Origin of the sequence: Paenibacillus sp. FSL L8-0641 (genome assembly GCF_038006265.1) — a bacterium.
Lineage (GTDB): Bacteria > Bacillota > Bacilli > Paenibacillales > Paenibacillaceae > Paenibacillus > Paenibacillus polymyxa_D.
Genome location: NZ_JBBOUW010000001.1, coordinates 3,780,899 through 3,838,569, shown reverse-complemented (window position 1 = coordinate 3,838,569; position 57,671 = coordinate 3,780,899). Strand labels below are relative to the sequence as shown.

The 57,671-nt window shown below is 44.1% G+C and carries 59 protein-coding genes and 2 pseudogenes (1 of these 61 cut by a window edge); 50 read left to right on the top strand and 11 right to left on the bottom strand.

Going from position 1 to position 57,671, the window contains the following annotated elements; genetic code table 11:
* Positions 1-436, bottom strand: the beginning of a protein-coding gene (locus MKY16_RS17390) for an AraC family transcriptional regulator (RefSeq protein ID WP_340956366.1). The gene continues 494 nt to the left of window position 1, outside the view; 436 of the gene's 930 nt are visible here — the first part of the coding sequence; it begins with the start codon at positions 434-436; its stop codon lies beyond the left edge, outside the window.
* 198 nt (positions 437-634) lie between these two features.
* Between MKY16_RS17390 and MKY16_RS17385 the strand changes: the two genes are divergently transcribed.
* The 4 genes from MKY16_RS17385 (at position 635) to MKY16_RS17370 (ending at position 3,454) form a co-directional block, all read left to right on the top strand.
* Positions 635-916: an Atu4866 domain-containing protein gene (locus MKY16_RS17385; RefSeq protein ID WP_340932842.1), complete on the top strand. Its 282-nt coding sequence runs from the start codon at positions 635-637 to the stop codon at positions 914-916.
* Positions 917-965: 49 nt separating this feature from the next.
* Positions 966-1,703 carry an SDR family oxidoreductase gene (locus MKY16_RS17380; protein WP_340956364.1) on the top strand — a complete coding sequence of 246 codons (738 nt, stop codon included), beginning with the start codon at positions 966-968 and terminating at the stop codon, positions 1,701-1,703.
* A gap of 223 nt (positions 1,704-1,926) precedes the next feature.
* The gene (locus MKY16_RS17375) at positions 1,927-2,205 is read left to right on the top strand and encodes an ArsR/SmtB family transcription factor (RefSeq protein ID WP_029515545.1); all 279 of its coding nucleotides are present in this window, start codon (positions 1,927-1,929) and stop codon (positions 2,203-2,205) included.
* Between the two features lie 76 nt (positions 2,206-2,281).
* Complete coding sequence (locus MKY16_RS17370) at positions 2,282-3,454, top strand: MFS transporter (RefSeq protein ID WP_340956362.1); 1,173 nt, start codon at positions 2,282-2,284, stop codon at positions 3,452-3,454.
* Between the two features lie 101 nt (positions 3,455-3,555).
* On the opposite strand, the gene MKY16_RS17365 is transcribed toward MKY16_RS17370, so the two are convergent.
* Positions 3,556-4,368 carry a GNAT family N-acetyltransferase gene (locus tag MKY16_RS17365; protein WP_029515543.1) on the bottom strand — a complete coding sequence of 271 codons (813 nt, stop codon included), beginning with the start codon at positions 4,366-4,368 and terminating at the stop codon, positions 3,556-3,558.
* 439 nt (positions 4,369-4,807) lie between these two features.
* Here MKY16_RS17365 and MKY16_RS17360 point away from each other — a divergent pair, with 439 nt between their 5' ends.
* Positions 4,808-5,179, top strand: coding sequence for a hypothetical protein (locus tag MKY16_RS17360; protein ID WP_029515541.1), 372 nt, complete (start codon positions 4,808-4,810; stop codon positions 5,177-5,179).
* 227 nt (positions 5,180-5,406) lie between these two features.
* Here MKY16_RS17360 and MKY16_RS17355 read toward each other — a convergent pair whose 3' ends face one another.
* Positions 5,407-6,411, bottom strand: coding sequence for a chitosanase (locus MKY16_RS17355; protein WP_029515540.1), 1,005 nt, complete (start codon positions 6,409-6,411; stop codon positions 5,407-5,409).
* Between the two features lie 265 nt (positions 6,412-6,676).
* Between MKY16_RS17355 and MKY16_RS17350 the strand changes: the two genes are divergently transcribed.
* The 5 genes from MKY16_RS17350 to MKY16_RS17330 all read left to right on the top strand — a co-directional run bounded on the left by MKY16_RS17350 (position 6,677) and on the right by MKY16_RS17330 (position 10,918).
* Positions 6,677-7,465, top strand: a complete 789-nt coding sequence (locus tag MKY16_RS17350; protein ID WP_340956357.1) for an isocitrate lyase/PEP mutase family protein — start codon at positions 6,677-6,679, stop codon at positions 7,463-7,465.
* Between the two features lie 37 nt (positions 7,466-7,502).
* Positions 7,503-8,063 carry a bifunctional transcriptional activator/DNA repair enzyme AdaA gene (locus MKY16_RS17345; protein WP_039274368.1) on the top strand — a complete coding sequence of 187 codons (561 nt, stop codon included), beginning with the start codon at positions 7,503-7,505 and terminating at the stop codon, positions 8,061-8,063.
* 25 nt (positions 8,064-8,088) lie between these two features.
* Positions 8,089-8,574: a methylated-DNA--[protein]-cysteine S-methyltransferase gene (locus tag MKY16_RS17340; RefSeq protein ID WP_049816894.1), complete on the top strand. Its 486-nt coding sequence runs from the start codon at positions 8,089-8,091 to the stop codon at positions 8,572-8,574.
* A 13-nt stretch (positions 8,575-8,587) separates the two neighbouring features.
* The gene (locus tag MKY16_RS17335) at positions 8,588-8,875 is read left to right on the top strand and encodes an antitoxin Xre/MbcA/ParS toxin-binding domain-containing protein (protein ID WP_039274373.1); all 288 of its coding nucleotides are present in this window, start codon (positions 8,588-8,590) and stop codon (positions 8,873-8,875) included.
* Positions 8,876-9,034: 159 nt separating this feature from the next.
* Positions 9,035-10,918 (top strand): stalk domain-containing protein, encoded by a 1,884-nt coding sequence (locus tag MKY16_RS17330; protein WP_340956355.1) that lies wholly within the window; start codon positions 9,035-9,037, stop codon positions 10,916-10,918.
* Between the two features lie 86 nt (positions 10,919-11,004).
* Here the strand turns inward: MKY16_RS17330 and MKY16_RS17325 are convergent, their stop codons facing one another.
* On the bottom strand, positions 11,005-11,562 hold the full coding sequence (locus MKY16_RS17325; protein WP_318627446.1) for a YdhK family protein: 558 nt from the start codon (positions 11,560-11,562) through the stop codon (positions 11,005-11,007).
* 290 nt (positions 11,563-11,852) lie between these two features.
* Here MKY16_RS17325 and MKY16_RS17320 point away from each other — a divergent pair, with 290 nt between their 5' ends.
* The 3 genes from MKY16_RS17320 (at position 11,853) to MKY16_RS17310 (ending at position 14,262) form a co-directional block, all read left to right on the top strand.
* Positions 11,853-12,692, top strand: a complete 840-nt coding sequence (locus tag MKY16_RS17320) for a MetQ/NlpA family ABC transporter substrate-binding protein (RefSeq protein ID WP_318627445.1) — start codon at positions 11,853-11,855, stop codon at positions 12,690-12,692.
* A 69-nt stretch (positions 12,693-12,761) separates the two neighbouring features.
* On the top strand, positions 12,762-13,937 hold the full coding sequence (locus MKY16_RS17315; RefSeq protein WP_340956352.1) for an aminotransferase class I/II-fold pyridoxal phosphate-dependent enzyme: 1,176 nt from the start codon (positions 12,762-12,764) through the stop codon (positions 13,935-13,937).
* Positions 13,938-13,959: 22 nt separating this feature from the next.
* Entirely contained in the window at positions 13,960-14,262 is a 303-nt protein-coding gene (locus MKY16_RS17310) for a phosphorylase family protein (RefSeq protein ID WP_340956349.1), read from the top strand.
* Positions 14,263-14,280: 18 nt separating this feature from the next.
* Here MKY16_RS17310 and MKY16_RS17305 read toward each other — a convergent pair whose 3' ends face one another.
* From MKY16_RS17305 to MKY16_RS17290, 4 genes are all read right to left on the bottom strand, one after another.
* Positions 14,281-14,766, bottom strand: a complete 486-nt coding sequence (locus tag MKY16_RS17305) for a DUF5381 family protein (protein WP_029515531.1) — start codon at positions 14,764-14,766, stop codon at positions 14,281-14,283.
* The gene (locus MKY16_RS17300) at positions 14,759-15,595 is read right to left on the bottom strand and encodes a hypothetical protein (protein WP_340956348.1); all 837 of its coding nucleotides are present in this window, start codon (positions 15,593-15,595) and stop codon (positions 14,759-14,761) included. Before MKY16_RS17300 ends, MKY16_RS17305 begins: the two co-directional genes overlap by 8 nt.
* A gap of 33 nt (positions 15,596-15,628) precedes the next feature.
* Complete coding sequence (locus tag MKY16_RS17295; protein WP_340956346.1) at positions 15,629-16,714, bottom strand: WXG100 family type VII secretion target; 1,086 nt, start codon at positions 16,712-16,714, stop codon at positions 15,629-15,631.
* 269 nt (positions 16,715-16,983) lie between these two features.
* Positions 16,984-17,730, bottom strand: a complete 747-nt coding sequence (locus MKY16_RS17290) for a hypothetical protein (protein ID WP_340957587.1) — start codon at positions 17,728-17,730, stop codon at positions 16,984-16,986.
* Positions 17,731-17,889: 159 nt separating this feature from the next.
* Here MKY16_RS17290 and MKY16_RS17285 point away from each other — a divergent pair, with 159 nt between their 5' ends.
* From MKY16_RS17285 to MKY16_RS17265, 5 genes are all read left to right on the top strand, one after another.
* Complete coding sequence (locus tag MKY16_RS17285; protein ID WP_318627442.1) at positions 17,890-18,816, top strand: cell division protein ZipA C-terminal FtsZ-binding domain-containing protein; 927 nt, start codon at positions 17,890-17,892, stop codon at positions 18,814-18,816.
* 20 nt (positions 18,817-18,836) lie between these two features.
* On the top strand, positions 18,837-19,538 hold the full coding sequence (locus tag MKY16_RS17280; protein WP_029515526.1) for a DUF1963 domain-containing protein: 702 nt from the start codon (positions 18,837-18,839) through the stop codon (positions 19,536-19,538).
* Positions 19,539-19,637: 99 nt separating this feature from the next.
* A complete protein-coding gene (locus MKY16_RS17275; RefSeq protein WP_029515525.1) occupies positions 19,638-20,108 on the top strand; it encodes a DUF6097 family protein in 471 nt (156 codons plus the stop codon).
* A gap of 52 nt (positions 20,109-20,160) precedes the next feature.
* Positions 20,161-20,628: a hypothetical protein gene (locus tag MKY16_RS17270; RefSeq protein WP_340956345.1), complete on the top strand. Its 468-nt coding sequence runs from the start codon at positions 20,161-20,163 to the stop codon at positions 20,626-20,628.
* 78 nt (positions 20,629-20,706) lie between these two features.
* Positions 20,707-21,504, top strand: coding sequence for a hypothetical protein (locus tag MKY16_RS17265; protein ID WP_340956344.1), 798 nt, complete (start codon positions 20,707-20,709; stop codon positions 21,502-21,504).
* 28 nt (positions 21,505-21,532) lie between these two features.
* Here MKY16_RS17265 and MKY16_RS17260 read toward each other — a convergent pair whose 3' ends face one another.
* A complete protein-coding gene (locus MKY16_RS17260) occupies positions 21,533-21,955 on the bottom strand; it encodes a hemerythrin domain-containing protein (RefSeq protein ID WP_029515522.1) in 423 nt (140 codons plus the stop codon).
* Between the two features lie 169 nt (positions 21,956-22,124).
* Here MKY16_RS17260 and MKY16_RS17255 point away from each other — a divergent pair, with 169 nt between their 5' ends.
* The 28 genes and pseudogenes from MKY16_RS17255 to MKY16_RS17120 all read left to right on the top strand — a co-directional run bounded on the left by MKY16_RS17255 (position 22,125) and on the right by MKY16_RS17120 (position 50,464).
* The gene (locus MKY16_RS17255) at positions 22,125-22,913 is read left to right on the top strand and encodes a YwiC-like family protein (protein WP_049816889.1); all 789 of its coding nucleotides are present in this window, start codon (positions 22,125-22,127) and stop codon (positions 22,911-22,913) included.
* Between the two features lie 14 nt (positions 22,914-22,927).
* A complete protein-coding gene (locus MKY16_RS17250; protein WP_069010498.1) occupies positions 22,928-24,043 on the top strand; it encodes a TIGR04053 family radical SAM/SPASM domain-containing protein in 1,116 nt (371 codons plus the stop codon).
* Positions 24,027-25,448, top strand: a complete 1,422-nt coding sequence (hemG, locus tag MKY16_RS17245; RefSeq protein ID WP_208332668.1) for a protoporphyrinogen oxidase — start codon at positions 24,027-24,029, stop codon at positions 25,446-25,448. The genes MKY16_RS17250 and hemG overlap by 17 nt, the downstream gene beginning before the upstream one ends.
* A 109-nt stretch (positions 25,449-25,557) precedes the next feature.
* Complete coding sequence (gene ric / locus MKY16_RS17240) at positions 25,558-26,277, top strand: iron-sulfur cluster repair di-iron protein (RefSeq protein WP_029515518.1); 720 nt, start codon at positions 25,558-25,560, stop codon at positions 26,275-26,277.
* 29 nt (positions 26,278-26,306) lie between these two features.
* Positions 26,307-27,161: a molybdate ABC transporter substrate-binding protein gene (gene modA, locus MKY16_RS17235; RefSeq protein WP_340956340.1), complete on the top strand. Its 855-nt coding sequence runs from the start codon at positions 26,307-26,309 to the stop codon at positions 27,159-27,161.
* Positions 27,158-27,835: a molybdate ABC transporter permease subunit gene (gene modB, locus MKY16_RS17230; RefSeq protein WP_069010500.1), complete on the top strand. Its 678-nt coding sequence runs from the start codon at positions 27,158-27,160 to the stop codon at positions 27,833-27,835. Before modA ends, modB begins: the two co-directional genes overlap by 4 nt.
* A gap of 198 nt (positions 27,836-28,033) precedes the next feature.
* Positions 28,034-31,708: a nitrate reductase subunit alpha gene (locus MKY16_RS17225; RefSeq protein ID WP_069010501.1), complete on the top strand. Its 3,675-nt coding sequence runs from the start codon at positions 28,034-28,036 to the stop codon at positions 31,706-31,708.
* Entirely contained in the window at positions 31,698-33,275 is a 1,578-nt protein-coding gene (narH, locus tag MKY16_RS17220) for a nitrate reductase subunit beta (RefSeq protein ID WP_028542275.1), read from the top strand. The genes MKY16_RS17225 and narH overlap by 11 nt, the downstream gene beginning before the upstream one ends.
* Positions 33,268-33,834 (top strand): nitrate reductase molybdenum cofactor assembly chaperone, encoded by a 567-nt coding sequence (gene narJ, locus MKY16_RS17215; protein WP_340957585.1) that lies wholly within the window; start codon positions 33,268-33,270, stop codon positions 33,832-33,834. Before narH ends, narJ begins: the two co-directional genes overlap by 8 nt.
* Positions 33,834-34,517, top strand: coding sequence for a respiratory nitrate reductase subunit gamma (gene narI, locus MKY16_RS17210; protein ID WP_340957583.1), 684 nt, complete (start codon positions 33,834-33,836; stop codon positions 34,515-34,517). The genes narJ and narI overlap by 1 nt, the downstream gene beginning before the upstream one ends.
* A gap of 45 nt (positions 34,518-34,562) precedes the next feature.
* Positions 34,563-35,015: a GAF domain-containing protein gene (locus tag MKY16_RS17205; protein ID WP_029515512.1), complete on the top strand. Its 453-nt coding sequence runs from the start codon at positions 34,563-34,565 to the stop codon at positions 35,013-35,015.
* A complete protein-coding gene (locus MKY16_RS17200; RefSeq protein ID WP_029515511.1) occupies positions 35,016-36,080 on the top strand; it encodes a PAS domain-containing sensor histidine kinase in 1,065 nt (354 codons plus the stop codon).
* Positions 36,081-36,087: 7 nt separating this feature from the next.
* The gene (locus MKY16_RS17195) at positions 36,088-36,735 is read left to right on the top strand and encodes a response regulator transcription factor (protein ID WP_023989699.1); all 648 of its coding nucleotides are present in this window, start codon (positions 36,088-36,090) and stop codon (positions 36,733-36,735) included.
* 22 nt (positions 36,736-36,757) lie between these two features.
* Complete coding sequence (locus MKY16_RS17190) at positions 36,758-37,288, top strand: hemerythrin domain-containing protein (protein WP_029515510.1); 531 nt, start codon at positions 36,758-36,760, stop codon at positions 37,286-37,288.
* 166 nt (positions 37,289-37,454) lie between these two features.
* Entirely contained in the window at positions 37,455-38,609 is a 1,155-nt protein-coding gene (locus tag MKY16_RS17185; RefSeq protein ID WP_340956336.1) for a nitrate/nitrite transporter, read from the top strand.
* A complete protein-coding gene (locus tag MKY16_RS17180; RefSeq protein ID WP_340956333.1) occupies positions 38,602-39,621 on the top strand; it encodes a ThiF family adenylyltransferase in 1,020 nt (339 codons plus the stop codon). The genes MKY16_RS17185 and MKY16_RS17180 overlap by 8 nt, the downstream gene beginning before the upstream one ends.
* Positions 39,622-39,706: 85 nt before the next feature.
* Positions 39,707-40,150 (top strand): molybdenum cofactor biosynthesis protein MoaE, encoded by a 444-nt coding sequence (locus tag MKY16_RS17175; RefSeq protein ID WP_340956332.1) that lies wholly within the window; start codon positions 39,707-39,709, stop codon positions 40,148-40,150.
* The gene (locus MKY16_RS17170; protein ID WP_029515506.1) at positions 40,143-40,376 is read left to right on the top strand and encodes a MoaD/ThiS family protein; all 234 of its coding nucleotides are present in this window, start codon (positions 40,143-40,145) and stop codon (positions 40,374-40,376) included. The genes MKY16_RS17175 and MKY16_RS17170 overlap by 8 nt, the downstream gene beginning before the upstream one ends.
* Before the next feature lie 37 nt (positions 40,377-40,413).
* Positions 40,414-41,430, top strand: a complete 1,017-nt coding sequence (moaA, locus tag MKY16_RS17165) for a GTP 3',8-cyclase MoaA (protein WP_340956330.1) — start codon at positions 40,414-40,416, stop codon at positions 41,428-41,430.
* Positions 41,431-42,015: 585 nt separating this feature from the next.
* Positions 42,016-42,849 (top strand): BglG family transcription antiterminator LicT, encoded by an 834-nt coding sequence (gene licT / locus MKY16_RS17160; RefSeq protein WP_340956327.1) that lies wholly within the window; start codon positions 42,016-42,018, stop codon positions 42,847-42,849.
* Between the two features lie 107 nt (positions 42,850-42,956).
* Positions 42,957-44,870, top strand: coding sequence for a beta-glucoside-specific PTS transporter subunit IIABC (locus MKY16_RS17155; RefSeq protein WP_340956325.1), 1,914 nt, complete (start codon positions 42,957-42,959; stop codon positions 44,868-44,870).
* Positions 44,871-44,900: 30 nt separating this feature from the next.
* On the top strand, positions 44,901-46,358 hold the full coding sequence (locus MKY16_RS17150) for a glycoside hydrolase family 1 protein (protein WP_340956324.1): 1,458 nt from the start codon (positions 44,901-44,903) through the stop codon (positions 46,356-46,358).
* A 146-nt stretch (positions 46,359-46,504) separates the two neighbouring features.
* A pseudogene (locus MKY16_RS17145) lies at positions 46,505-46,668 on the top strand (methyl-accepting chemotaxis protein); the annotation flags it as partial.
* A gap of 13 nt (positions 46,669-46,681) precedes the next feature.
* Positions 46,682-47,032 carry a hypothetical protein gene (locus tag MKY16_RS17140; protein WP_029515501.1) on the top strand — a complete coding sequence of 117 codons (351 nt, stop codon included), beginning with the start codon at positions 46,682-46,684 and terminating at the stop codon, positions 47,030-47,032.
* Positions 47,033-47,118: 86 nt separating this feature from the next.
* A complete protein-coding gene (locus tag MKY16_RS17135; protein ID WP_069010507.1) occupies positions 47,119-47,925 on the top strand; it encodes an alpha/beta fold hydrolase in 807 nt (268 codons plus the stop codon).
* A 24-nt stretch (positions 47,926-47,949) separates the two neighbouring features.
* Positions 47,950-48,933: a sensor domain-containing diguanylate cyclase gene (locus MKY16_RS17130; RefSeq protein ID WP_340886109.1), complete on the top strand. Its 984-nt coding sequence runs from the start codon at positions 47,950-47,952 to the stop codon at positions 48,931-48,933.
* 43 nt (positions 48,934-48,976) lie between these two features.
* A complete protein-coding gene (locus MKY16_RS17125) occupies positions 48,977-49,372 on the top strand; it encodes a hypothetical protein (protein ID WP_340886107.1) in 396 nt (131 codons plus the stop codon).
* Positions 49,373-49,501: 129 nt separating this feature from the next.
* Positions 49,502-50,464 (top strand): helix-turn-helix domain-containing protein, encoded by a 963-nt coding sequence (locus tag MKY16_RS17120; RefSeq protein ID WP_340956322.1) that lies wholly within the window; start codon positions 49,502-49,504, stop codon positions 50,462-50,464.
* A 90-nt stretch (positions 50,465-50,554) separates the two neighbouring features.
* Here MKY16_RS17120 and MKY16_RS17115 read toward each other — a convergent pair whose 3' ends face one another.
* Together MKY16_RS17115 and MKY16_RS17110 are read right to left on the bottom strand one after the other, a co-directional pair.
* Positions 50,555-52,117 (bottom strand): S-layer homology domain-containing protein, encoded by a 1,563-nt coding sequence (locus MKY16_RS17115; RefSeq protein ID WP_340956319.1) that lies wholly within the window; start codon positions 52,115-52,117, stop codon positions 50,555-50,557.
* A gap of 301 nt (positions 52,118-52,418) precedes the next feature.
* Positions 52,419-54,179, bottom strand: a complete 1,761-nt coding sequence (locus MKY16_RS17110) for a methyl-accepting chemotaxis protein (protein ID WP_029515495.1) — start codon at positions 54,177-54,179, stop codon at positions 52,419-52,421.
* Positions 54,180-54,539: 360 nt separating this feature from the next.
* Between MKY16_RS17110 and MKY16_RS17105 the strand changes: the two genes are divergently transcribed.
* The 4 genes and pseudogenes from MKY16_RS17105 to MKY16_RS17090 all read left to right on the top strand — a co-directional run bounded on the left by MKY16_RS17105 (position 54,540) and on the right by MKY16_RS17090 (position 57,557).
* Positions 54,540-55,742 (top strand): MFS transporter, encoded by a 1,203-nt coding sequence (locus MKY16_RS17105; protein WP_029515494.1) that lies wholly within the window; start codon positions 54,540-54,542, stop codon positions 55,740-55,742.
* 115 nt (positions 55,743-55,857) lie between these two features.
* Positions 55,858-56,712, top strand: a pseudogene (locus tag MKY16_RS17100) (CbrC family protein).
* A 94-nt stretch (positions 56,713-56,806) separates the two neighbouring features.
* A complete protein-coding gene (locus MKY16_RS17095) occupies positions 56,807-57,133 on the top strand; it encodes a hypothetical protein (RefSeq protein ID WP_165149765.1) in 327 nt (108 codons plus the stop codon).
* 22 nt (positions 57,134-57,155) lie between these two features.
* Positions 57,156-57,557, top strand: a complete 402-nt coding sequence (locus MKY16_RS17090) for a hypothetical protein (RefSeq protein WP_029515491.1) — start codon at positions 57,156-57,158, stop codon at positions 57,555-57,557.
* Positions 57,558-57,671 lie beyond the last annotated feature (114 nt).

Here is a 57,671-nt window from a genome sequence, read left to right as displayed (position 1 = left end):
GTAGTGAGTTGGTTTGACTTACATACAAGCCTCGTCTGGAATCAGGCATGGGGCTTGTGGGAAAAGCAGATTCCTTGATCAGGTCCAAAACCTGATGCGGATCAAAATTGAGCCGGAGGCACAAATAAGGAGCTTCTGATGACGCTTGGATGACCTGCCCCGAGATCGGCAAATCCACCGACACAACAAGGTAGTCGGATGTGCCGTAATGGTAGCTTTCCTCTGCGAGCATCACGACTTTTCTGCCTTGTGCCACAATACATAAGGCAGGTTCATGGACTTGATGTACCGGAACGGTTGTATTTGAACTTCGGACGAAGTGAAGCGAAGGTATGGCTGTAGTGAGAACTCCGTCCTGATTTGAAAATCGTTCTATAAGCCTTGCCAATTCGGCTTGTTTTTCCATGGTAGAACCCTCTATTTTGGTTGCCCCCATCTTGACACATCCCTTCTTTCAACGTAGCCCGTTTTCATTTTCAGTAGTTTATTACATATTAAGGGTCTTTGGAGGATTAGGCAATAATTTGCTCTGATTCTTCTACCAGCCCGATGGACATTCCTCTCATAATAAGATGCAGATACAACACCTAATGAGCAATTGAGAAAAAAATAGAAGTGCAAAGGAGTGGGAGTCATGGAGAGTAACAAAGCGGAAAAAAGTGTACACGCTTCGCAGCATCCCTGTATAGGGATGTGGGTAACTGAAGACGGAAATATCCGTCACGAACTCTTGCCTAATGGCCGTTATGATGAAGCACGTGGTCAGAGGAAAAGTGCCTACACAGGCAGCTATATCATCGTAGAAGATGACTATATCGAGTATGTGGACGACACCGGATTTACGGCAGATGGCGAATTTAAAGATGATGTCTTGTATCATGCAGGGATGGTTTTTTACAGGGAAGAGAAAAAGTAATCTATTTTATCTTTTTTCAGTGACATTTTAAACTAGAGGAGGAATAAGCATGTTGGATATTAAAGGGAAAGTCGTAGCTATTACGGGGGCAAGCAGTGGGATCGGTGAAGCTACTGCCCGTTTACTTGCTCGCCATGGGGCTCATGTGATATTAGGGGCCAGACGCACAGAGCGACTGGAGGCTCTGACATCCGAGATTCGTTCTAAAGGTGGATCAGCTGATTATCAGCAACTGGATGTGACGAAGAGGGACCAGATGGAAGCGTTCATTAACTACGCGGAAGAAACATTTGGGCGTGTGGATGTCATTTTGAACAATGCGGGAGTGATGCCTCTTTCAAAATTAGAGGCCCTGAAGGTAGAGGAATGGGATCGCATGATTGATGTAAATATACGAGGCGTTCTGCATGGGATTGCGGCAGGGCTTCCGATTATGAAAAAGCAAGGATTTGGTCAGTTTATCAATATCGCCTCTATTGGCGCGTATAGTGTAACCCCGACTGCAGCGGTGTATTGCGCTACGAAGTATGCGGTTCGGGCGATCTCTGAAGGATTGCGCTTGGAGGTGGGGGGAGATATTCGTGTGACGTTGGTATCGCCGGGAGTAACCGAATCTGAGCTTGCTGACAGTATTTCAGACGAAGAGGCTCGGCAAGGAATGAAAGAGTACCGTCGTATTTCGATTTCGCCTGATGCCATAGCCCGTTCCATTCTGTATGCCATGGAGCAGCCAGCGGATGTAGATGTTAATGAAATTATTGTCAGACCCACGGCAAGCCCGAATTAACGCCATGGCATCCACGACGTTTCTCCCTCTATACTCAGATTTTTTTCCTCCATCCTTTATGGATGGGGGTTTATTTATCGGATGAGAAAGACCATCATTCACACCTCAGAGTGTAAAAAAGCTGTATCTTTATAATAAACGGGTTTACTTTTACAAATGTTTGTGATAACTTTATTTCGACAAACATCGAAATTAAGACTGGAACAGAAGGGAGCCGAACAGGGTGAAAGATACAACGGAAATGCAACAAGCTGTAAAAATATATAAAGCACTTGGAGAACCAACTCGTCTCAAGATAGCACTTCTACTAAAAGAGGAAAGTGGCCAATGCTGCTCTGTGCTGGGCGAGAAGCTGAACAGTGTAGCTATTTCAACGCTATCGCATCATCTGAAGCAAATGGCAGAGTCGGGGCTGCTCACATACCGTAAAGAGGGGACGTTTATCTATTACAGCTTGGATGTGGAAGCAGCGCAGAAATATGCCCCGTTCCTGATGACATAATTTTTTTTAGTCTTAATTTCGATATTTGTAAAAATATAAAAACAATATAAGATAAGAAAAGAGGCGTTATTTAAAAATGCAGAGCACGTGGAAAGTGTATATTTTGGCCATTGTTAGTTTTTTGGTAGGCACATCCCAATACATTATCTCAGGCATTTTGGATCAGATTGCGACAACCATGGGGATTACGGTGTCCGCAGCGGGCCAGCTGATTACAGTCTTTTCTCTTGCTTACGCAATTGGCACGCCGATTCTGATGGCAGTAACCGCTAAATGGGACAGACGCAAGCTGCTCCTGAGTTCGCTCGGATTATTTGCAGTAGCTAATGCCCTCTCCTTTATTCTGCCGGGTTTTGGATTGTTTATCGCCGCACGTATTCTTATGGCCCTCGGGGCGGGGATGGTTGTGGTTACAGCACTGAGCATTGCTGCGAAAATTGCCCCAGCCGGCAAGCAGGCCAGTTCTATTGCTACGGTCACTATGGGTTTTACAGCCTCGCTGATTATCGGGGTGCCGCTTGGAAGAATGATATCTTCTGCATATGGCTGGAAAACCGTATTTCTCGGCATCGCTTTGACAGGGATTATTGCTTTGATCGTTATCGCTATGACAATCCCTCGCTTAAAAGGAGATCAACCGATTCCCTTACTACAGCAGTTTGCTCTTCTGAAGAAGCCTGAAGTTGCTTTGGGATTAGGCATTACCTTCTTTTGGGGAGGGGGATATTCCCTCGCGTATACTTACATTTCACCGTACTTGCTGAATGTATCAGGTGTAGGGGATAATATGCTAAGCTCAGTATTACTTGCCTTCGGGATTGCCAGCCTGATCGGGTCGAAAATCGGTGGATACAGCGCAGATAAAAAGGGTATTTCCTTTACATTATTCGGGGGCATGGTGTTGCATGTCTTTTCCTTGCTTTTACTTCCTGTCGCCGCTCATTCCCTGATCGCAGTATTTGCTTTATTGATCCTTTGGTCGTTCGCTGCCTGGACAACTGGACCTACTCAACAATATAACTTGGTCACTCTTGTGCCTGAATCTTCCGGTGTGATGCTGAGTCTCAATCAGTCTACGATGCAGCTTGCCATGGCGGCCGGAGCTGGGATCGGTGGTGTAGTTGTTGGTCAGGTTTCGCTGGCTTCCATCACCTGGTTTGGAGCAGCAGGGGTCGTTATAGCTATTGTGGCTGTATATTTACTTTCACGAAGATCCTCAGTCCACACGGAATTGGGTGTTACGGAGTAAAGCTTATAGATAAGTGAAAAGGAGGCCCAGTGATGAAGGTGACATTGTGGTCTTCTTTGATTTTGAATGAACAATAATATGCTCTCTTGCAGTAGGAGGGCTTATTCAAACGTAATATCAGTGATTTTGCCGGCTTCCTTAAAGCCGATATTTTTATAAACTTGATTGGAAACCGAATTTTTTAAATCTGCATATAGCATGGGTACTAAATGCTCATTTTCCAAAATCGAACATAGCTCGGATACCATTCCGCTGGCAAAACCTTTCTTTCGTAAATTAGGCGGGGTATACACAGCATTAATGCGAGCATGTCTCGGCGAGCGGTGAGCAATATTAGCCATGGACACAGGCATGTTATTTACAATCCAAAGATACAAATTTCCTGTCCCGATGGTCTTCTCCGCAACCGATATTTGACTAACCGGATCAATAAAACTACCTAAAGCTTCTTCTGAAAAACCAGCTAGAAACTGGGCAACTAATTGTACATCCTCTGGGATGGATTGTCGGATCATTCCCTCAACGCCCGAGGGCTTTTTATATTTAGGACAGAAATAAGATTCCATGACCATATGGGTATGTACCTGAGCAGCATGACGACGTTGTGCGTAAGCATTTGCGAACTTCTCGACTGTTTCGGCATCACCACATACACCTGATAGGGTGGTTCCTTTTAAATAACGTAAGAGTTCTCCTATATAGGTCAATTTATGATTATCTGTGATTTGTTGTGAGATCCATAACCAGGCCTTATGTCCGGGTGATTGAGCAAAGACCATATTTTTATCGGACGTTTTGAGGCATGTTGATCCTTCTGACTCACAAATTCGATGGATCAAATGGTATCGAACTTCATCAGCCAAAAATAGATTTTGATTTAATATATCGTCGTTTGGGACTAGTTGCTCAATCATGACTCTGCCTCCTAATGAGCTGTGACCTAAGCACTTGTAAAGTGCTATGAAGCTATGAAGATTCGGTTGTTATATCTACTAGGATTTAAACTTCCGCGCTATACGCTTCTTATTTTTTTGTCGCCAAATCCATCTTTCGATAAAGTTTTTTTCTTTTCTTTCCTGAAGTGTTTCCTTCATACCCTTAATAAGAAATTCGGATCTTCGCTTGTCGTTTCTGCTAATTTCACGTAGTTCCTCAATAAATTTATCGTCCATGTCCGCATCTCCGTTAGTTCAGGATTTTCCAAATTGCTAAGCTAGATTATACAGAACATATGTTCCTTTTTCAAGTCTGCATCGCTCTATTCAATCACATAACCATTTTTAGATGGATGCTGCGAGGCCCGCGCCAATCGGATGGTGAGGCATAAGATAAGTTGAAAGGAGGAATTACAACATGGACAACAAAGCATATGTATCTCAAACGTATCCACGTCTTACAGTTTACAACGAAGAAAATTTTCGGGGTTCCAGGAGAGTATTCAGAGGAAACCTAGGCATTCGTAATACCGATAACATTCTCGACGGCATCGAAAGTCTGCGTTTCTTTTCTACCAGCAGCAATGCTACACTGGTACTCTTTACAGGCACGCGGTTTAGAGGTAACTTCCGTGTGTTTAGAGGCAATCGCAGCATCGCCGACCTGGATGATCTGATTCGTGGGAATGATGTGGAATCTATTATCTCTACCAATCAACGTTTGACGTTGCAACAAATCCGTAATATCCGCAGTAGCGGTAGACTTCCATCTGGCTACCGAATCATCTAACGGCCTTATTTCGACTTCATAACCATTTTACAAGACTGTTTCAGGAGCTTGCAACTTTCGGGCTTTTGGGACAGTCTCTCTATTTGCACACGCGACCCACATATTTGAATGATGAGAGGAACTGTTTGGGAAAATGGGACCTTGTTAGTAGTCAACACCAACTCAATATTTATGAAAATAAATAAAGGAGGACATACGATATGCCCTCCTAATGACGTATATTGTATTTACTTCAGTTCCCAATTCGTTGCTTTGATCACGGCTGCATCTGCGTTCTTAAGATCTGTTTCGCCAGAAGCTAAGAGAGAACTCCATTGTTTCACACGATTCTTACCATTGGGAGGTTGGTTATAATCGTTGGTATCGACAACCAATGTACGCTTAGCATAGAAGCTAGTCATGAAATTCTTCTCATTCGTACTACTGCCTGAACGTGAGAGGATTCCTTCAAGACTACCTGAATCACCAGTAGCGCCTTGATTGAGTGCTGTGTCGACAAATGATCCAATCGTTAGAGCAGTATTAAATCCGCGTTTATGTGCTTGCTGTACACTATATTCGATATAGGTGTCATAGAACGTACGCCACATGGCTTCTCTCCAAGCTTCATTGTTTTGGAGAGCGTTGATCTTCTTCTTGATTACACTATCGCTATCGCTGAGCTTTAGAATCGAACCATTCATCTTCCCCTTTAGACCAGCACGTGTTAATCCACCTGCAATGGAAGGGTTGCTAGCTCCACTAGCAGCATCAAAAGCTTTAAATAAGTACGGGCCATCTGGTCCCGTATCATTTGAACCGCCTGTTGTTGCTCCAAAGATACCAATGGTGTACCCACGATTATCGCCGATATCTTCAGCATAGCCATAGAATTCAGTCCATTTCAAAGAATCTTGCTCTGGTTTGTTCACTAGCTTCATAATATTATCCCACTGCTCACCGTCGAGTCCTGTATTAGCCTTCAGGAACTGAAGTGTTGAAGGTGAGAAATTAGCATCATGGTCAATAGCTGTAACCGCTGCTTGGCTAGTAGCTTCTTCGCTGGTAAGGGATAATGGCTGTATACTAGCTTCATTTGAGTTGTCGAAGCCCTCATTTAAATCGATCGTTTTCTGCACCGGAGTCCCATTCTCTTCAGCAAAAGCCTTGCTAGGTGAAGAGCCGGACAAGCTAGAGAAAGAAGCGACTACAGTAAAGCTTAGCAAGATCATAAGGAACTTTATTTTATACATATAACTCCTCCTATAAAATGTAATTATGAAAGGCTAAAAGCGTAGATTTCCATCTAACTCGAATGGATTTAGCAAGAGTATAGATAAGAAGCATAGGATTGAATAGAGCTTAAATAACCGTTTTTTTCAAAAATTATGATTTATATGTGAATAAATGGACCAAGTTGTTCCTAGATTCCTACAGACCATAAGTGCAAGAATGAGGACGAAACAAAGATAGCCTCTTGATAAAATGAGTTACATCACATATCAGGAGGCTATATTTATGAACAAAATCCAGCAGTTTCATGCACTTCACACATTAGAGGAACTTTTATTTTTAGGGAACGCCTGGGATCTGCTATCTGCGGTGGCTCTGGAGAAAGCAGGTTTTAAGGCGATAGGTACGACGAGTTGGGGGATTGCCAATACGCTTGGATTTTCAGATGGTGAGCTTATTGATTTTGACCAGCACGTAAGTATTATTCGGACGATTGTTGAGCATGTTCAGATTCCAGTGTCGGCAGATATTGAAGCAGGATATGGAGAGGACACGGCAACGATTGTTGAGCATGTTTTAAGGGTAGCCGATGTGGGAGTTGCAGGGATTAATATTGAGGATTCTTTGAAAATGCAAAAGGGACTTCGAGAAGTGGGTCTGCACAGTAACCTATTGTCCAAAATTAGAGCGGCCTTGGATGTGCGTGGGTTTCAAGCGTTTTTTACAAACGCAAGAACGGATACATATTTGCAGATGAATGCTCCACTTTCAGAGACCATAGAGCGGGCCAAAGCGTATGTGGATAGTGGTGCGAGCGGAATTTTTGTTCCAGGATTAAAGCGTGATGAAGAGATCAGGGAAGTTGTGTTTCATATCCATGCTCCGCTTAATGTTTTATCCCTGCCGGGTCTGACGAATGTCCACCAGCTTCAGCAGTTAGGAGTTAAACGGTTTAGCTTTGGAAATGCATTTTCTGATAAGATAATAGTTGCTTTGCAAAAGAATGCAGAACAGTTGATAGAGCTACAAGATACATCACATTTATATGAGGATTTTGCAAAATCCTTGAGCTAGATGAATATGAACTATAGAAAGGACGGAGCATTCGATCATGGCTAACCTTAGTCTTTCTTTTGAAGAAATGTGGGAGAAAATTATAGCGTGTGATCGTAAGTATGACGGGTTGTTTTTTACTGCTGTGAAAACAACCCGCATATACTGCCGACCTTCCTGTCGATCCAAAAAGCCGAAGAAAATAAATGTGGAGTTTTACTTTGATTTGGACAAAGTGGAAAAGGCGGGTTTTCGTGCTTGCAAAAGATGCCAGCCCCATACAGACCATTCGCCATATATCAGACTTGTGCAGAATGTGGTAACCTTTTTGGTTAATCATTACAAGGAAAAACTTGTATTGCAGGATATTGCGGACCATATCGGAATAAGCTCCTTTTACTTGGATCGGATCTTTAAACAGGAAACCGCCGAAACCCCGCGCACGTATTTGGAAAAAATAAGAGTAGATAAGGCAGCCTATCTTCTTAAAAGTACAAATCTTACGAATCTTGAGATTTGCTATGAGACGGGCTTCCAAAGTCCCTCCCATTTCTATAAGGCGTTTCGTAGCTTGAACCATTGTTCTCCTAGTGAGTATAGAAAGTTGAGTAGGGAATAGAAAAGGAAGGAGGTTGTATCCTTTTATGAGCGAACTATACGTAATGAAGTATGTATCGCCGATTGGAGAGGTAGAGATACAGGGCACAAATGAGGCTGTCTATTCTATTATGTTCTCTAATCGGAATGAGCCCTTAACGAGGGCTATAGAAGAGGTTCCAATCCAAGTATTAGCGGAATGCACTACCCAGCTTGACGAGTATTTTAAAGGTGAGCGCTTTGAGTTTACGTTTCCTTATGCCTTTGAAGGTACGGATTTTCAGCAAAAAGTATGGAATGCGCTGGTGTCCGTGGGGTACGGTAAAACAACAGCTTATAAAGATATTGCTCTTGCTATTGGAAATGAAAAAGCGATCCGAGCCGTAGGCAGTGCTAATGGAAAAAATAAGCTGAGCATTGTGATTCCATGTCACCGAATTATCGGTTCCAATCAGAAACTAACGGGCTATGCAGGAGGGCTATGGAGAAAAGAATGGTTGCTCCAGCATGAAAAGCGTTGTCTGAGGCCCTAAGGAGGGTTCGTAGATGAGAGACATATATTTGAAAGAGTTTAAGCCGGAGAACTGGGCCAACATGGTTCAGGTCTATCAGGAACGGTATGCACAGGTAGATCCAGCTATAAGAGCAAAAGTGGCCAAAAGTAAAATTCCCAAGGAGATTCAGATTGTGCTGCTGCCCGATATGGGGGAGTATTTGCTGATTTGGATGGATCGAAAAGTCCCCGCACTCGGCAACGAAACACCGTCGGATTATTTGAAAAGCGAAGAAGGGACTAAAGCACTGAAGGCGGCTATATTACGTATGCCACGTTGAAGAAGCGGACCAAGGAGATACATATGAACATTGAACAGAGCGCGAATGATGGAAAAAGTGAGTTCCTATATCCATAACTGTAATCAGATGGAATGAACTTCATCTAACCCTATGCTATGATTTACCGACAAGAATATAGATTTAAAAGGGGAAATAAGAATGAAGCTCAAAAAAATGATGTTCCTACTTTCGTTTTTAACGATATTTGTAGGGTTGATCACTTTGTGCACAGAAAGTGTTCAGGCTGCCAATTCGACAGTATTCAAAGATGGAGATAAGCTTAAGCTTATTCTTGATGATGGTAATGGAGTAAACAGAGTGTTTAAATTTGATCTTCCGTTTACGATTAAGCCTGATACACCAATTCGTCTGTATAGCAACAACATTGAAATTCCTTCTGGTGACTTTACGATCGATTATGCCAACTCCACAATTACGATTGCAGATTCACGACCAGCGCCTGGGCCAGGATCAGAAAATCATATAGAACTTCCTATAGCTATAACTATGAAAGGGACTGTGCAGTCAGTCGATGAATCTACAGTAACTCCACTTGCGGAGGAGCCGAAAGTAACGCAGCCTGAGGTGGAGACCAATATAAAAGAGATTCCCACTCCCAGTGAACCCAAAGTTGCTCAACCTGTGGATGAACCGAAAGTAATTGAACCGCAAGTAACCCAGCCGATCGAGGAGCCTAAAGTGGACCAAGCGGTTGATGAGTCACCGGAAATCCCTTTGTCTATCCCATCTGGAGAAAATTTTCCGGGTACATTTGCAATCAACTCTTCAAGTACATCATTTTCAGTTCGTTTGAAGATGAAAAATATTCAACCCACGTACACTTCATATGTTATGGTCAAAAATGCGGATGCTCAATTAATTAAACGGATTCAGTTCGATCCGGAAACAACGTTTAGCTACCCTTTGAGTAACCTGAATTTATCTACAGGTGGATATTACTTTTATATCAAAATGATCGATCAGTCGGGAAATTCGGCAGCGTCTGTACCCCAATTTGTTCCTATAAATAATAACAAGGCTCAGCAGGTTGAGGTGTTTATAGACGGTAAACTGCAACAATATGAGCAGCCTGCGACCTCTATTAGCGGAAGTATGCTGGTGCCATTTCGTGCCGTTTTTGAGGCGCTTGGGGCGAAAGTGAAGTGGGATGGAGCTACCAAGACCGTTACTGCAACCAAAGGAAATACAACGATCAAGTTAACTGTAGGCTCCAGGGATGCCTATATCAACGGAAAATTAGTGCGTCTCAATGCGGCGCCAAGACTCATTAACGGCAAAGTAATGGTTCCTATTCGCTTTGTTAGTGAGGCGCTGGGTGCGAAGGTGAAGTGGAATATTGCAGCTCAGAGCGTTGTGATTTTCCTTGCTCCACCGCAGGTTTTGACAACTAGCGAAAGTGAACAATTAATGGAGGAAAATGAAGATGCTTCCGAATCACAATCCAATCCAACGATTCTGAAAAAGATATCCACCACCTTCTCCAAATCTACGGATATTGTGTTCGTCATAGATGTTACGAGTAGTATGACAGGGACGCTGGATTATGTGAGACAGAAGGTGAAAGGCTTTGTTGATTCCGTTCCAGCAGGTTCTCATTTTGCTGTCGTTGCATTTCGGGATATCAATCTGAAGGCAGATAAAGATTTAGAATTTTTGGAGTTTACGACCGATAAAAATAAGTTAAAAGGTAACTTGAATATGCTGCGCCCTTCCGCTGGCGGGGATTTGAAGGAATCGGGATTAGAGGCTATTCAGTTAGCTATAAGTAAATTTCCCAAAAATTCTAATTCCAAAACAATCATATTCATTACAGATGCACCAGTTCATGATAAGAATACAGCCCTGGGTAAAGCCCGTTTTTCAGTAGATGAAATTAACGAGCAATTACAGAAAAATGATGTTATTTTTAATGCAATCGTGCCTGCAAATGGACTAGCCAACAAACAAATGAAAAAGCTTGTAGATTCCAACGAAGGGACTTTGTATGATATCAAGGAGGCCAAGCTGAATTTGGCGAAGTAGGTTTGTCCAAACTCAAATAAAGCCGTTAAAGGGAGCCGATGCCAGGCTCCCTTTTGTTATCACAAGCGACCTGTGCTGAAAGAGTTCTAATGGGCTGAAAGCTCACTCTCCGTCACCCATTTATGATTTTTGACAGGCTCTCCTCCTGTAGTCGGCGTATAGTCTACCATATATACGGTCGTTGGCTCGGCGGAATCAATGGTAGCCTTAGCCCCATCCATCCCCTTCATATGATCTGCTGCAAGGATAACCTCTGTGCCCGGTGCATAGGGCTCGCTGCTTGCATCCTTAATCTCTTCATGAATAACCCACTTATGATTATTCACTTTTTCTCCTCCAGTGGTTGGTGTATAGGAGACTGTATAAGCAGTAGTCGTATAAGCACCCGCAATCGTGGCCGTAGCCCCATTCATGCCGGCCATATGGTCAGCTCGTATAGTCGCTTGACTACCAACTTTGAAGGCTGGATTTTCAGCTTTTTTTAGTTCGGCAGGAAGCTCACTGGAAGTGGAATGGTTCATATCTGATGTGTCGTGCTGTTGACCGCTGTTTGCCGTGTGCTCCTGGTTCGGCGCGTTACTGTTCCCGCACCCACTCAAAATCATCATGACTGTACCAGCGAGCAAAGCCCATTGCATTCTCATATTTAATAGCTCCTTTAGGGTTTTATTTTCATATTCAATTATACCCCTAGGGGGTATAATTGAAACGGAATAATATTACAAACTTGTGAAGTGTTTTTGCCTACAAGGGGATCGCCTGTTGTGATCCCTTATTTGTTATGCAGAAGATGCGTAATTAAATGTTGTTGACAGTGAATAAAAAATCATTGTAATATCTATAAAACGCATCAAGTTACTTGGTATTTTGAGCGACTGTAAACATTCTAACTCACCAAAAGTAGATGATATCAAGGAGCAGGGGGAGACATCAAATGAAGAAACCATGGATTTCATTTATATTGCTGCTGGGAGCAGTCGTGCTTTTTATTTCAGGCTGCGGCAGCAACAATACGTCGGGCAACGCTGCGGGTGAAGAAAAGAAAACACTGCATATTAGCTTTAATCCTGGTCCATATAGCGATCAGTTTAAGAATGGTGTGGCTCCATATTTGGAGAAGAAAGGCTATAAGATTACATATAAAGAGTTTACAGACGGTGTTCAGCCCAATGTAGCCGTGGCTAAGGGGGATATTGATGCTAATGTGTTTCAGCATTCGCTTTACCTGGATTCTATGAATAAGCGGGAGAATATTGATCTGATTGGTGCTGTACAGGTCCCGACTCCTCCAATGGGATTGTACTCCAGCAAGCATACCAGCCTTGACGAAATCGGCGATGGAGCCCAAATCAATCTGCCCAACGAGCCAGTCAATATGCTGCGTGCGCTGAATATTTTGAAGGAAGTAGGCTGGATTACGTTAAAGGACCATATTGATCCATTGCAAACCTCGGTGAACGACATCACCTCTAATCCGCATCATCTGCAATTTGTTGCTACCGATCCGGCACAGGGGCCACGTGTACTGAAGGATGTTGATTTTGCGGCTATACAAGGGAACTTTGCTGTATCGAATGGAATAAAGCTGACCTCGGCATTAAAGCTTGAAAATATGACAGATCCGTTCACGAACGTGGTCGCTGTGGACAGCAAGAACAAGGATAAGCCCTTCGTCAAAGACATTATTGAAGGATATCATTCAGATGAATTCCAAAAGTACATCCATTCGAACCCTGATTATGAAGGCTACAAGTTGCCAAGCTATTTCAAATAATATGGGGCATTATCTTCTGCGGGCTGACGTTGTCAGCCTGTATCTTATGGATAGAAGGTGGATATAAACGTGATTTTTTCATCCTCTGATCTCGTCAAGGCTCTGCCTGACAACTATTTTAGCGCAATAGATGACAAAGTGAATCTGTATAAAAGTAAAGGAATAGATGTAATTAATCTGGCAGCCGGCAACCCGGATCAGCCAACATCGGCGCATATTATCAGCGCTTTGAAGGAAGCGGTTGATCAACCGATCAATCAGGGCTATCCGCCTTTTCATGGAAAAAAAAGCACGCTGGAGGCTGTCGCAGCGTTCTATAAACGGGAGTATCAGGTGAAGCTGGATCCTGACCGGGAGATTGCCATATTCAACGGCTCAGCCATAGGCGTAATGGGGATTCCACAGGCGCTGCTGAATCCCGGTGATTGGTTATTGACCACCGATCCGGCATATCCCCAATATTATTCCGCTGCTGCGCTGGCAAGAGCCCATATTCATACGATTTCGCTTGATGAGAAGCTTGGTTTCTTGCCTGATTATACAACCGTGCCGGAGGAAATCGCAGAGCAGGTCAAATTGCTCATGATTAATTATCCGAACAATCCGACTGGAGCCGTAGCTACTGCAGACTTTCTGACGAAGACGCTGGATTATGCCGCTCGGTATCAGTTTCCAGTTATGAATGATTTTGCTTACGGTGCTCTTGGATTTGACGGGCATAAGCCGATTAGTTTATTGCAAATCCCCGGCGGCAAGGAGTATGGCGTCGAGACGTATACAGCTTCCAAAACGTATAACATGGCTGGATGGCGCTTCGGCTTTGCGGTTGGAAATGCGTCCGTTATTGGTGCGCTCAAGCATTATCATACGCATGCCTACAGCACTGTTTTTGGCGCGGTACAGGATGCGGGAGCTGTCGCATTGCTGGGCACCCAGGAGCCAGTACAGGAGCTCGCGAAGTTATATGAGCGGCGCCGTAATGTTCTTATTGCAGCGTTACGAGGTATTGGCTGGGATGTAGCAGCTCCCCAAGGGTCTTTTTTTGCCTGGTTCAAGGTGCCGGAGGGGCATACATCGGCTTCCTTTGCAGACTTTTTATTGGACGGGGCGCACGTTGCGGTCGCTCCTGGAGAAGGTTTTGGTCGTGCAGGAGCTTCTTATGTGCGGGTCAGTCTGGTAAACAGTGAGGAAAGGCTGCTGGAGGCGGTGCAGCGTATCGCAGCGACGGGTGTTTTTCAAGTATAAGCCGGAATACAAGGAAGTTATTTTGCTGCAATCAGGAATTGGCAAAGCGAACGCTGCCTCGACTACGGCCCTGCTGATTGAGCGTTTTAGCCCAGAGCTTGTCATTAATACCGGGTCTGCGGGTGGGCTCGATCCAGCGCTGCTTGCTTTTGCGACAGAAGCGCTGGCGGAGACCAGGATTGAGGGGGAGATCGTCAAGGGTTTGATTACGACGGCAGACTCCTTTATCTCCCAGGCTGAGCGCGCCCATTTTATCCGTAGCCAGTTTGGTGTTCCATTTTTGGCTGCGGCTCTTGTAGCCGCATATGATAGAGACAAGCTTTGATATATTCAATGGCACTATTCAGGAACGTTTTTTCTTCGACTTGCCATGCTGGTTAATGAGAGTTCGAAGTTGTTTCCCGGCTTGGTTCAGCTCCATATCGTTCAACACATAGTCGGTGCTGACTTCCCAGGTGCTGTGGTCATTCAGATGAAAAATAAAGGCGGGAAAGCGAGGGCGCAGCCATTTGCGGATGGAGGCCCCTTCGAATTCGACTTTAGTGATTGCAGCCCACGGGACAGTTCGAATACCATCTGAAATACTGTGCTCGTCAAAGATGAACAGGTAGGTATCCTTACGAAGCGTTCTGCTCAAACAAACCACGAGATAGCTACCGAAAAAAGGAAGTCCGACAATGGCGGACGTAATAAAGAAGAAGATTTGTAGAGCTGAGATATCTTCGTCGATAAAAATGAGCAGCAGCAAAAACAGACAAATAAGCACAAACATCAAGCTGCCCATGGCTTTCCAAAATGCCAAAGATCTTCGATATACAATTTTATCCACGGAATACCGCCTCGTCGGGAACAAACGCCTGAATGAAATAAGTTATTCGTTCTCTCCAGTCAGCTTCGGTCACACTTTCAATTCGCAGACATGGAGTGGCCTGCATATTCAGTTCTGTATTTCTTACAATCCACATATCATTCATTCCTTTAAGAACAAATAGCAGATTTGTAACAGAAGGACCATCTTCATCCGTATCCGTGTATACCATTTGGCTCAAATTATCAAGGCTACACTGATTACGATCAAAATCCTCCCGCCAGTCTTGTATCATTTGTTGAGCCGACTCATGAAGCTTCCACGTTGTCATTTGCTGCATGGTGAAGTTGGATGAGGTTAACTCATTCCACTGTTCTTCGGTCAGATCGACGTATCGGCTGTGCGCATTGAAGTTCGGAGCAGACAGGCCGAACAGTTGATCAATGTCGTGATGCCAGTCTTCTGGGGAAGACCAGCGAAAGAAATGGAGTTCATTGTTACTGGAGAAATGATACAGAAAACGTTCATTTCCATGGTGTATCGTTAACGTATTTTGCTTATCTTGTTGCTCCTTAAAGCCACGTAGCATCTGACGACTTTGTACCAGATGAGCTAAAATTTCAACAATGAACGCATCAAATTCGAGCTGTTGTTGCTCGTCATCCCGTTGTTCCATCAAACCCTTGGATATCAGGCTATGCGTTGCGGCATGAAAAAGTAGTTCCCAGCGATCTTCGGTTAGTTCCCCGTAATAAGATTGGAGCAGACCAGAAGCCATATCTTCTGCGCCCAATGCGGTCAAGGCAAAGCCTAGCTCCTCAAGCGTTAAAATTACCGTTTGTTTGTCCATAGTCAGGCTCCTTCTCCATCTGTTAGGTGTATATCATTTAAATAGTTTGCTGGCCCAACGTATCCCTTTTTCGGCGAATTTGGCGACTTTTCCACCTGCCCAGCTTCCCACCGTACCGCCGACGTAAGCACCGACGGCTGCACCGACCGGACCACCGATAGCGCCGCCTACAGCTCCCAAAGCGACAGCACCGCCATAAGTTGCGGCGGTTTTAATCGCTACGTTAGAAGCAGATACAGCCACATCCGTTCCGGTAAGCTTCCCGCTTTTCCATTTTCCAGCCAGACTGATACCTTCGCCCACAATATTCATGGTGGCATTAATAGGGTACAGCTTTTTGGCAATCATGCCGGGAATTTGGCGGGTGGCTATGCCATATCGGCCCTTTTCTACCCCAGCGATGACGTTCCGCGTCCACTGAGGAAAGCTGTTGGCTTTATTGAATCCGAGGCCGAGCTTACCCATTTGAAGCTTTCCAGCTAATCGATCAAAGCCCTTTAACCCCTTCATCACAATACCGGGTTTGGCGAATTGGCGGTTTAGGCTTTTGCCCAAATTACGCATAAAAGCATTGTTACCCTTGCCTTTCACCCATGCCGCATTATGTATAACCGCTCGAGTGGGATTCTTCAGACTTTTCTTGAATTCTACTGTTTTGGTGAGCACAAGTGTGGAAGCCAGACCGCTATAGATCGCTGTTCCGGCAAATCCCAGTTGCCCGCGCCATTTATTGGCTTCTGAAATGCTGTTAATGGCTATATCTGCTGGATCGGGTCCTTTTTTCCCGGAAGTTGCCCCTTCACTGTTGCTGTTCTGTCCGCTGTGATCTCCTTTATTAATCCCCGTGTCTGCTTGGGTATCTGTTTCCTTGAATTTTACTGCAATGGAACGCAGCTCTGTGCTGACAGAACCGACAGTTTGAGTGAAAGCATCCATTTGTCCACGCGCTTTATGAAAATCCTGATAAAAGCGCTGCTGTGTTGTTCCTGCCCAGCTATTTTCCAACATCTGAATATGCTGTGACAGTTGTCCGCAAATTTGTGTCCCCAGCTCACGTGCCTGTGCGAACTGCCTGGAAACCGCTTCTAGTTTCTCAGGAGGAACCATAATTTTAGCCATGATGTCCACCTCGGATGATTAAAATAATTACTTATATTTTAGTGAATCCAGTGGGGGTTAGCAAAAAAAGGAGGGGGTTTTAGTGAAAAATAAGTCATTTGTATGAGTTCATGAGGGTGCATAAGGGAGAATAGTAGGAGGTGTATGATCCGAAGTTCTTATAGTCATTCATAACGAAACGAAAAAAGCCACTCTTTTCAAATGGAGCTTTCCATTAGAAAGAGAGGCCTTCTTGCGTAGAGACTAATACATATTTCGCGTCGGTTTAATTACTTTAGCGGAATCTGCTTGGACAGCTTTTCAAACTGCTGCAAGTGAGGAGTGACCTTGGCAGTAATACCTTCGAGATACTTAATGGACGCTTGTCTTTGGCGTTCTTTGGTAGCAGTCTCTTCAGGGAACATGGAGTATTCCTTTTGGACAGAGCCATTTTTATAATTTACGGAGAAGAGGTCTCCTTTTTGCCACCTTTGGACCAGATCTTGATTACTGTGTAAGATATTTATTATTTCATTGCTATTTTTATAAGTGAAGCTGTAGTCTGGATCGGCCACAGCGTGGATCACTTGGTAGCCGTTCTGTAATCCATTGTTCTGAAAAGTACCTACTTGGATCTCGTTCGAACGTACGGTTCCATCCGTTTGCGTCACTTTTTCAGTCTGCGTACCCTTGCCGCTCATCGTGTCATTGCTCCATGTTCCGTTGTATACGACTTTATGATTCTGTCCATCTGCATCCGTGTATTGATTTGTATATTTTCCGGTACCTGATCGCTTGCCATTCACAAAATCACCCGAATACTGCTTATATTCGCTCCATTTGATCGTACCACGTCCGTTAGGCTGCCCATTCTCGACCTCTCCATAGTAAGTAGTCTGACCGGATAGCTGAAGCAATTCCTTGGTTGCAGCCGCATTCGCCGCAGGTGTACTTACAGACAGCGCTCCAGATATCAGCGATGCGGACACCATAATAGGCAGTGATAGAGCCTTCCCTTTTTGCCAAAGTTTTTGCATCATGAGTTCTCCCCTTTCGAAGCTTTGAATTTCTAAAAGTTAAGTTCAACAACCCAGCACCGTTTTTATACTATTTTGTGCTTGGTGATTTATAGTTTAATATATATTGAGAATTATAGGAAACTGTAAAGTGAAAACAGCTAGTTAGGAGAGAGATTCATGAATTTACCCGAACATGGGAGTGAGGATGTATCGAGCATCCTTGCCGTGGAGTTGGAACATGAGCCTGTCAAGACCATAAAAGGAATCCATCAAGTGGAGCCTGATGCTAATATCTATTGGCTGATTGATGTGGAATTTAGTGGTTTTACGTTGTCAGATGAGGATATTTTGCAATTGCTCAAAGGATATATCGTGTATGGGCATGTTCATGATTTACAGGTGTGGACTAGTGTGGGGCGCAGACCAGCAGGCGAATGCCATTTTGATAAAATTTGTGTTTGTATAGATATATTCGATAATGTAGAGATGCAGGTTTGTTTGGATGAAGTCAAGGTTGCAGACTTTATGAACACACTGCCAGCGCGTTTTCAGGAGAAGGGAACTGTTCATGTGCTTCCTCGAGAGGATGCTCACCATGCACGTGCAAAGGCGGAAAAACTTAAAGCATTTACAGATCAGGAAGGTGAAAGGGAACACGCTGTCATGCTTAGGCTAGTAGCGGATCAAGGCCAATCTTACCGTGGAGCGGATATCTGGGATGTCATGCTGAGTCTCGGAATGGAGTGGGGAGATATGGACATTTTCCATGCACACCATCACGGGACGGGAGGTTATGATGAACTATTTAGCGTACATACGGGAACCGAGCCTGGCTTTTTTTGGTTGAGTACACTCGCAGAGGATCGCTTTGCAGATTTAATTTTCAGTATGGATGGGGTGCGAACCGCGCAGCCGCAAACGGTGTTTGAGGTGATGTGGAAAAGTGCCGAATATGCACGCACCAGACTCGGTGGGACATTAGTGAATGAACAGGGTCTGCCAGCTGTGCCGGAAGATTATCTACATCAGATTCAAGAGATGGAAGATCGAATAAGAGAGTTTGGATTTAAAGCAGGCGAGGATGTTGTTCTGTTTCTATTCTAGATTAGAAAGGAGTGATTTCGTTGTCCAGCAACGCTATTGAGAAGCTAAGAACGATTCTAAAACGTAAAGCTACGATTTTTCATACAGGGGGTCGTAGACCGTCGGATTCCCTTGAACAAAGCTGGATTGGTAGAGTTACAGTGGCTTTGCCAACGGAGGAACGACCCATTGATGTACAGGGGAATGCTATGGCTCCGATCATGCAATTGTATTTGCCGGCCTTGCCCTTTGTCCCTGAAGCTATGCGTAGCATCAAGCTGTTGACAGTCTTCCTGTCTCCCGATGTACTGGATCATGAGGACATGGAAGGGTATATGTGTATTCGTGAGTATACGTCGGTAGAGGATTTGGTCGAAAAAGATTTTGGTCCGTCATTTATGCAAATCAAAGCATTTCCGCTGTTCCCTGAACTCAAAGAGAATGATTATCCGGTCTGGGACGGTGATGACATCCCTGAGGAATACGGCGATGCCCTTAACCAAATGGACGAGGAGGAACCCGACTATTTTGAGGACATCGTAGAGGAAATATATGCGGTTCACAAAATCGGTGGCTATCCCAGCTTTATTCAATCGGGCATTGACTTTGGCGAGGGCTATGAATTTGTATTTCAGATTGCTTCGGATGCCAAAGCCCAATTGAATATTGTGGATGGAGGCAGCTTTTATTTTGCCAAGCATCAGAATGACGGAGTCTGGCGGGGTTACTTTGATTTTTACTAATAGGCTCATTTAGAGAGCAGTCTGGAACCGATCGTTTTGTAGAGCATGGCAACCCTATATACTCGTAAGTTAGATACTATTGAAGTGGAGTGAAAAGATATGAATGTTTTAGGTCAGCTGGGATCTGCTATCCAGAGTAGTTTATTTATTCAATCCGAACTGAAGAAAGCTCATGCATTTATTCAGGAGCACGATCTGCCTGTAGAGCAGGTAGAACATGATTTTCACAAGCAGATCATCGTGCTGGAGCAATATGCGGGAACTCGCGTTTTTCAGCGAGGGCTTGCCAAATACAAAGTAATCAATGCAATGCTTATGATTATATCAGTGATCATATTGCTGGCAGCAGGCATCGTTGCAGCAATGGAATATTTACAACCCGAACGACATTTGCTGCAAGTGCTGGCGAATGCCATGTTTGACTATTGGGTTCCCTCTATTACTTTGCTCAGTGTTGTATTCGTGGGTGTGATCGTTCTCGCCATCGTTAGAACTGTTTATGCCAAACAATTACATACGAGGGTGCTAGATCGGGCCTGGCAGGCCATTTTCAATCATGTGGACAAATAAGGGCAGAGAGCAACTGTAGGAGATTGGCATAATAGCTGAAGGAGTGGCAGCAATGAATGACTGGGAATCGGGAATCATTCAGGTCGATGGTGAGCGTGCGATTTACTCATCGTTAACGGAAGATCAGTTGTTAGAGGCCGATTGGTATTCGAAATATTTTCATTCTGTAAGAAAGCTAGGAAATGAGTATATCTGGTATCATTTCGATCAGGTTTCTTTGCTGCGTCGGCATTTTTTTGTGTCTGTATGCTTTAAGGATACAAGCCTAGTTGTCGCGGAGATTTCGCTCCAGGGCAATGAATTTCCAACTTCGTGGGATAATTGGTCTGAAGAAGGGGAGAGAAAGCGGCAAAGGGAGCATGATCGTTTGTTACAGCAACAATTGTCCGTAAAGCCAAGCTATCGTCAAACAAAGCCTTACCCCTATATGGAATATAAACTGAACTGGGGGAAAATCTCTTCTTATTTTGACCCCCGGTCGGGAAATACGGCCATTGCTTTTAAGTATAAAGATGAATAGTGATCTTACATAAAATACACGACAACCCTTCGCTTTTTGTTGGAAGTGAGGGTGTTGGATGAGTAAGGGAGATATGTTGTGGATAAAAAGGCGAAAAAAATACTGATGAACACATTCTGGTCCTCTAGCGGCTGGAAGCAGGAGCGGGGATCTTTTTCGGGTGAGGATTTTGAATATGCCAAAAGTAAGGGCTTGATGTTCGATCCGATCACCATTACACATAACGAGATTATAAACAGGCTGCATGAGCTGCACCAGCAAAAGGCTACAAAAGAACGAGTGGCAGCAGCATTTTTGCATAGTCTTTCCACGAAAAAGGTTCATTTACGAAGCGCCTTATCGAGCTGGGCATTAACCGCAGGGCTTCCTTTGCACACCTATGGGGAGCGGCCTGTCGTCCTGCCCAATTACAGTAGCTGTGGGGATTGTAATTTTAATAAAATGATGTCCGATAAGGAATACGTCAATAAAGATTTGAATGTACTAAATTTTGGACGAATCAAATGGGGCGGTATTCGTCTGAACTACCTTCTGTATTGCTGGATGGACCTTGAATTGTTCAGTCAAGAAGAGGATGTTCAGGTTTCCGATGAGGATCTAGCTATACTCCATAACATGCTCGAAGCTGTTCAGAACTGTGATGCTCAAAGCAGTGCACGTCAATTGGAAAAGCGCTGGAAGGATGTGTTCCCATCCAGCAAAAACGAGCGTGATGTCGTCATGGAGGTGTGGGGATATGCCGGACTGCTGGTCCCACAGGACACGCCTCGTAAACGACAGCACGGCAATCATGATTTTTATTCCGTAGCAGCCTGGCAAGGAGATGACGGATACTCGCAGGAGGCGTTGGACTATTTCTTTGGTACGTTTTTATAGAGAATGTGAATCGTTATGCACATCTTGATTATGACGGTTGCTCAAACAGCAAACGTTCTTCTTCCCGACTATGAATGGCATTGACAACCAGAAGCGCGTGGAACTGTTGAAGAACTTCAGGCGTAAGCCCTTCTTCACGGATCCCGGCTTTGAGTTCTTTTACAATGATTCGGAGCAGATCATGATCTCGTGTAAGTTTGACGACAGCCTCCTGCAGTTCCGGTTTTTTCTCGACCATTTCCTGATAGAATCCTTCCTCTTCTGCATCAGCATGGCTGAGAATGCGGGTTTCCCAATATTCGATCAAGTGGTCGGCAGCCTGGCGCGCCACCTGGAATTCTTTCGCTTCGAGTAATTCCTCTACTTCTCTCGTCTTATCTAGAGCGCCAGATAGCCCGCCTTGATGAATGGCATGATGAGCATGCAGTTGACGTAAAGAAGGTCCTCCCATAACAGTTCATCCTTTCTTTGTTCCCTTTTTTAGTACAGTATAGCATAAGAAAATAGCGTTATTTTTCCGGTTAGGATTTTCCCCTCTAAGGAAAAGGGAACTCCCTAATTGGTTCAATTTCATATAATACTTAGAATGAAGTTAGAAGATAAAACTCAATCTTGGGGGAATGGATGATGAATCGATTAACCGAAATAACAGACATAAAAAAGATTGTGAAAAAAGGATCAAGGGTTTGAGGGGGATGAGCAGATACATACCCAATCAACATGGAGCCTGGGCTATGCTCATTCTTCCATTTTTATTCGGTTTAGCTGCTTCTCGAGGGGATCTCATTCATATACCCCTATTTGTGTGCTGGTTTTTTATCTACTTATTCAGTTTTCCTGTCCTCCAATGGATCAAAACAGGCAGCAGTGAAAGATACCGCAAACCCGCCGTTGTATACGGAGTGATATTACTTCCTTTGTTAATTTCACTGATATGGTTTGAGCCTGCCTTGATCTGGTATGGAGTTCTTTTATTGCTCTTTTTTATGGCTAATATTTATTTTGCGAGAACGAAAAATGAACGTGCTTTACTCAATGACATTGTTGCAATTCTACTCTTTTGTTCTTTTATATATCCCGTTATTTATATGGGGGGAGGAGAGGATTGGAGGGTAGCAACAGAGCTATTCTTGCTTTTGGTGCTTTACTTTATCGGAACTGCTTTGTATGTCAAAACGATCATTCGTGAAAGAAAAAATATACGTTACCATTATGCTTCCGTTATCTATCATGTGGTGATTTTGTTGTTTGCCATTTGGTTAAAGTTATTTCTGTTTGTTCCTTTTTTAATTTTTTTGATAAGAGCCATATGGCTTCCTAAACTCGGATTAAAGGCAAAACAAGTTGGCATGGCGGAAATTGGATTTTCAATGATGCTCTATGTTTTTGTGTTGTTTTTATATTTCTAAAAGGAGAGACATCAATGATATCTTTAAAAACGCCGCGTGATTATCATACTGACCCGTTTATAGTCATCTGGGAGGTTACACGAGCTTGTGCTTTAAAGTGCCTTCACTGTAGAGCGGAAGCTCAGTACAAACCTGATCCTCGCCAACTGACACTAGAAGAAGGTAAGAAGCTAATAGATCAAATCGCTGAAATGAATCATCCGTTGCTTGTATTCACAGGCGGAGATCCTTTAATGCGTCCTGATCTGTTTGAACTGGCTCAATATGCAATTGAAGAGAAAAATCTGTCGGTTTCAATGACCCCCAGTGCCACTCCTAAAGTGACACGAACAGCGGTAGAAAAAGCAAAGCAAGTTGGATTATCGCGGTGGGCATTTAGTCTGGACGGTTCATGTGCCGAGATTCACGATCATTTTCGGGGTACAGCGGGTTCTTACGATACGACCATGCGAGGAATTGGTTATTTAAAGGAACTGAATATCCCTATTCAAGTGAACACTACGGTGTCCCGGTACAATCTTCATGATCTGGAGCAAATTGCAGAAAGAGTAAAGGAAATGCAGGCTGTGTTATGGAGTTTATTTTTCCTTGTTCCAACTGGACGTGGCATGGAGAAAGATATGATTACTCCTGATGAGCATGAAGCCGTAATGAAATGGTTGTATCAAATACAGCAACAGATGCCGTACGGAGTGAAGGCTACAGAAGCTCCTCACTACCGGAGGGTCGTGCTGCAGCAAAAGCACAGCGCAGGTGAGAACAGTGTAGCAGACGGACAAAAGAGGGCAGATGTTTTAGGACGTGCTCCTAAAGGCGTAAATGACGGAGATGGATTTGTTTTTATTAGTCATATCGGCGAAGTATACCCTAGTGGTTTCCTGCCTCTTATGTGCGGGAATGTACGAAAGGATAGCTTGGCAGACATTTATCGCAACTCTCCGATCATGATGAATCTTAGAGATAAGTCCCTACTTAAAGGTAAATGTGGAGTCTGTGAATTCAAGGCTGTCTGTGGGGGCTCCAGAGCAAGGGCTTTTGCAATAACAGGAGACTATTTGGAGAGTGACCCTTATTGCGCTTATATACCCGGGGTTGGAGAGGAAAAGTGTTTTCATGAAGAAAAGTTCTAAAAAAGTCGTTATTCTCGGTGGAGGAATAAGCGGTTTAAGTGCTGCCTTTTATGTGAAAAAGCTGGCTGAGGATCGGCAACTTGAAGTGGAGATTACACTGGTGGAGAAAAGTGAACGTCTAGGAGGAAAGCTGCAAACCGTTCGCCAAAACGATTTTATGATCGAAAAAGGACCGGATGCTTTCTTGGCCAGAAAGACGGCAATATTGGATTTGACTATGGAGTTGGGGCTGGAAGCAGAGCTGGTATCGACAAACCCGAAAGCCAAATCTGCTAGCATTTTGCATAAGGGTAAACTTCATACGATGCCGATGGGCTTCATTCTGGGCATTCCAACAAAGCTCACTCCCTTCATTCGGACAGGACTTATTTCTCCGCTGGGAAAAGCACGGGCAGCCCTGGATTTAATCATTCCGGCAAAGAAAGGTGATGCAGACGAATCTCTAGGTGATTTTATCAAACGGCGTCTCGGCAAAGAAGTTCTGGACCAGATTACGGAACCTCTGCTGTCTGGAATTTACGCTGGGGATACACATTCCCTGAGCCTCATGTCAACCTTCCCTCAATTTAAACTAATGGAACAAAAGCATGGAAGTCTGATTAAGGGTATGTCTAAAGGGGCGGGGAGAAAGCCAGCAGTACAAGACAACCTGCCAGATATCGCTAAGAAAAGTATGTTTCTTTCTTATCGGCTAGGATTATCTTCGATCGTGGAGCGGCTAAAGGAAAGGCTGGATACCGTACGTTTTGTTATGGGGCAAGGTGTAGTTGAAGTAAGGAAAGAAAGCGGTTATCAGGTCATTTTAGAACATGGACAAAAAATAGATGCGGATGCGGTGATCTGCGCTGTTCCAGCTTTTGAAGCGGCTACATTATTCTCCGGCGTTGCAAGCGCTAGCTGGTTACACAAGATTCACTATGTTTCCGTAGCCAATATTGCTCTTGCTTATAAAAACACAGATCTTAATCTTAATTTTGAGGGAACGGGATTTTTAGTACCCCGCAAAGAAGGCAAAAAGATTACGGCATGTACTTGGTCTTCGACGAAGTGGAGCCATACTGCTCCTGAAGGATATACGCTTTTACGGACCTACATTGGACATGCAGGTGCACAGGAGTGGATTCAGATGACAGACGATCAACTTGTGGATGCCGCGCGTAAAGATTTGAAAGATTTAATGGGCCTGGAAGCGGAACCGGAATTCACCGAAGTCAGTAGGTGTGATCGATCAATGCCGCAATATCCGATTGGACACAAAGAGCATATGGCGAAGATCAGACAGGACTTCGCACAGGATTTACCGGGTGTTTTTCTATGTGGTGCCGGCTATGGGGGCGTTGGAATTCCAGATTGCATCGCTCAAGGGAAAGAAGCGGCTGAACAGTTGCTTTCTGATTTTTTATAATCAGGCTCTATCCACGAATGAAAGAGGGAACCCCCTGATTGGTTCAGCTTTAAGGGAGACGTAGAATGAAAGTTAAGTATAAAATCGAAGTAAGATGGAGGAATGGAAGATGAGCCAGTTAACGGAAGAAACATGGGTGGCGGACATTGTGAAAGCAGTACCCAAAACGGGAGATCTGTTCCGCAAACTGAGGATTGATTTCTGCTGTGGAGGGAAAATATCGCTCCGTGAAGCAGCAGCCAATCAAGGTCTCCACGCTGGTGAACTGCTGACGCAGATACATGAAGTGGAAGAAAAGCAGGCACAGCATAAGCAAATGCAACCTCCTTCACTCGAACCCAAAGAACTAATCGCCTATATTCAAAATGAGTATCATACGAAGCTTCGGGAAGAACTATCGGCGTTAACGCCGTATGTAACCAAACTAACGCGGGTTCATGGCGAACGTTATCCGCATCTAAAGCGAGTTAACGAACTGTTCACCTTGCTTAAACAGGAAATATCAGAACATATTCAATATGAGGAGGACCTTGTGTTTCCGATGATTGAAGCATTTTTACAAGAATCAACAATGGAACGAGCAGATGAGTTAAATCCAATTTTGTCCAAGTTGCAAAACGAACATCAAACGGTGGTGGAATTCCTGAAGGAAATGCGCTTGATCACAAATGGCTTTGAGCCGATGCAGGAAGCTTGTGGTACGCACCGACTCGTATTGAAGCGGTTAGAAGACCTGGAAGCAGATATTTTTAATCATATTCTTCTTGAAAATTGTACATTGATCGAACGTACGAAACAGGCACAGCTAATAGCGAAACCCATTAATTAATGATGAACTAACATGAGGAGCCGAACCAATTGCATAAATTAATTAAAAGTAGCACTGTTTTCGTTTTGGTTATTTCCATCATTTTATTACTTTCAGGGTGCGGTGCGGGGCAACAATCAGCTTCAAATGGTAGCAGCACGGCCCAGAACAACGAGGTCTCCAGCCAGGATTCTTCGAAAAAGGCTGAAACTGTTGAGCTTACCATATCCGCAGCTGCAAGTTTAACGGATGCGCTCAAAGAAATTCAGCATTCATACGAATCAACCCATACAGGTATCCAATTGAATTTTAACTTCGGTGGCTCTGGTGCGTTGGAAAAACAAATTGAGCAAGGAGCGCCGTCGGATTTGTTCCTGTCCGCTTCGAAGAAAAGCTTGAAGTCTCTCGTAGATCAGCAGTTAATAGAGAGTAATAAACAAAAAACATGGCTGACGAATGAATTGGTCGCGGTTATCCCAGCAGATGGGACGATGGACATTGCGAGCGTAACCGATTTAACAAAAAGAGAAGTGAAGAAAGTTGCGATCGGAATTCCTGAAAGTGTTCCTGCAGGCAACTACGCACAGGAAGCGCTGACGAAAGCGAAGCTTTGGGACACGTTACAGAGCAAGCTGGTTCAAGCAAAAGACGTTAGACAAGTGCTGCAATATGTGGAAACTGGGAATGCTGATGTCGGATTTGTATATAAAACAGATGCATTGACTTCACAAAAGGAAAAAATCGCCTTTGAGGTGGATCCCAAAGCCTATTCACCTGTTGAGTATCCAATCGGAATTATCAAAGGTTCAAAGCACATTCAAGAAGCCGAAGACTTTTATGCATACCTACAATCACAAGAATCTCTGAATATTATGGCTAAGTATGGATTTACCATACCAAAGTGAGCATGCAAGATATAGATTGGAATGAATATTGGCCTCCTATCCGCTTATCGTTGCAGGTTGCGCTGTTATCCAGCGTTCTAGTAATCATATTAGGTTTGCTTGTGGCATGGTCCATGTCACGGTTAGGTTTATTTAAAGGGAAAACGGTTGTTGAAACTGTGCTTATGCTGCCCTTGGTACTCCCACCGACGGTTGTTGGTTTTTTACTACTAATATTACTAGGACGAAAAAGCGGGTTCGGACGTTTTGTGGAGCAATGGTTTGGAGAACCTATTATATTCTCGTGGTGGGCTGGGGTTATAGCAGCGGTGGTAGTGGCTTTTCCTCTTGTCTATCGGACACTGAAAATGGGATTGTCTTCTGTTGACCAGGACTTGGAAAACGCGGGACGTTCGATGGGTGCAAGTGAATGGCAGGTTTTCCGGTATATCACCTTTCCTTTAATTTTCCCTTCTTTTAAAGCTGCCTTTATACTCGGTTTTGCCCGCGGTCTGGGCGAATTTGGTGCTACGTTGATGATTGCCGGAAATATTCCAGGTAAAACACAAACGATTCCGACGGCCATTTATATTGCGGTGGATTCTGGGCATCTTCCTATGGCCTGGGCCTGGACGTGCTCTATCATACTCATTTCTTTTATCATGCTCCTGTTAACGGGCCAAAAGAACAATTAATCTCTTCATATAAGCTTCCCTTTAGCAGAGGGAGGCTTTTTTGTATCTTTCGATAGAACGAGGGATTTCCTGTAGCGCTATAGGACATTCCCTAATGGGAACAGCGATGAATGAATTACATAATGAGAGTAAGCGAATGAACCTTCCCATGGAACTTGCGTTGGGATGATTTATTCTAAAAAGGAGTGTTGGTCATCGATGAAAAAAAAATACAACCTCAACTTTTTTAAACCGATCGAAAGCTATTCGGGAAATTGGTCAATCCTTGAGGAAAAAAATAGAGAATGGGAAAACGTGTACCGACAGCGTTGGTCTCACGACAAAGTGGTTCGGACGACTCACGGAGTGAACTGCACGGGTTCCTGTAGTTGGAAGGTTTTTGTGAAAAACGGCATCATTACCTGGGAAAATCAACAGATCGATTATCCTTCCTGCGGTGTAGATATGCCAGAATTTGAACCGCGAGGATGCCCGCGTGGCGCTACATTTTCCTGGTATGAATACAGTCCATTACGTGTGAAATACCCTTATATGCGCGGTAAGCTGTTGCGGCTTTGGCAGGCTGCCATCCAGGAACATGCCAATCCGGTGGAAGCATGGGCAAGCATTGTGGAAGATCCGGAGAAAGCCAAGCTCTACAAAGCAGCTCGCGGAAAAGGCGGTCATGTCCGTGTCGCTTGGGACGATGTCCTGCGTCTGATCTCGGCGCAACTCATCTATACCATTCGTAAGTATGGTCCTGACCGGATCGCGGGCTTTACGCCAATACCGGCGATGTCAATGATAAGCTACGCTTCAGGAGCCAGATTCATTTCGCTTCTTGGTGGACAGATGTTGAGTTTCTATGACTGGTATGCCGACCTTCCGCCTTCATCTCCTCAAATTTGGGGTGAGCAGACGGATGTACCGGAATCTTCTGATTGGTACAATGCGGGTTACCTGATCATGTGGGGATCGAATGTACCACTTACCCGGACGCCAGACGCTCATTTTATGACGGAAGTACGTTATAAGGGGACAAAAGTTGTATCAGTGGCTCCCGACTTGGCGGAGAATGTGAAGTTCGCTGACAACTGGCTTGCACCACATCCGGGTACAGATGCTGCTGTAGCCCAGGCTATGACACATGTTATTCTGGATGAGTTTTACAAAGAGCGCCAAGAACCGATGTTCATTAACTATGCCAAACAATATACAGATATGCCGTTTATGATTCTGCTTGATCCGCACGAGGGAGCCTGGAAAGGTGGACGTTTCCTACGGGCGAGTGACCTTGGAGATGCTTCGCAGCATGCGGACTGGAAGCCAGTCATATATGACGAAGCAGCGGGGGAAATGCTGGTTCCGAACGGTACGATGGGACAGCGCTGGGAGCAGGATAAGAAATGGAACCTGATTCTGGAGCGGGAAGACGGAACAAAGGTTGAGCCCGCACTCACTGTGGAAGGTCATGGCGAGCAATGGGAAGAAATCGTATTTCCTTATTTTGATAACGCAGGTAATGGAACATTCAAACGTGTAATTCCGGCCAAAAAAGTACGCTTGGCAGATGGCTCAGAACGTTACGTAGCAACCGTGTACGATTTGATGATGAGCCAGTACGGTGTCGCACGCAATGACAGCTCTCATAACGCCAAGAATTATTACGACGAAGCTTCGCATTATACCCCTGCCTGGCAGGAGAAGATCACAGGTGTGAAGGCGTCTGTTGTGGTACAGATTGCTCGGGAATTTGCCCAAAATGCTATCGATACCAAAGGGCGCTCCATGATTATTATGGGTGCGGGTATCAACCACTGGTTCAATAGTGACACCATCTATCGGTCCATCTTGAACCTTGTCGTGTTGACGGCTTCCCAAGGTGTAAACGGGGGAGGCTGGGCGCATTATGTGGGTCAAGAAAAGCTCCGCCCAATCGAAGGCTGGTCAACGATTGCCTTTGCAAAAGACTGGCAAGGAGCGGCTCGACAGCAAAATGCTACATCGTTTTTCTACTTTGCAACAGAGCAGTGGCGTTACGAAGAAAGTGGAACAGACACCTTGAAGTCACCGACTGGCGGGGATGTCAGTTACAGACATCCAGCAGACTACAACGTGCTCGCAGCGCGTCTGGGTTGGCTGCCTTCTTATCCACAGTTTAATAAAAATAGTCTGTTGTTCGCCGAAGAGGCAGCGCAATTAGGCAAAAAGTCCAACGAGGAAATCATTAATCATTCTGTGGAAGAGATTAAATCACGTAAGACACGCTTCGCTGTAGAAGATCCTGGGGCAGCCGAGAACTTCCCGCGTTCACTCTTTGTTTGGCGATCCAATCTGATTTCCAGTTCGGCGAAGGGGCAAGAGTATTTCATGAAGCATTTACTCGGAGCATCCGATGCCCTGCTTGCTCGGCCGAACGAGGAGCAGAAACCGGAGGAAATCGTCTGGAGAGAAGATGTAGAAGGAAAGCTTGATCTGATGGTTGCACTTGATTTCCGGATGACGACAACCCCATTGTACGCGGATATCGTGCTTCCGGCGGCAACCTGGTACGAGAAAACGGATTTGTCGTCCACCGATATGCATCCTTTCGTACACCCGTTTAATCCGGCCGTTAATCCACTGTGGGAATCCCGTGCGGACTGGGATATTTACCGCCAGCTTTCCGAAGTCTTTTCTGATATGGCGAAAGAGTACCTGCCAGGTATATATAAAGACCTTGTGACCGCGCCGCTTGCACACGACAGTGTGGGTGAAATTTCACAGCCGATGGGTCTTGTAAAGGATTGGACGAAGGGCGAGATTGAAGCGACCCCGGGTAAAACCATGCCGAATTTCAGCATCATCGAACGTGACTATACTAAAATTCACGATAAATTTATCTCACTCGGTCCGAATTTGACTACTGGGAAAGCAGGTGCGCATGGCGTCAGCTTCTCCGTAGCAGAAGAATATGAGGAAATGAAAAAGTTGAACGGAGTTTATTACGATGAGTCCATTAAAGACGGACTGCCAAAAATCCAGACAGCTCGCCAAGTGGCCAATGCAATTCTTCATCTTTCATCCGCGACTAATGGACGGGTGTCGCAAAAGGCTTATGAGCAGGCAGAAGAGCTTCACGGTGTTGAACTTAAAGACATCTCGGCTGATCGGGCAGCGGAAAGAATCACTTTCCAAAGTATCACGGCACAGCCTCGGGAAGTTATACCGACACCAGTATTCACTGGATCGAACAAGAAGGGACGCCGCTATTCACCATTTACAACGAATATTGAACGTCTCGTTCCGTTTCGTACTTTGACGGGAAGACAGCATTTCTATATTGATCATGAGATTTTCCAACAATTTGGAGAATCATTGCCGATCTACAAACCGACGTTGCCACCGATGGTGTTCGGTCCTCGGGATCGGGAAATAAAAGGCGGACAAGATTCACTCGTGCTTCGCTATCTGACACCGCACGGTAAATGGAATATTCACTCCACCTACCAGGATAACCAGCACATGCTTACGCTGTTTCGTGGAGGTCCTACCGTATGGATCAACAATGAAGACGCAGAGGCGCACGATCTTGCTGACAATGACTGGGTAGAGGTATACAACCGTAATGGCGTCGTAACCGCCCGGGCCGTTGTCAGCCATCGGATGCCAAGAGGGACTATGTTCATGTACCATGCTCAGGATAAGCACATTCAAGTGCCAGGCTCTGAAATCACGGATACACGCGGCGGTAGTCATAACGCACCAACAAGAATTCATCTCAAACCAACCCAGATGGTCGGTGGATATGCTCAGCTTAGTTATGGATTCAACTATTATGGTCCAATCGGCAACCAGCGTGATGTGTACGTTGCGGTACGTAAAATGAAGGAGGTTAACTGGCTTGAAGATTAAAGCTCAAATTGCCATGGTCATGAACCTGGATAAATGTATTGGCTGCCATACGTGCAGCGTGACATGTAAAACAACCTGGACGAACCGCAAAGGTGCGGAATATATGTGGTTTAACAATGTGGAAACCAAACCCGGTATCGGTTATCCGAAGCGCTGGGAAGACCAGGAATTGTATAAAGGCGGCTGGCAGCTCCGCAAAGGGAAATTGGAACTGAAGTCAGGCAACAAGCTGTCCAAAATAGCACTGGGTAAGATTTTTTACAATCCAGATATGCCGGAAATGAAAGATTATTATGAGCCCTGGACTTACAATTACGAACAACTGACCAACGCTGGTGAACAGAAGCATTCACCTGTGGCACGCGCGCACTCTGCGGTAACGGGTGAAAAAATGGATTTGGAGTGGGGTCCAAACTGGGAAGATGACCTGGCGGGTGCGCATGTAACCGGTCCGCTTGATCCAAATATTCAGAAAATCGAAGAAGAGATTAAATTTAACTTTGAGAAGTCGTTCATGGTTTATCTCCCACGGCTTTGCGAACATTGTTTAAATCCGAGCTGTGTCGCGTCCTGTCCTTCAGGTGCTATGTACAAACGGGACGAGGACGGAATTGTGCTCGTGGATCAGGAAGCATGTCGCGGCTGGCGGTATTGCATGACGGGCTGTCCATACAAAAAAGTGTACTTTAACTGGCAGACGAACAAAGCGGAAAAATGTACCTTCTGTTTCCCACGTGTGGAAGCAGGCCTGCCGACAGTCTGCTCCGAGACATGTACAGGACGAATTCGCTACCTCGGTGTTATGCTGTATGACGCGGATCGGGTTCTTGAGGCCGCTTCTACGCAGGACGAGAAAGAGCTTTATAAGGCGCAGTGTGACCTGTTCATGGATCCTAGTGATCCGGCAGTGATCGCTCAAGCGAGAAAAGACGGCATCTCGGAGGACTGGATTGAAGCAGCGCAGAACTCGCCGGTCTACAAGCTTGCCATTGAGCACAAGCTGGCATTCCCGCTTCATCCGGAATATCGTACATTACCTATGGTCTGGTATGTTCCACCACTTAGCCCGATCATGAATTACTTTGAAGGGAAAGACTCGATTGAGAATCCCGATATGATTTTTCCGGCTATCGAAGAAATGCGTACCCCTATTCAGTACCTTGCCAATATGCTGACGGCGGGCGACACCCAAACCGTGAAGGAATCCTTGCAAAGAATGGCTATGATGCGCTCCTATATGCGTGCTCAATCCACAGGACAATCTTTTGATGAAAGCCGTCTTGAGCGCATTGGCATGACACCTCGGCAGACTGAGCAGATGTATCGGCTTCTGGCGATTGCCAAGTATGAGGATCGTTTCGTCATTCCAACGTCGCATAAAGAAGGATATTCGAATCCGTACCGGGCTCAAGGATCTGCGGGTTACGGCGATACCATGGGAAATATGGGTTCAGGATCTGGATGTGACGGCTGTAGTATGGCAAGTTCAATGGGGATGGAAGAGCCTTTGAAAACGGGAAAAGAAATGTATGAAGAAAACTTCTACGGGGGTATTTGGCGTGATTAATGTAGCGAAGCTGTATGAATGCAAGCCATCATTCGGGTTTTTCGCCCAACAACTCATGTACCCGGAAAAGCTGGATTTTCATCCGGCTTTTCTGGAAGCATCGTTTGATCCAAACCATCCGGCATATACGTATGCGAACACCTACTGGTCCCTTATGCAAGAGTTCAGTATGGAAGAGATTCAGGAAATGTATACAGAAACCTTTGATTTTCAAAAAAATTGTGCACTATATATGACTTACTTCAAATTCGAAGATGCAAAAGAACGGGGACAAATGTTGGTCAAGTTAAAGGTGCTATACGAGATGTATGGTCTTGAAATGCCAGATGGTGAGCTGCCAGATTACCTTCCGCTCATGTGTGAATTTCTGTATGCCGCCGAATGGGCGCAAGATCCGAAGACGACAGAAAACTTCCGCATCCCAATCGCGATCCTGGAAGACGGCACATATCATTTACTTAAAGCGCTGGAGAAAATGGAAAGCCCGTATTTTCATCTGGTCAAGGGACTGCGCGAAACGCTTAAAGCATGCGTAGAACAGGAGGCAGCTGCGCAATGATGATGCTAGAGCAGTTTTTATGGGTTATTTTCCCTTATATGTGTGTGGTCGTCTTTATTGTAGGGCATATTTTCCGCTACAGAAATGATCAGTTCAATTGGACAGCGAAATCAAGTGAGTTTATTGAAAAGAAACAATTGATGATCGGAAGTCTCTTATTCCACCTGGGTATTATCCCGGTTATTATGGGTCATATATCCGGTCTGGGCATACCCAAAACCTGGATGCATGCACTGGGTGTAAACGATCATCTATATCATATTGGAGCAGTTTATATTGGTGGAATATTTGGAGCGATGACGTTCCTCGGTATGTTGATTCTTACCTCTCGTCGATTTACAATACGCAATGTGCGCCATTTAAGTACGGCGTCTGATTTGATCGTAAACGTATTGCTTTTGGCCATTGTATGCATGGGGATGTTTGCGACTCTCGTAACGAATGCGGTACAGCCAGAATTCGATTATCGAGAGACGATCTCAATCTGGTTCCGCGGTTTATTCGTATTCCGTGTCGACCCGACACTGATGAGAGACGTACCGATGTCCTTCAAGCTTCATATTCTTATGGCCTTTGCGATTTTTGCATTCTGGCCGTTTACCCGGCTTGTACATGTGTGGAGTGTTCCGTTGAATTATGTGCGCAGAAGTTATATCCTTTACAGAAGACATAAATCGAATTAGGAAAGCGGGCTCTGCCTTCTTTCCTAATTCTATTAGGAGAGAGCGATGAATAATAGGATGGATTATCAAAGGGAGCTTGAGCGAATACGCGAACATTTCGGTTATGATTTCATGGCGCTTGCTCTGGTTGAACCGGCCGAATATCAATACGTAATTAAATGGAAAAATGCAGCCGGTAATTTAAATGATCGCTTTAAGCGAATTGTACTGCAATCCGGAAAGGGCATAGCAGGAGTCGTGTTCAAAACTGGGAAATCCGTTTTCATTCCATCTGTTCATCAATATGTGGGGGCAGACAACCTGTTTAACTACCCGATCGTTCAATCCGAGAAACTCAAGAGTCTCGGGGCTGTTCCCCTATGGAATGATGCTCGCGTCGCGGGCGTACTGCTTGGTGGATTTCGGGAAGAACTGCTGATGACCGCAGCCATGATGCGTGATTTGGAAGCTTTGGCGCATAGGGGATTTGGAGAGTTGAACGGGAAGGAAGTGATGTAATTGACATTATCTGTAGGGACTGGCTCTTTGAATGCGCTAATGGTGAAGTTGTTTGAGAACAGTACAGAAGCCATTTTCTTTTTTGATGGGCAAGGGAACACCCTAGCTATGAACCCGGCAGCGGAGGAGATTGTGAGCGATGACGTCCTCATTCAACTCTATGAAGGGAAGGAAAAAGCTTTGTGTGGAACATGCAGGGGCTATACAAGCGAAACGGAGCCCCGTACCTGCCTTGATTGTTATTTCAATATGCCAGAATCCAAGGATTTCGCTTCTTTTCAGGTATATCTGGAAACAAAGAGCAACGGAATGATCCCCTATGCCGCTTCTTTTCACACCATTGATTCTGAACATGGAACAAGGGTGTTGATGTTGAGGGACTTGACTCCGCAATTTCAGACGCAGGAAAAATTGTATCAAAACAAAATGATGAAGCATGTCATTGAAGCGCAGGAAAATGAGCGTAAACGGCTTTCCAGGGAACTGCACGACAGCGTCGCCCAGGAATTGATGAGTGCGGTTGTTGAGCTGCGGGTGTTAAAATACATGACGAATGATGAACAGCTCATCAAAAACATGAAGCAGACTGAAGCATCCATGACGCGATTGCTGGATGATATCCGCAACCTGTCTGTGGAACTACGCCCCGCCACACTTGATGATTTTGGGCTTGAAGCGGCATTTCGTTCCCACTTTAAGAGGGTTGAACAAAGCTTTGGTCTTGTCGTTGAATTTGTGTCGGATCTTCCCCAAAAGCGATACGGAAGTGAAAAGGAAACGGTCATTTACCGTGTCTGCCAAGAGGCTGTTCTCAATGCCTTAAAATATGCCCAGGTAGACATGGTTAAAGTTTCTTTGACTGAGCACGATCATACGCTTCGTTTGACTGTAGAGGACGATGGAATTGGCTTTGAAAAGGGGAGCCAGCCTATTGGAACGGGATTAGGTTTATATGGCATGCAGGAGCGAGCAGAGCTGGTAGGCGGAAGTTTTGGCGTCCTATCAAATGTGGGTCAGGGAACCAAAGTCTTTTTGCAAATTCCGATTGGCCAAGAGGAGGAATAGAGACTTGATCAAAATTGTGTTAGCGGATGACCATGCTATTGTACGAAGCGGATTTTCCATGATTTTGAACTTCCAATCGGATATGGAGGTTGTCGGAACGGCTGCGGATGGCATTGAAGCGTATACGATGGTAGCTAAATATCGTCCGGATATTCTAATCATGGACCTCAGCATGCCCCCAGGCGAAAGTGGATTGATCGCCACAGGCAAGATTAAAGAAGACCACCCTGATACTAAAATTCTGATTTTGACCATGCATGACGATGAAGAATATCTTTTTCATATTTTAAAGAATGGTGCTTCAGGATACGTTTTGAAAAATGCTCCAGATGAGGAGCTATTACTTGCCATACGAACCATTCATGGGGGTGGGACTTATATCCATCCTAAAATGGCTACTTCTCTCGTTCGTGAGTTCATCAAAAAAGATACAACGTCACAATCAGAAGATCCTTATGAGATCCTGTCCAAGCGGGAACTGGAGATTCTGCCTCTGGTCGCAAAAGGTTACGGTAACAAGGAAGTTGCGGAAAAGCTGTTCATCTCTGTCAAGACGGTGGAAGCAAATAAAGCGAAGATCATGGAAAAATTGAATTTAAGAAGCCGGCCTGAACTGGTCCAATATGCATTAAAGAAAAAAATGCTGGATTTTTAGCCGATGAATGGAGGAAATCCGCGTGCTGGAAAATGAGAAACTGCGCTTTTCCAAACCTGCCATGCGTATTCTTGAAAATGAGCATCGATATCTAACCTATCTGATGGATGAATGGCATGCCATTGTATTGTGGTTTGAGCAGCACAGAATACTAGATTTGGAAGAAGGCCGCAAGCAACTGGAAAAACTGAGAATGCAGATTCTCGACTTTAGGGTACCCCTCAAGAAACATACCGAAAAGGAAGAAGAACACTTCTTTTCTATGCTAGGAACCTACATTGGTTTTGAGCAGGGACCGCTCGTCGGTATACAGGAGGAGCACCGTGAAATAGAGGGCTATATCGATCATTTTCTTCATCAGACGGAGGGCGATTTGAGTTTGCTCACGCTTGATGACATTCAAGAGGCAGCCAAGAACGCGGGAGAGGCCTTTGAAGTGCTGACTGTACATTTTATAAAAGAAGAAACTGTACTTTTTCCTATGGCAGAGCAACAGATCAATCGGAATGATCTAACCAAGTTATGTGACAAATTAAATACACTTATCTCTTAAAAAGACCAAGCCGCTTCCTATAGAAGCGGCTTTTTTATATTTTCAGGGAGTCCCCTGTCGGGTAAAGGGGAGTCCCCTATATTCGAACAGATCGGCTAGCGGCTACAATGGGGACAGAAATTCAATTTAATAATTCGACAGAAAAAACGTTGAAAAGGTGAGTTAAATGATTAGAAAAATGCAGTTACCGTTACAAACATTGAACTTGATTCTTGGATTCATGGTATGGGTTATCATTTCTTCGCTTATGCCGTTCATTACGGAGGATATTGCTATTCCGCCCGGAAAATTGGCCATGGTCACGGCGATTCCGGTCGTGCTTGGTTCGATTCTGCGCATCCCGCTTGGTTATTATGCCAACATCTTCGGAGCAAGAATCGTTTTTCTCGTTAGCTTTATTTTGCTTTTGTTTCCCGTCTACTATATCAGTGAAGCTTCTACGATGACGGATTTAATTATTGGTGGCTTGTTCCTTGGGATTGGAGGAGCTGTGTTCTCGGTTGGGGTGACTTCGCTGCCGAAGTATTATCCAAAGGAAAAGCATGGGTTTGTAAATGGAATGTATGGTATAGGAAACTTGGGAACAGCCGTCACTACCTTCTCGGCCCCTATTGTGGCTACCCAAATCGGCTGGGCCCCTACAGTGAAGCTGTATCTCATTCTGCTGCTTGTTTTTATCGTTTTGAATTTCTTCTTTGGGGACCGTCATGAAGCTAAAGTGAAGACGCCCATTATGGAGCAGATCAAAGGGGTTTATAAAAATGAGAAGCTTTGGTTTTTCTCGCTCTTTTATTTTATTACATTTGGCTCATTTGTAGCGTTCACGGTGTACTTGCCGAATTTCCTGGTATCAAATTTTGAACTGACCAAAGTGGATGCAGGGATGCGTACAGCAGGCTTTATTGCGATTGCTACTTTCTTCCGCCCTATCGGTGGCTGGCTGGCGGATCGGTTTCAGCCCCTGTTCCTGCTGGTAGGCACGTTCACTGTGTATACGGTCGCTGCGATTCTTTTGGCTTTTTCACCAGGGATCACCCTGTATACAGTAGGCTGCTTGGCGATCGCTGTAAGTGCTGGAGTGGGGAACGGCGTCATTTTCAAGCTAGTTCCATTTTATTTTAATAAACAAGCAGGTATAGTTAACGGAATTGTATCCATGATGGGCGGTCTCGGTGGCTTTTTCCCTCCGATCTTGTTGTCGACGATTCATGCCGCTACTGGCCATTATTCCATTGGATTCATGCTGCTCTCCCAAGTGGCGCTGGCTAGCCTGATCCTCGTCATATGGCTGTATTATCAAGGGACAAAATCTAATGAATGAACGTTATTCCAGACAGATCTTATTTAGACCCATTGGTGGCGAAGGGCAGCGTAATCTATCCGCTGCTGTCGTCACCATTATCGGTTGTGGGGCACTGGGTTCCGCCATTGCCGAAACATTGGTAAGAGCGGGCGTTGGAGAGCTGCATCTTGTTGACCGGGATTATGTAGAGGTGTCGAATCTGCAACGTCAGCAGTTGTTTACGGAGCAGGACGCTGCGGAAATGCAGCCCAAGGTCACGGCAGCCGAAAAAAGGTTAAAAGCCATACGAGAAGACGTACGGTTGCACACATATCTCGATAATTTGGATGCCGAGCTTGTTCAAGAACTTGCCAGCAAAAGTATATTGCTGATGGATGCTACGGACAATTTCGAAACTCGTCTACTTATCAACGATGCTGCACTGAAGACAGGAATTCCATGGATTTACGGAGCCTGTGTTGGAAGCACAGGCGTTGTTTTTCCATTCGTGCCGGGCGAGTCAGCGTGTTTACGCTGCCTTCTGCCATCGCTGCCTGCGATCAATCAGACCTGCGATACGGCTGGAATCATCTCGCCCGCAGTCCAGGTGACAGCCGCCCTCCAATGTGTAGAAGCCATGAAGTGGCTGAGCGGCAGACGTGGCAAGATGCGCAGCAAGGTTCATCTGTTTGATCTATGGGAGAATACGCAGATGGACATAGGGATTTCCCGCATCCGTAACCAAGATTGTCCAACCTGTGGAGAACATCCTACGTTTCCTGCACTGACAGCACCACGCCGCTCGGCGTATGCGGCTCTGTGCGGACGGAACGTGGTCCAGGTTCTTCCAGATCCACAACGTCCGATTACGCTCGATGATGCAGAGAAAATGGGCAGGCTTATAGCAGAGCGTGTAAAAAGAACCCCTTATTTCGTTGAATTTTATGCTTTTAAGCATCGAATGATTTTATTCAAAAACGGAAGGCTTCTCATACACGGTGTACGGAGTGTTGCCAACGGTCAAAAACTATATCATCAGCTGTTCGGTTAAATGAGATGTAGATACAAAAAGCAGAAATATTTAAAAGAGTCTGTCACCGGAGAGTCGCTTGTCCGGTGGCTGGAAGGTGGAAAAGATGAGTGTATTTGAAATCGTAACGGAGCCCATTATCCCGCAGGCTTATGCGGATTATGTCCTAAGGCCGGAAGCAGGAGCGGTGACTATTTTTACAGGGCACGTACGAGAATGGACTCAAGGCGTACGGACCTTATACCTTGCTTATGAGGCCTATGTCCCCATGGCCCAAAAAAAACTCACAGAGATTGGTCGCGAAATCGAACAGAAATGGGAAGGGACGCGAGTGGCAATCGCGCACCGCATTGGCGAGCTTCAAATCGGTGATATCGCCGTTGTCATTGCCGTTTCTTCACCTCACCGTTCGGATGCGTATGAGGCCAATGAATACGCGATCGAACGAATTAAAGAAATAGTTCCTATTTGGAAACGAGAGATTTGGGAAGATGGAAGACAGTGGGTCGGAGATCAAAAGAAAAAGCCGGGGGAGATCAGTCATGATTAAGCTGTACTACTTTGCGGGACTCCGTGAGGTGACGGGGAAAACAGAAGAATTGGCAGATTTGGCAGGCCAAACGGTAGGCGATTTATCCAATTGGATAACAGATCAATATCCAGATATGCCGATCGAGTCTGTGCGAATTGCGATAAACGAGGAGTATGCGTTGTCTACGGATGTATTACAGGATGGAGACATTGCAGCCTTCATTCCCCCAGTCAGCGGTGGCTAATAATAACGATGCTAAACAACTAGAAAGGAGAGGGCGGATGAATTTTTATCCACTGAAAGACACGTTGCAGCGGCCAATTCGTGACCTGCGTATATCGGTTACGGACCGCTGCAATTTCCGTTGTTCCTATTGCATGCCCAAAGAAATATTCGGTGACGATTACGCCTTTCTTCCTCAAAATGAATGTCTGTCGTTTGAAGAGATACACCGGCTAACGAAGCTCTTTGTATCCCTGGGTGTAAAAAAGATCCGACTCACGGGCGGCGAACCATTAATGCGCAGGAATCTATCCGACCTGGTCTCCCAAATCCTGTCCATTGACGGAGTGGAAGATATCGGCTTGACCACCAATGGTGTGCTGCTAGGACAGCAGGCTAAGCCTCTCTATGACGCGGGGCTACGACGGCTTAATGTCAGTCTGGACGCTCTGGACCCTGAGCTATTTGGGCGATTGAATGGGCGGGGGATTAAGCCTGATTTTATTTTGAAGCAGATCGAATATGCAAGAGAAATCGGCTTTGAAATCAAGGTCAATATGGTCGTTCAAAAAGGCGTTAATGACTCGGAGATTTTGCCGATGGCCGCTTATTTTAAGGAGCAGGGAATAACCCTTCGCTTTATCGAGTTTATGGATGTAGGGAATGACAACGGATGGAGCTTCAAAAAGGTACTAACCAAAAAACAAATTGTTGAACGACTTAAGAATGCGTACGAGCTGGAGCCGATGGATCGGGATTACTTTGGAGAAGTGGCAAAACGTTACCGTTATAAAGACAGCGACGCAGAGATTGGTTTTATTACTTCGGTTTCTGAATCATTTTGTTCGTCTTGTACACGCGCCCGCTTATCGTGCGATGGCAAGTTTTATACATGTTTGTTTGCTTCAGGCGGATTCGATTTACGCCAGATGCTTCGTAATGAAGCGGATGACCAGGAACTACTCGATGTGATTACTTCAGTATGGGAACAACGTACAGACCGGTATTCCGATGAACGTACGGAGCAGACAGCTAACAACAAAAAAAAGATTAACATGTCCTACATTGGCGGATGACATTTTATACCATGATAGTGTGTTGTATTTGATGTGGTTGCTCCGAAAAAGAAAGCGCAAACATTTTTGTTGGCAAAACTTAAATTCGATGTTATTATGATTTTGGGATTGTTACTGAAAAGGCAAAACCCGAGGCATGGAATTCAATTTCCATGTGTTGGGTTTTGCCTTTTCTTTTTAGAATACATGCTTTGCGATATCCTGCATGATATGAAAATCTGCCCAGCCATAACGCAGAAAGGTGAGTGATATAAAGCCTTACAAGTGCTGAACAACAAAGATGATGACGTCGACCAACGAATCGACATCCCAAAAATGATGTCATGGGACGTGGTTAACCGACTATATCCATTTTCAGAACGGAATATCAGATCGGTTTGGGAGCACTCAAGATCAATGATGGAAAACGTAAGGCTTTGTCTCTTATTATGAATGCGTTTTCATAACACGGAATTGTAAATCAATACATTTGAATTTGATTTACGACGAAGATTTGATCGGCTATTACCGTCTTGTGACCTATCTGAAATTTCGCCCAGCATCTAAATCCTTTTTTAAATTTGATGGGATAAGGGGGGCAGTTAGATGATCATAACGAAGATCTTTAATAACAACGCCATAATAGCCAAAGATCAAAAAAGAGATGAATTTGTTGTTATGGGTCGTGGTATTGCATTCAAAAAGAGTGCAGGCGAACAAGTAGAAGAGCATCTAATTGAAAAGGTCTTTGTGCTTAAACATAAAGATGCTTCAGAGAAATTCAAGTTATTGTTAGAGGATGTTCCATCAGAATATGTTTCATTATGCTATGACATCATTGAATATGGGAAAAGCATATTAGAGGCACAATTGAGCGATTATATATATGTTTCGCTTACGGATCATATGAACAATGCATTTAAAATGTTTGATGAAGGGTTTAAAAATGCAAATCCGTTAATTTGGGAGATTAAAAAATTTTATCCCAAAGAATTTGCGGTTGGCTTAAAAGCACTGGAGTTTATTGAGGATGAAATAGGCAAACGATTGTCAGAAGATGAAGCAGGTAATATTGCTCTTCATTTAATCAATGCTCAAGTAAACGGCTCCTGCAACAAGGTAGCAGATGTTGCTCAGCAAACTCAAAAAATACACGACATCTTGAATATTATTAAATACTCTTATAATACCGCCATAGATGAACACTCGATCAGTTATGAGCGATTTATTACACATTTAAGATTCTTCTTTCAGCGATTAAATAAAAAAGAAAAAGTAGAACTGGAAGACGATTTTTTATGGAGGCAAGTGAAAGCAAAGTACAAAAAGGCTTACGGCTGCATGCTGAAGATTGAGAAATACTTGGATATGGTATTGTCAGATGAGGAAAAGCTGTATATCACGATTCATATTCAGCGTGTGACCCAAAGACAAAATTGAATAACTCTTGGATTGTTACTGGTAATGCAGGCGAAACCAACCTAGATCGAATTTGATCTATTTTGGTTTCGCCTTTTTTTATAAATACAATTAAAGGGGAAATTACAATGAAGTATGAGACATTAGCAAAAGACATCATCAGAAATGTCGGCGGCAAAGAAAATGTGAATAGTCTAACTCATTGTATTACACGCTTGCGCTTCAAACTAAAAGATGAAAGTAAAGCCAATACAGAGGTTTTGAAAAATATGGATGGTGTTGTCACTGTGGTAAAGAGTGGCGGGCAATACCAGGTTGTTATAGGTAACCATGTACCTGAGGTGTATGCTGATGTTACTGCTGTAGGCGGTTTTCAGACAGGAGATTCAGAAGAAGCATCAGGTGAAAAAATGAGTTTGTTCAATAGATTTATTGATACCATTTCAGGTGTATTTACACCCACGCTGGGTGTCTTAAGTGCCACGGGTATGATTAAGGGCTTCACTGCCTTATTTGTAGCTTTGGGCTGGCTGACCACTACATCGGGTACCTATCAAATTCTCAATGCTTTAGGTGATTGTTTGTTTTACTTCTTTCCTATTTTCCTGGGGTATACATCAGCTAAAAAGTTCAATGCCAACATTTTCATAGGTATGGCTATAGGTGCATCGCTTGTGTACCCAACATTTAGCACGATAACAGCCTCGGGCAAACCACTATACACTCTATTTAGCGGTACTATATTTGAGTCACCGGTATATATCACCTTCTTAGGCATTCCGGTCATTCTGATGAGTTATGCGTCAACCGTTCTTCCGATTATCATATCCACCTATGTAGGCTCAAAAATAGAAAACTTCTTTAAAAAGGTAATCCCTAGCGTAGTGAGAACATTTTTGGTTCCGTTTTTCACATTGTTAGTTATTGTACCCTTAGCATTGATTGTGATTGGACCTCTCTCGACTTGGGCAGGTCAACTGCTTGGGGCAGCAACTCTCTTTGTGTATAACTTAAGTCCAATGATTGAAGGCATAATCATGGGCGCTTTCTGGCAAGTGTTTGTTATCTTTGGATTACACTGGGGACTTGTTCCTATCGCTATGAACAACTTAGCCGTGCTTAAATTCGATCCGATTCTTGCGGCTACGCTGGGAGCATCCTTTGCTCAGACGGGCGTCGTACTGGCGATTTTGTTTAAAACCAAAAATGTAAAACTGAGATCACTTTCCATTCCAGCTGTCATCTCCGGGATTTTTGGTGTGACAGAACCAGCGATTTACGGGATTACATTACCACGTAAGAAACCATTTATTTTAAGCTGTATAGCATCTGCAGTAGGCGGCGGTATTATAGGCATGATGGGAACGAAAGGTTACATCATTGGTGGATTGGGCATTTTCGCGATCCCGAGCTATATCAGTCCGTCAGGAATAGACAGTGGATTTTATGGGGCTGTTATCGGTATCCTGGTAAGCTTTGTATTAGGCTTCTTGCTTATGTTCTTTGGCGGATTTAAAGATGATGAAGTGAAAGAAGCTAAAAAGGAAGATAGCACCTCGAGAGCAGCCAAAGGAGAAGTTTTAGTAAAGCAAGAGACGGTGATGAGTCCATTAAAAGGTGAAGTGAAGTCTTTATCTGAAGTAACAGATGAAGCCTTTTCGACAGGTGCCTTGGGTAAAGGGATTGCCATTGAACCTTCTGAAGGTAAGGTTGTTTCACCTGTAGATGGTGTATTAACATCATTATTTTCGTCAGGTCATGCGATTGGAATTACAAGTGACCACGGTGTTGAAGTCCTCATCCATGTAGGCAAAGATACGGTCAAATTAAAAGGCAAACACTTCTATCCTAAAGTAAAGCAGGGGGATGCTGTTAAAAAAGGCGAGCTGCTTATGGAGTTTGATATAGAAGCTATAAAAGAGGCTGGTTATGTTTTGACCACACCTGTTATCGTTGCCAATACTACGAATTACCTGGATGTCATTGAAACAGAGAAAAAGGCAATTGAGTATCAAGAGGACTTATTGACCGTCGTAGTCTAATCCTAATTAATGTTGAGGAGGAATTAAACAATGAAAAATACAACTACATTGGAATTTCCACAAGGATTTTTATGGGGAGGTGCAACGGCTGCCAACCAATTTGAAGGTGGATATAATGAAGAAGGTAAAGGCTTAAGCACTGCTGATGTGATTACGGCTGGAACGCATACGACTTCCCGAAGAATTACACCTATGCTGGAAGAAGGAGTGAACTACCCGAGTCACGAGGCTATTGATTTTTTCCACCGCTATCAAGAGGATATCCGCTTATTTGCAGAGATGGGATTCAAGGTCTTTAGGATGTCCATTGCGTGGTCAAGAATATTTCCTAACGGAGATGATGCAGAGCCGAATGAGCAAGGCTTGCAGTTCTATGATCGTGTATTCGCAGAATTGAAAAAGTACAATATTGAGCCTTTGGTTACAATCTCACATTATGAAGCACCGTTTCATTTGACCCAAAAATATAATGGTTGGTCAGATCGCAGAGTCGTAGATTTTTATGTGAGATATTGTGAAGTGCTTTTTAACAGATACAAAGATGTCGTAAAATACTGGTTAACCTTTAATGAAATCAATATTTTAACCTTGTCATTTGGAGCATTCATGGCTGGAGCTATGATGCCGGAGGGGAATGGAGAGCTAGCCCATGCTACAGTGAAGGATGAGCAGGTTCTGTATCAGGCGTTGCATCATCAATTTATTGCCAGTGCAAAGGCTGTAAAGCTGGGTCATGAAATCAACAAGGACTTTAAAATCGGTTGTATGATTGCTTATATGTGTTCCTACCCACTTACATGTCATCCTGATGATATTCTGCTGGCTCAACAAAAGGATAACTTAAGTAATTTCCTATGCTCAGATGTCCAAGTAAGAGGAGCTTATCCGGGATTTGCCAAACGCTATTTTAGAGATCATAATATTCAGATCACAATGCAAGAAGGAGATGAGGACATCTTAAAAGAAGGCTGCGTAGATTTCTATACTTTCAGCTATTATTCTTCTACTTGTGTCAGTGCCGATCCTAACCAGGAGAAGGTGGGAGGGAATTTATCTATGGGCTTAAAGAATCCTCATTTAAAAGCAAGTGCCTGGGATTGGCAGATCGATCCACAGGGATTGAGATGGTCCCTCAATAATATTTATAACCGATATGAAATCCCGTTAATGGTTGTTGAAAATGGTCTTGGCGCCGTAGATACAGTGGAAGAAGATGGCTTCATTCACGATGATTATCGAATTGATTACCTGAAGCAACACATTGAGCAAATGAAAGAAGCAATTGCTGATGGAGTGGACCTAATAGGGTATACGCCATGGGGATGTATTGATCTGGTCAGTGCGGGAACCGGAGAAATGAAAAAGCGTTATGGGTTTATATACGTCGATAAGGATAATGAAGGCAAAGGGACACTTGCCAGATCCAGAAAGAAGAGCTTTTATTGGTATAAGAATGTGATCGAAACCAATGGAGAGCAGCTGGATTAAATCTTAGTACCTGTTTCATAAAAGTCATACCATCAGCGCGTGCCAATTTTAATCGGTACGCGCTGCTTCACTAAATACATGGGGTGAAAATGACGAAATAGAGGGTAGGGCTGATATCAAAATTTGAGGAAGTGGATACATATTACCTGCTTGGATTAAATGCTGGATTGAAGCTGCTCGGGTGGGTGACGCAGGAGCAGGTTTTGGGGTTGTCGCTACAGAAATCCGCAAAATGTCTACGGGCACCAAGGAAGCAACAGGGCGTATTGAACAATCCTTGCAAGCCGTCAGACAACCAGTGTATAAGATGGGTGGTTACATGTATGAATTTGAATGAGTTGAATGAACAGAGTTACACAGAACTAGAGGATTATTGGGTGCGTGTATTTCTAAATGTAGTACAAGATCAGGATAAGGAGAACTGGGTGATTCCTTATTACAATACATCCTTTTCTAATGGTCAGAAAGTCATGGATATGAACCCCATTTTTTCGGCTAAATCAAAAATAAGTCATAAATCCATCAGAATCATTCAAGAAACGGTTAATGAAGAGGATGACGTTCACTATTGGTTAGATACAAATGGGAAAAACGAATTGGTTATTATTTGTTCCTTATCACAGCAACATGTGCACAAGGTAAAAGGGATCATTGAACGCTGGATTTATGAATGAGAGTCATTATCCATAATCGAAACTTTTCCGATATAATAGGGAAGAGAAGCCATAGAACAGATACTACCTCAGAGAGGTGATTCACAATGACCGTTGATATTCTCCTACGTAATAATATAAAAGTGCTAGGCACAGGTAGCCAGACGATTGTGTTTGCTCACGGCTTTGGATGCGACCAGGATATGTGGCGTTATATCGTCCCTAGCTTTATCGACAACTACCAAATCGTCTTATTTGATTATGTTGGTTCGGGAGATTCTCAAATAAAGTACTATGATTCCCAAAAATACAGTGACTTGCAAGGGTATGCCCAGGATGTGCTGGATATTATGGAAGCGTTAGACTTAAGAAATACCATATTCGTCGGACACTCCGTTAGCAGCATGATCGGAATGCTCGCATCGATCCGCAGCCCTCAATATTTTGAACGCATTGTCATGCTCGGTCCTTCTCCACGCTATGTGAATGACCTGCCTTCTTATTATGGGGGCTTCGATAAGAGTGATATTGATGAATTACTGGATATGATGCAAATGAACTTTATTGGCTGGGCTAGTTACATGGCGCCCATTGCTATGCAGAATCCCGAGCGAGGGGACTTAACCGAAGAATTGGAAAAGGCATTTTGTTCAAGAGATCCTCATATTGCACGGCAATTCGCAGAGGTTACATTTTTTTCAGATTGCCGTGTTGATCTTCAGCATGCTTCGGTTCCTACACTTATTCTCCAGTGCTCAGATGATAGTATTGCTCCGATTGAGGTAGGGGATTATTTGCATACCCATCTTAGAAATAGCAGACTTCAGCAGATGAGAGCAAAGGGGCATTATCCTCATTTAAGCCAACCAGGAGAAACGAGCGATTTAATCAAAGAATATTTAGCTAGTGTGTAATATCGAAAGAAAGGCAGTCATTTAATGGATATTCAATTAGATAAAGCTCCCTGTGGATACTTTTCAATTTCGGACGCTGGGATCATTCAATCGGTAAACCAAACTTTATTGGACATGCTTCTTTATGAACGCGATCAATTGCTCGGATGGCCGATTGAAATAACAATGTCTGTTACCAACAAGCTATTTTTTCATACTTATTTTTATCCATACATCCAGTTGTACGGGCGTGTCGATGAGATGTACTTTTCGTTTCGCACAAGTGATCGACAGGATGTGCCTGTACTTCTAAACGGAATTCGCCAGGAACGAAATGGAGAAGCAGTGATTGACTGTGTAGTGCTTGTGATGCGTAAGCGTATTGAACACGAAAAAGATATACTACAGACCAAAACCAAGCTTCAGGAATTATATCAGGCGACGAATGAAGCCAACCAGAAGCTTGAACGGTTGCACGAAGAATATGAAATCAAGCAGCAGGAATTAGTGAGGATCAATCTCCAGCTAGAAACGATGGCATCAACCGACCCGTTAACTGGGCTAAAGAATAGAAGATATTTTCAAGATCAATTACTAATCATCCTAGCCTCTTTTCAAGAGACTGGAATACCTTTTTCGCTGCTGCTCATTGATATTGATCATTTCAAAAGCATTAACGACACTTATGGTCATCCGGTGGGCGACCTGGTGCTCACTCATCTGGCAGAATTACTACAATCCATTTCACGGAATGTTGATATTGTCGCTCGTTACGGTGGCGAGGAATTTGTAATTATCCTTCCCGGCAACGATCAACAGGAAGCCATTCGTACAGCAGAAAGATACCGCTCCATGACGGCTTCAAGGGATTGGGGAGAATACAGCATTACTGTGAGTATCGGTGTGGCAACGGTTACGCAAGCGGATACGGAACAATCGATAGTTCATCAAGCGGATTTGGCACTGTATGCTTCTAAGAGTGGCGGGAGAAACCAAGTCACGCATTCAGCAAGTCTCGTAAAGAAATAAATGAGGCTTCAATAACCGCATGAAGAGTTGGGGAGTGATAAACATGGGGGAAGCGTACAAGCTGGACTGTGATACCTGTGCTTATACTAAGAACATATTTGTAGGGTTTGGTTTTTCATATATGAGTTTGGAATCCATTGCTTCGTTTGTACAGGATACTGTCCTTAAACGACGTATTGGGGAATTCATAGGCAACCCTTCGACGAGATATGATGCTTATGACGCTATGTATGTGTGTCCTGCCTGTCAGGCCATCCGTAATGAATTGTTTATTGAGATGAAATCGGACTCATCACAGTATAAAATTTCTTATGCTTGTCCTAGATGCGCGAGTGTTATGGAGCAGGAACACATTGAAAACAATGTGCCTGTTCATTTGAGTTGCCCAGCATGTGAGAAGGGCAAATTGAAAGCAACGTTTTATATGGATTGGGATTAATAGATTCCCCGGATATCTTCACAGCATACTCCAATAAGTCTGGTCAAATCGTTCAAATTCAGCTAATATTAATGATAACGATTCTCATTTGAATCATCAAAATTAATGAAAACCTTTGAGGTGACGCTTGTGAATTCAAATTCGTTATCATTAATATATCAGCATTATTTAGAAAAAACTCCGTTTAGAAAACAAAACGAGCATACCTATATGATGTTACCAGAAGCGGGTAACGGACATATTTACCGAGTTACAACTTACAGCGGAATCGAGATTGTGTATTCGCACATTCAATATCACGAGCCTTACCCGACGAACTTTGCTTCCAGAGGACAAATGATTGAACTTCAATTTGCACTTTCGGGGCAACGTCATGTGAATATAGCTGGTCTGGACTATACACTCCCGTCGGGGCGGGGGGCTCTTATTTTTTTACAGGATTTCAAAGCACGTTTTCATCCTCCGATTAACGAACAATACCAATCCTTTGCACTTGGCATTCCTGTTTCGTTGTTTAATTATGCGGCTTCACAGTTGGCGGCTCGTCGCCAGGTAGCTATTGAATTTAAACAAATTCTGAAGGGTGCTGCGTTCCATCACCTTAGTTTTGAGCTGGATCACAGAAGTATAGTGATGATTGAACATTTGATCAAAGATTTGAAAAGTGTGCATAGATCGCCTTTATTAATGGAAGCAGCGGCACTAGAGATTTTGAATAGGTTTATGATTCAATTATTTGATTTAACTCCCATGCCCGAAGGCTTATCTAAAGAAGATGTCAGAAAGTTGCATATGGCTCGGCAAATCCTTGAATCCAGCATGATTGATCCTCCTTCACTGATCGCATTATCCAAAAAAGTAGGATTAAACGATTTTAAATTAAAAAAAGGATTCAAAGCATGTTTTGGAACGACTGTATTTGAATATTTGCGCCAAATTCGTCTCGATTATGCGATGAAGCTGCTTCGAAGCCAGGAGAGCAATGTAACAGAAGCTGCGATGGCTGTAGGATACAGTAATGTGAGTGCATTTTCAGAGCAATTTTTTCGGGAATACGGAGTGAAACCATCATCTTTGAAGAAAGTATTTTAAAAATTCTGTTTTGACCATTTTAAAAAAATATCAAGGTAACAAAAAGCTGGAACCCTGTATAGATAGGATTCCAGCCTTTTTATTTGGTGCTTATTTCACGAAAGTTTCAATGCCATCTGTATTGATGGTTGAAGTATGGGTACGAGACGCTTCTTCAATATTTTTGAATGCCCAGTAATCTGTTGGTACATCCTTCCATGTAGCCTGAATGGTTCCTTCCAGGGGTCCTCGTTTTAAGATCGTGTTCAAAATGGTAACCGTTTCTACTCGTGTTATATATTTATTGGGTTGGAAGCTGTTATCGTTATAGCCGGTAATCCATCCTGCATTAGCTAACGCTACAATGGAATCCCTTGCCCAATGCTTTTCGATATCGGTATAAGGAGACGCTGTGGTTTGCGTTCCTTTAAGCTGCTTCCAGGATGCGAGTATTGCTGCCATTTCTGCACGGGTAATGGGTTGCTCTGGTCGAAATGTTCCATCTGCATATCCATTCATAAGGTGCTGTGTCGTAAGTGCTATAATCGAATCCTTTGCCCAATACGTGCTAGGTACATCTTTGTATGTCGTTGAGCCTTCTTTTGTCTCCAACTTCATAATCCTAGCCATCATCGCGGCGGTTTCAGCTCGTGTAATTGACTGGTCCGGTCGGAATGTACCATCCTGATAACCCGTTATATATTTTTCATGCGCAACCTCGGATTGCTCTACTGGCATGATTTCCGCAGTCGGTAAAACCGTTGAAGAAGCCGATGGTGATGAAGATGCGGTTGTTTCACTTGAAGAAGATGAATCACTGCTAACCGCGTTATCCTTCTTATCTTTTTTATTGCTACTGCTGCTGTCGTTATTGCTAATATCACCCGTGCCTGCATTTCCATTTACAACCTGTATATACGCTTCAGATGTACTCGGAGCAAATCGAGCATCCCCACTGTATATAGCAGTAATTGCGTGACTTCCCACACTTAAGTTGCTTGTAGTGTAGTACGCATTGGCATAGCCATTCGAAATGCCCACTGGCTCCATCGTCAGCGTATCTAATATATTTGTGCCGTCCATAAGGATGACCGTTCCGGTTAAATCGCCCGAAGTTTGTGGGTTTGAGGTTGTCCTCAAGCTAAACCTTACTTCCTGACCTTGATTAGACGGATTCAGCGAACTCAATATTGTAGTTACTGTAGGTCTCAGTGAAGGTGTAGGCGCAGATGCATTTACGACCTGAATGTATGGCTCAGATGTACTGGGGGCAAATCGAGCATCCCCACTATATATAGCAGTAATTGGGTGACTTCCCACACTTAAATCGCTTGTGGTGTAGGTCGCAGTGGCATATCCATTCGCAATGCCATTTGGTCTCATCGTCAGCGTATCTAATATATCCGTACCGTCCATAAGGATAACCGAGCCGGTTAAATCTTTCGTAATTTGTGGGGTTGAGATGGTTTTGATGCTAAACGTTACGGATTGACCTTGTTTAGAAGGATTTGTCCAACTCGTTACCGTGGTTTCAGTAGCATACACCGCATCCGTTACACTAGGTGCTGGTGAGGAGGTTGCATACACAGTACTCTCGGAAAAACTCCATGTCCAGGTTCCAAATAAGACGATAACAGCAAGATAAGATAAACAAAAAGACTTGATTTTACTCATAAATTTCCTCCATAAAATTCCGGTGTCACGATGAACTGACTAAATCCTCCATGATGACTAACCTACTAATATAATTTTCTTTCTTACATTACTGATTTACTATACTAAATGCCTCTGAACCAATTCTGAACCAAATCGACAAAAACCGCGTGCTCAATTCACATCGCTAGAAGGGGATCACGATTTGCGAGCTTTTCCGTAATTTCTCAGAGCAAATGCGAAAAGGGTCAACCAGAAAAAACTGGTTGACCTCATAATATGAATGACAGTTTAGCGTGATATTTTGGAAAGAATTATTCCGTTAGTATTTAAATTTGACCGTCAGATCCTGTAATTTCTGTGACATATCCGACAAGGTCGTTGCCAGGCTGGTGATCTGCTGCATCGAAGCTAGCTGCTCCTCTGCAGACGCTGCAATATTCTGCGAGTTGTCCGCCGCTTGAAGCGCCAGACTCGATACGTTTTCTCCGCTTGCTGAAATTTCCTGGACACTTGCGGTTATTTGCTCCGTGATGCTCGCGAGCTCTTCCGTTTGCTGTGCGATATGATTGGTGGACGTCACAATTTTGTTAAACTGCTGCTCCGTCTCATTAGCAATTTTAATGCCGGAGTCGACATCCTGTTTTACGCGTTCCATGGTCCGAAGCGAATGCTCCATATCTTTGCGCATATTCTGAATCAACTCAGAAATCTGCCCAGAAGACTGGTTCGATTGTTCGGCCAGTTTTCTTACCTCTGAAGCAACTACGGAGAAACCGCGGCCTTCTTCGCCTGCACGGGCAGCCTCAATCGAAGCATTTAAGGCAAGCAGATTGGTCTGCTGTGCGATATCCGTAATGGCATGCAGCATCGTGTCGATCTGTTGAGTACGTTCATCCAGCATCCTCATAACCGCATCGGTTTCATTGACGGAATGGTTAATCAAGTCCATTTGCTTCACCGTATGTTGTACAGCAGTACCGCCAAGGCTCGCCATTTCCATCGCGTCTGCAGACGATTCAGCAATAGTCAAGGAGCTATCCGTGATCCGCTGCATGCCTATTGAAATTTCTTCAAGCGAGCTGGTTGTCTTCTGGAGCATCAGTTGCTGCTCCTTCGCACCGGCCGCCGATTCTTGAATCGCGATGGTGATATGCTCGGTTGCCTGCCCAGTATGCTCTGCACCAAGGGTTAATTCTTTCGAGGAAGCTGCTACCTGCTTTGTGGACAGGTTTACTTCACCGATCAAATATCTAATATTTTTAATCATATGATTGAAATCCTGTGCCAGCTCGCCAACCTCATCTTTTGAATTCATTTTGACTTCTTCGACCGTTAAATCACCGTCCGCAACTGAGTTAAGCCGCTTTGCAATCATGATAATAGGCTTCGTAAAACGTCCCGAAACAAAGCTTACGATAATTGCTCCCAGAATAACTGCAATAGTCGTAATAATCAGGACAATATAAAGGACCTTGGTCGCCCCGCTGTTAAATTCGTTAAAATATGCTCCAGAACCGATGATCCATCCCCAATAAGGATCCCTTTCAACGTACGAAATTTTCGTCTCCACTTGATCTGTACCAGGTAAAGCCCATTTATAAGTGACGAATCCACCGCCGTTTGTACCGGCTTCTACAAACTCTTTTCCCACATGCACACCGTCTTCCGATACGGCATTTATTAAATCCTGGCCTTCATTTGAAGGGTTCATCACTGAAACGGCATCTTGGTTGACTGCCCACGGATAACCTGTTTTACCTACAGTATATTTAATCTTTACCGGTCTTTTGTTATTAGCATCTTTTACACCGAGCAGCTCGATGCGCAGTTTTTCCTGTGCTTCTTCCAATGTTAAATTACCGGCTTCGACTTGCCCATTGAGGAAACTAATCATACCAATTACCATTTGCACACTATTCTTAAGTGCTACTTTGCCTGATTCATTCATTTCATTCTTGGAAACAACATAAGAACTGATTCCAATCACGAATGTGGGTACAATTAAAATAATCAAGCACATTATGGTTAACTTCGTTCTTAACGATCTTACCTTCATGATTGATCCTATTTTTGTTTTCACTGAGATTTCCCCCTTAGACATCGATATACAGACTCAACCCACAGCTACGCTAATTACTAAAGGCAAAAGACTGTACATCATATATCGTAATAACATGCCAGGAAATGAAGCCCTTCCATCCAGTCAGCGATGAAGAGACCGATGTAGTTCATTTCACAACGAAAGAGCGACTCTATAATTAACGACGCCCATTGGGCCATAGAATGCAGGCCATTTTTTACTGTCTGAAGACTGGCTGCTGTTTTATACGCAAAATTAAATCCGTTTAACCGCAAATTTATCCGTCTATAGGCAGTAGCGTTTTGGTATGCTCCGTATACTTCTGCATAGAGAGAATCTTTAACAGAGGAGTGTGCGAGGATGAATAGAATAAAAGGGAGCATCTTTTTCAGTGTATTTGTGGCTATGCTAGGGCTCATGCTCATTGCTCCAATTATGCCGCCCCTTATTCGTGAATTAGGCTTAAGAGAAAGCCATTCCGGATTAATTATATCGCTTGGTTCTATAACGATGGCCTTAATGGCTCCAGTATGGGGAAATCTAAGTGATGCAAAGGGACGCAAGCCGGTGATTCTGCTTGGTTTCATAGGGATGTGTGTAAGCTGCCTGTTGTTTACACTTACTCTTTTTGCAGGATTAAATGGTTGGCTCAGTGGGGGGCTGCTGTTAGTCCTGCTGATTGTTACACGCGGCTTAATTGGTGGCTTTATCCCGGCGGTGTTGTCATCGTCCCAAGCTTATATGGGAGATGTAACGGAAGGAGAAGAGCGTGGAAGTGGTATGGCTATTATTAGTGCGGCGAATGGGCTTGGGCTGGTATTTGGTCCCGCGATTGCAGGTGCCTTTACTTTAATAGGGCTGTTATGGCCCTTATATTTTGGAATTGTCATTGCCGCTGTTGCATTCGTGGTGTCTCTGCTGGCGATTCCGGCGGCCCAGCCCGTTATTCAGCAAAAACCCGCTCGAATTAACCCCCTCCAGCCAGGTCTAAGAATGTATTTGTTTGCAGGCTTGGTTACGATGATAAGTATTGTGACTATTCAGGTTATAGGTGGTTTTTATTTTCAAGATCAGTTAGGTCTTACATCCGAAGAAACAGCAAGAGTCGTGTCCTTTGGACTTATGTTCTCCGGGGCAGCGATGCTGATTGTGCAGATCATCCAGATGAAATGGCTTAAATGGCAGCCTAAGCCGATGATTTTACTTGGTTCTCTATTCCTGATTGCTGGAATGGCATTATTTCTGATTTCAGCCAGCTTGGTCGTTTACTATGCAGCGTTCTTTATGTTTGGCATAGGCACAGGCTTACTGATGCCCGGTTTTATGGCAGGTGCTTCGCTTTCAGTCAGTCAAGAGCAGCAAGGGGGAGCAGCGGGGCTGGTAGCTGCGGTACAGGGAATTTCCGCGATCATTGCTCCTATTTTGACGACCACCTTGTATCGAGTGGACAAATATATTCCCTTTACGCTTATAGCAGTCTTGGTAGCTGTTATGGCTGTTATTATGTGGGTAGTGAGAAAAAGAAACGGGAATAGTGAGCCTGTTCCTCATAAGGCAAAATAAATAAAAGATTGGTTAGATGAATCCATAGGCTTCCGGGGTATACTCACCGGAAGCCTATATCTATTATAATAAGTTATAAGAAATTTCAGGAAAATCAGAAGGAAGTGGGGGGCTTATGGAAATCCAGCAAAAATGGGTGGCACTAAACAAAAGATATAGTTTGTACGCACCCAGTCCCGAGGCTGTACAAGCCATGTACCAATTGAAGGAAGAGCTTGAGGGCTTAGAAAGCGAGCAGGCTGCCAGAATTTTGACAGAGTTGTATCTTCACCTGCATCAATACGAAGAGGCGCTAGAGGTTTTTATGTCCGTCATGAACCGGAAAAATAAAGCAGATTTGAAGAAACAGTGGAGTATTCAAGAGATGATTAATAGCCCGATTCGACTGCCGGTGATTAAGCCTTTAATCAAAGTAGCCAAGCGCAAGAAAACTTCCGATCTCCCTACGTTTACTTATCATCAAGACCCTGTACGCACTCAGATCCTTAAATCAGGCTTTTTGAAAACGTGTTCCTGTTGTGGACGGCAGACCGATATCTGGTACGCGGGTCCCTTTTATACAGCATTATCTTATGAGGCGATCTGTCCTTGGTGTATTGCGAATGGTAGCGCTGCGAGCATGCTACAGGGAACATTTCATGACCCTGCTTGCTGTGCACAATTGGAGGAACCAAAGCTGGATGAGCTACTGCATCGGACTCCCGGTTATGAGGCATGGCAGACCGCCGCGTGGCTGGATCACTGTGATGACTACTGTGTTTTTATAGATTTTGTGGGCTGGTAGGAGCTTGTCAGTAGAGGGATAGAAAATGATGTCAACCTGATGTTTATGCCTATTCTGGCTTTGTATAATGAAGAAGAGGCTAAGAGTCGAATACGGGAAAGCATGGAACGTGACGGATCGTTCCGGGGTTATTTATTTCAGTGCAGGCATTGTAAGGAATACCTCTTATATGCGGACTATGACTGAATCCAAGTGAATTTCCTGAGGTGAATGAGAAGGTGAAACCCAATTTAGGGGTGGTTCTAATTAAGGAGGAGTTCATAAAATTGGAGGAATGCAGATGGGTTGGGAGTATGGGATTAAGGTCGCAGATGTTAAGGATATTAAAGCGCTAATGGAACGCTTAGCTGAAGCATTGCCTAGGATTGAGGGATATCGGATGCAAAGGGATGAGGATGGTTTTGTTCTGCTTCAGAATAATTCTGATTGGCCTGAAGCGCTTCAGATTTCAGTGGAAGAGGCAAGAAATATTGAAGGGTTAGAAGATGATGAACCTTATATCTATTGTCTATTTCATATTGGCGGCGGAGATGCGATAAGGTTGAGGGAAGGAATGTGTAGGGCACTGGAAGAAGAGAAATGCGCTGCGGATTGGTTCGAGTTGTAGCCGAAGAGAGGAGTAAGAGAGAGTGACTAAGAAAGGAAAAACAGAGATTCAGACACTAATCTATCGCTATAGTGGTCCAAGAGCCAATATTGGATATACTTTTGAACCGCTGCGCTATGGGGATACAGATGAGCCAAAGCTGGAGGAGATGATCTTCATCTACGCAGATGACTTTGATATCGTGCTGTCTGTGTTAAAGTCCAAATACCCACTTGTCGATCCTGACACGGGGGAAACGTATGAGGCTTTTGATGCCTGCTGGGATAATCCGATTCAGGCGTCGGTATGGCATGAAATATTAACAGAATTGGATGCTTGGCCTGCCAAGGAGCCAGAATTACGCATATTTATCGATTCCTTTACAGCATGGGTCAGAGCGCATTTGAAGCAAGCAGATGGTATTATCGTGACCGGAAATCTGTAGAGGAAGGCAATGCACTGCAATCCGTATTTTCGCTGCCCCTCGCTTCGAGGGGCAACTGGAAAGCGAGCTGCTGGGTCAAATGCCTCGTTCTTTACATTGCATGCGACAGGCTCC

What these genes read in the sequence shown, in the direction of transcription:
- MKY16_RS17385 (WP_340932842.1), top strand. Translation starts at nt 635, where the DNA reads ATGGAGAGTAACAAAGCGGAAAAAAGTGTACACGCTTCGCAGCATCCC.
- MKY16_RS17380 (WP_340956364.1), top strand. Translation starts at nt 966, where the DNA reads ATGTTGGATATTAAAGGGAAAGTCGTAGCTATTACGGGGGCAAGCAGT.
- MKY16_RS17370 (WP_340956362.1), top strand. Translation starts at nt 2,282, where the DNA reads ATGCAGAGCACGTGGAAAGTGTATATTTTGGCCATTGTTAGTTTTTTG.
- MKY16_RS17365 (WP_029515543.1), bottom strand. Translation starts at nt 4,368, where the DNA reads ATGATTGAGCAACTAGTCCCAAACGACGATATATTAAATCAAAATCTA.
- MKY16_RS17360 (WP_029515541.1), top strand. Translation starts at nt 4,808, where the DNA reads ATGGACAACAAAGCATATGTATCTCAAACGTATCCACGTCTTACAGTT.
- MKY16_RS17355 (WP_029515540.1), bottom strand. Translation starts at nt 6,411, where the DNA reads ATGTATAAAATAAAGTTCCTTATGATCTTGCTAAGCTTTACTGTAGTC.
- MKY16_RS17350 (WP_340956357.1), top strand. Translation starts at nt 6,677, where the DNA reads ATGAACAAAATCCAGCAGTTTCATGCACTTCACACATTAGAGGAACTT.
- MKY16_RS17345 (WP_039274368.1), top strand. Translation starts at nt 7,503, where the DNA reads ATGGCTAACCTTAGTCTTTCTTTTGAAGAAATGTGGGAGAAAATTATA.
- MKY16_RS17340 (WP_049816894.1), top strand. Translation starts at nt 8,089, where the DNA reads ATGAGCGAACTATACGTAATGAAGTATGTATCGCCGATTGGAGAGGTA.
- MKY16_RS17335 (WP_039274373.1), top strand. Translation starts at nt 8,588, where the DNA reads ATGAGAGACATATATTTGAAAGAGTTTAAGCCGGAGAACTGGGCCAAC.
- MKY16_RS17330 (WP_340956355.1), top strand. Translation starts at nt 9,035, where the DNA reads ATGAAGCTCAAAAAAATGATGTTCCTACTTTCGTTTTTAACGATATTT.
- MKY16_RS17325 (WP_318627446.1), bottom strand. Translation starts at nt 11,562, where the DNA reads ATGAGAATGCAATGGGCTTTGCTCGCTGGTACAGTCATGATGATTTTG.
- MKY16_RS17320 (WP_318627445.1), top strand. Translation starts at nt 11,853, where the DNA reads ATGAAGAAACCATGGATTTCATTTATATTGCTGCTGGGAGCAGTCGTG.
- MKY16_RS17300 (WP_340956348.1), bottom strand. Translation starts at nt 15,595, where the DNA reads ATGGACAAACAAACGGTAATTTTAACGCTTGAGGAGCTAGGCTTTGCC.
- MKY16_RS17295 (WP_340956346.1), bottom strand. Translation starts at nt 16,714, where the DNA reads ATGGCTAAAATTATGGTTCCTCCTGAGAAACTAGAAGCGGTTTCCAGG.
- MKY16_RS17290 (WP_340957587.1), bottom strand. Translation starts at nt 17,730, where the DNA reads ATGCAAAAACTTTGGCAAAAAGGGAAGGCTCTATCACTGCCTATTATG.
- MKY16_RS17285 (WP_318627442.1), top strand. Translation starts at nt 17,890, where the DNA reads ATGAATTTACCCGAACATGGGAGTGAGGATGTATCGAGCATCCTTGCC.
- MKY16_RS17275 (WP_029515525.1), top strand. Translation starts at nt 19,638, where the DNA reads ATGAATGTTTTAGGTCAGCTGGGATCTGCTATCCAGAGTAGTTTATTT.
- MKY16_RS17270 (WP_340956345.1), top strand. Translation starts at nt 20,161, where the DNA reads ATGAATGACTGGGAATCGGGAATCATTCAGGTCGATGGTGAGCGTGCG.
- MKY16_RS17260 (WP_029515522.1), bottom strand. Translation starts at nt 21,955, where the DNA reads ATGGGAGGACCTTCTTTACGTCAACTGCATGCTCATCATGCCATTCAT.
- MKY16_RS17255 (WP_049816889.1), top strand. Translation starts at nt 22,125, where the DNA reads ATGGATGATGAATCGATTAACCGAAATAACAGACATAAAAAAGATTGT.
- MKY16_RS17250 (WP_069010498.1), top strand. Translation starts at nt 22,928, where the DNA reads ATGATATCTTTAAAAACGCCGCGTGATTATCATACTGACCCGTTTATA.
- hemG (WP_208332668.1), top strand. Translation starts at nt 24,027, where the DNA reads ATGAAGAAAAGTTCTAAAAAAGTCGTTATTCTCGGTGGAGGAATAAGC.
- ric (WP_029515518.1), top strand. Translation starts at nt 25,558, where the DNA reads ATGAGCCAGTTAACGGAAGAAACATGGGTGGCGGACATTGTGAAAGCA.
- MKY16_RS17225 (WP_069010501.1), top strand. Translation starts at nt 28,034, where the DNA reads ATGAAAAAAAAATACAACCTCAACTTTTTTAAACCGATCGAAAGCTAT.
- narI (WP_340957583.1), top strand. Translation starts at nt 33,834, where the DNA reads ATGATGCTAGAGCAGTTTTTATGGGTTATTTTCCCTTATATGTGTGTG.
- MKY16_RS17205 (WP_029515512.1), top strand. Translation starts at nt 34,563, where the DNA reads ATGAATAATAGGATGGATTATCAAAGGGAGCTTGAGCGAATACGCGAA.
- MKY16_RS17185 (WP_340956336.1), top strand. Translation starts at nt 37,455, where the DNA reads ATGATTAGAAAAATGCAGTTACCGTTACAAACATTGAACTTGATTCTT.
- MKY16_RS17180 (WP_340956333.1), top strand. Translation starts at nt 38,602, where the DNA reads ATGAATGAACGTTATTCCAGACAGATCTTATTTAGACCCATTGGTGGC.
- MKY16_RS17175 (WP_340956332.1), top strand. Translation starts at nt 39,707, where the DNA reads ATGAGTGTATTTGAAATCGTAACGGAGCCCATTATCCCGCAGGCTTAT.
- MKY16_RS17170 (WP_029515506.1), top strand. Translation starts at nt 40,143, where the DNA reads ATGATTAAGCTGTACTACTTTGCGGGACTCCGTGAGGTGACGGGGAAA.
- moaA (WP_340956330.1), top strand. Translation starts at nt 40,414, where the DNA reads ATGAATTTTTATCCACTGAAAGACACGTTGCAGCGGCCAATTCGTGAC.
- licT (WP_340956327.1), top strand. Translation starts at nt 42,016, where the DNA reads ATGATCATAACGAAGATCTTTAATAACAACGCCATAATAGCCAAAGAT.
- MKY16_RS17155 (WP_340956325.1), top strand. Translation starts at nt 42,957, where the DNA reads ATGAAGTATGAGACATTAGCAAAAGACATCATCAGAAATGTCGGCGGC.
- MKY16_RS17150 (WP_340956324.1), top strand. Translation starts at nt 44,901, where the DNA reads ATGAAAAATACAACTACATTGGAATTTCCACAAGGATTTTTATGGGGA.
- MKY16_RS17140 (WP_029515501.1), top strand. Translation starts at nt 46,682, where the DNA reads ATGAATTTGAATGAGTTGAATGAACAGAGTTACACAGAACTAGAGGAT.
- MKY16_RS17135 (WP_069010507.1), top strand. Translation starts at nt 47,119, where the DNA reads ATGACCGTTGATATTCTCCTACGTAATAATATAAAAGTGCTAGGCACA.
- MKY16_RS17130 (WP_340886109.1), top strand. Translation starts at nt 47,950, where the DNA reads ATGGATATTCAATTAGATAAAGCTCCCTGTGGATACTTTTCAATTTCG.
- MKY16_RS17125 (WP_340886107.1), top strand. Translation starts at nt 48,977, where the DNA reads ATGGGGGAAGCGTACAAGCTGGACTGTGATACCTGTGCTTATACTAAG.
- MKY16_RS17115 (WP_340956319.1), bottom strand. Translation starts at nt 52,117, where the DNA reads ATGAGTAAAATCAAGTCTTTTTGTTTATCTTATCTTGCTGTTATCGTC.
- MKY16_RS17105 (WP_029515494.1), top strand. Translation starts at nt 54,540, where the DNA reads ATGAATAGAATAAAAGGGAGCATCTTTTTCAGTGTATTTGTGGCTATG.
- MKY16_RS17095 (WP_165149765.1), top strand. Translation starts at nt 56,807, where the DNA reads ATGGGTTGGGAGTATGGGATTAAGGTCGCAGATGTTAAGGATATTAAA.